Source organism: Streptomyces sp. NPDC053541, from assembly GCF_044544705.1.
In the GTDB taxonomy this organism is placed as follows: domain Bacteria; phylum Actinomycetota; class Actinomycetes; order Streptomycetales; family Streptomycetaceae; genus Streptomyces.
Genome location: NZ_JBITXM010000005.1, coordinates 57,017 through 112,762, shown reverse-complemented (window position 1 = coordinate 112,762; position 55,746 = coordinate 57,017). Strand labels below are relative to the sequence as shown.

51 protein-coding genes (2 of these 51 only partly in view) are annotated in these 55,746 nt (G+C 76.1%); 21 read left to right on the top strand and 30 right to left on the bottom strand.

Features of this window, described 5'->3' with window-relative positions:
• The 5 genes from ACIGW2_RS14275 to ACIGW2_RS14255 all read right to left on the bottom strand — a co-directional run.
• On the bottom strand, nt 1-661 hold the beginning of the coding sequence (locus tag ACIGW2_RS14275) for a molybdopterin oxidoreductase family protein (RefSeq protein ID WP_399843714.1). 1,865 nt of this gene lie to the left of the window's left edge; the window shows 661 of its 2,526 coding nt (coding positions 1-661); its start codon is at nt 659-661; its stop codon lies off the left edge, out of view.
• A 92-nt stretch (nt 662-753) separates the two neighbouring features.
• Nucleotides 754-1,425, bottom strand: coding sequence for a DUF6766 family protein (locus ACIGW2_RS14270; RefSeq protein ID WP_361582868.1), 672 nt, complete (start codon nt 1,423-1,425; stop codon nt 754-756).
• Between the two features lie 121 nt (nt 1,426-1,546).
• Nucleotides 1,547-1,954, bottom strand: coding sequence for a hypothetical protein (locus ACIGW2_RS14265; protein ID WP_391655048.1), 408 nt, complete (start codon nt 1,952-1,954; stop codon nt 1,547-1,549).
• Between the two features lie 63 nt (nt 1,955-2,017).
• Nucleotides 2,018-2,797, bottom strand: coding sequence for a hypothetical protein (locus ACIGW2_RS14260; protein WP_399843711.1), 780 nt, complete (start codon nt 2,795-2,797; stop codon nt 2,018-2,020).
• 13 nt (nt 2,798-2,810) lie between these two features.
• The gene (locus ACIGW2_RS14255) at nt 2,811-3,371 is read right to left on the bottom strand and encodes a hypothetical protein (RefSeq protein WP_361582436.1); all 561 of its coding nucleotides are present in this window, start codon (nt 3,369-3,371) and stop codon (nt 2,811-2,813) included.
• Nucleotides 3,372-3,518: 147 nt separating this feature from the next.
• Between ACIGW2_RS14255 and ACIGW2_RS14250 the strand changes: the two genes are divergently transcribed.
• On the top strand, nt 3,519-3,725 hold the full coding sequence (locus ACIGW2_RS14250; protein WP_361582434.1) for a hypothetical protein: 207 nt from the start codon (nt 3,519-3,521) through the stop codon (nt 3,723-3,725).
• A 178-nt stretch (nt 3,726-3,903) separates the two neighbouring features.
• Nucleotides 3,904-4,140, top strand: a complete 237-nt coding sequence (locus ACIGW2_RS14245; protein WP_391655051.1) for a DUF6480 family protein — start codon at nt 3,904-3,906, stop codon at nt 4,138-4,140.
• Nucleotides 4,141-4,160: 20 nt separating this feature from the next.
• On the opposite strand, the gene ACIGW2_RS14240 is transcribed toward ACIGW2_RS14245, so the two are convergent.
• A complete protein-coding gene (locus tag ACIGW2_RS14240) occupies nt 4,161-5,093 on the bottom strand; it encodes an NADP-dependent oxidoreductase (RefSeq protein WP_391655127.1) in 933 nt (310 codons plus the stop codon).
• A gap of 89 nt (nt 5,094-5,182) precedes the next feature.
• Here ACIGW2_RS14240 and ACIGW2_RS14235 point away from each other — a divergent pair, with 89 nt between their 5' ends.
• The gene (locus ACIGW2_RS14235) at nt 5,183-6,163 is read left to right on the top strand and encodes a GlxA family transcriptional regulator (protein ID WP_399843708.1); all 981 of its coding nucleotides are present in this window, start codon (nt 5,183-5,185) and stop codon (nt 6,161-6,163) included.
• Between the two features lie 30 nt (nt 6,164-6,193).
• Nucleotides 6,194-7,153, top strand: a complete 960-nt coding sequence (locus tag ACIGW2_RS14230) for a LysR family transcriptional regulator (RefSeq protein WP_391655053.1) — start codon at nt 6,194-6,196, stop codon at nt 7,151-7,153.
• Here ACIGW2_RS14230 and ACIGW2_RS14225 read toward each other — a convergent pair.
• Nucleotides 7,137-7,766: a glyoxalase gene (locus ACIGW2_RS14225; RefSeq protein ID WP_399843705.1), complete on the bottom strand. Its 630-nt coding sequence runs from the start codon at nt 7,764-7,766 to the stop codon at nt 7,137-7,139. The two genes, ACIGW2_RS14230 and ACIGW2_RS14225, sit on opposite strands and share 17 nt — an antisense overlap.
• Before the next feature lie 238 nt (nt 7,767-8,004).
• Nucleotides 8,005-9,753, bottom strand: coding sequence for a VanW family protein (locus tag ACIGW2_RS14220; protein ID WP_399843702.1), 1,749 nt, complete (start codon nt 9,751-9,753; stop codon nt 8,005-8,007).
• 211 nt (nt 9,754-9,964) lie between these two features.
• Here ACIGW2_RS14220 and ACIGW2_RS14215 point away from each other — a divergent pair, with 211 nt between their 5' ends.
• The 4 genes from ACIGW2_RS14215 (at nt 9,965) to ACIGW2_RS14200 (ending at nt 16,521) form a co-directional block, all read left to right on the top strand.
• Nucleotides 9,965-10,774 carry an IclR family transcriptional regulator gene (locus ACIGW2_RS14215; RefSeq protein WP_391655056.1) on the top strand — a complete coding sequence of 270 codons (810 nt, stop codon included), beginning with the start codon at nt 9,965-9,967 and terminating at the stop codon, nt 10,772-10,774.
• A gap of 45 nt (nt 10,775-10,819) precedes the next feature.
• Nucleotides 10,820-11,140: a putative quinol monooxygenase gene (locus tag ACIGW2_RS14210; protein WP_361582412.1), complete on the top strand. Its 321-nt coding sequence runs from the start codon at nt 10,820-10,822 to the stop codon at nt 11,138-11,140.
• Between the two features lie 87 nt (nt 11,141-11,227).
• Nucleotides 11,228-15,772, top strand: coding sequence for an aminotransferase class I/II-fold pyridoxal phosphate-dependent enzyme (locus ACIGW2_RS14205; RefSeq protein ID WP_399843700.1), 4,545 nt, complete (start codon nt 11,228-11,230; stop codon nt 15,770-15,772).
• Nucleotides 15,769-16,521 carry a class I SAM-dependent methyltransferase gene (locus tag ACIGW2_RS14200; protein WP_399843698.1) on the top strand — a complete coding sequence of 251 codons (753 nt, stop codon included), beginning with the start codon at nt 15,769-15,771 and terminating at the stop codon, nt 16,519-16,521. Before ACIGW2_RS14205 ends, ACIGW2_RS14200 begins: the two co-directional genes overlap by 4 nt.
• On the opposite strand, the gene ACIGW2_RS14195 is transcribed toward ACIGW2_RS14200, so the two are convergent.
• From ACIGW2_RS14195 to ACIGW2_RS14155, 9 genes are all read right to left on the bottom strand, one after another.
• A complete protein-coding gene (locus ACIGW2_RS14195) occupies nt 16,496-17,725 on the bottom strand; it encodes a beta-galactosidase (RefSeq protein WP_399843695.1) in 1,230 nt (409 codons plus the stop codon). The two genes, ACIGW2_RS14200 and ACIGW2_RS14195, sit on opposite strands and share 26 nt — an antisense overlap.
• Nucleotides 17,726-17,796: 71 nt before the next feature.
• A complete protein-coding gene (locus tag ACIGW2_RS14190) occupies nt 17,797-18,900 on the bottom strand; it encodes a glycosyltransferase family 4 protein (RefSeq protein WP_399843693.1) in 1,104 nt (367 codons plus the stop codon).
• On the bottom strand, nt 18,897-20,474 hold the full coding sequence (locus tag ACIGW2_RS14185; protein WP_399843690.1) for an ArnT family glycosyltransferase: 1,578 nt from the start codon (nt 20,472-20,474) through the stop codon (nt 18,897-18,899). The genes ACIGW2_RS14190 and ACIGW2_RS14185 overlap by 4 nt, the downstream gene beginning before the upstream one ends.
• Nucleotides 20,471-21,367: a PIG-L deacetylase family protein gene (locus ACIGW2_RS14180; protein ID WP_399843687.1), complete on the bottom strand. Its 897-nt coding sequence runs from the start codon at nt 21,365-21,367 to the stop codon at nt 20,471-20,473. The genes ACIGW2_RS14185 and ACIGW2_RS14180 overlap by 4 nt, the downstream gene beginning before the upstream one ends.
• Nucleotides 21,349-23,217: a glycosyltransferase gene (locus ACIGW2_RS14175; RefSeq protein WP_399843684.1), complete on the bottom strand. Its 1,869-nt coding sequence runs from the start codon at nt 23,215-23,217 to the stop codon at nt 21,349-21,351. The genes ACIGW2_RS14180 and ACIGW2_RS14175 overlap by 19 nt, the downstream gene beginning before the upstream one ends.
• Nucleotides 23,214-25,664: a lipopolysaccharide biosynthesis protein gene (locus ACIGW2_RS14170; RefSeq protein ID WP_399843681.1), complete on the bottom strand. Its 2,451-nt coding sequence runs from the start codon at nt 25,662-25,664 to the stop codon at nt 23,214-23,216. Before ACIGW2_RS14170 ends, ACIGW2_RS14175 begins: the two co-directional genes overlap by 4 nt.
• The gene (locus ACIGW2_RS14165) at nt 25,661-27,211 is read right to left on the bottom strand and encodes a glycosyltransferase family 4 protein (protein WP_399843677.1); all 1,551 of its coding nucleotides are present in this window, start codon (nt 27,209-27,211) and stop codon (nt 25,661-25,663) included. The genes ACIGW2_RS14170 and ACIGW2_RS14165 overlap by 4 nt, the downstream gene beginning before the upstream one ends.
• The gene (locus tag ACIGW2_RS14160) at nt 27,208-27,969 is read right to left on the bottom strand and encodes a glycosyltransferase (RefSeq protein ID WP_361582383.1); all 762 of its coding nucleotides are present in this window, start codon (nt 27,967-27,969) and stop codon (nt 27,208-27,210) included. The genes ACIGW2_RS14165 and ACIGW2_RS14160 overlap by 4 nt, the downstream gene beginning before the upstream one ends.
• Nucleotides 27,970-28,447: 478 nt before the next feature.
• Nucleotides 28,448-29,251 carry a glycosyltransferase gene (locus tag ACIGW2_RS14155; protein ID WP_399843674.1) on the bottom strand — a complete coding sequence of 268 codons (804 nt, stop codon included), beginning with the start codon at nt 29,249-29,251 and terminating at the stop codon, nt 28,448-28,450.
• A 102-nt stretch (nt 29,252-29,353) separates the two neighbouring features.
• Between ACIGW2_RS14155 and ACIGW2_RS14150 the strand changes: the two genes are divergently transcribed.
• From ACIGW2_RS14150 to ACIGW2_RS14130, 5 genes are all read left to right on the top strand, one after another.
• On the top strand, nt 29,354-31,180 hold the full coding sequence (locus ACIGW2_RS14150) for a glycoside hydrolase family 15 protein (RefSeq protein WP_391655067.1): 1,827 nt from the start codon (nt 29,354-29,356) through the stop codon (nt 31,178-31,180).
• 110 nt (nt 31,181-31,290) lie between these two features.
• Complete coding sequence (locus ACIGW2_RS14145) at nt 31,291-32,331, top strand: phosphatase PAP2 family protein (RefSeq protein WP_399843672.1); 1,041 nt, start codon at nt 31,291-31,293, stop codon at nt 32,329-32,331.
• A 51-nt stretch (nt 32,332-32,382) separates the two neighbouring features.
• Nucleotides 32,383-34,608: an NADP-dependent isocitrate dehydrogenase gene (locus ACIGW2_RS14140; protein ID WP_399843669.1), complete on the top strand. Its 2,226-nt coding sequence runs from the start codon at nt 32,383-32,385 to the stop codon at nt 34,606-34,608.
• 96 nt (nt 34,609-34,704) lie between these two features.
• A complete protein-coding gene (locus ACIGW2_RS14135; RefSeq protein ID WP_361582371.1) occupies nt 34,705-34,995 on the top strand; it encodes a hypothetical protein in 291 nt (96 codons plus the stop codon).
• Between the two features lie 162 nt (nt 34,996-35,157).
• A complete protein-coding gene (locus ACIGW2_RS14130; RefSeq protein WP_399843666.1) occupies nt 35,158-36,657 on the top strand; it encodes a sigma-70 family RNA polymerase sigma factor in 1,500 nt (499 codons plus the stop codon).
• A 34-nt stretch (nt 36,658-36,691) separates the two neighbouring features.
• Here ACIGW2_RS14130 and ACIGW2_RS14125 read toward each other — a convergent pair whose 3' ends face one another.
• From ACIGW2_RS14125 to ACIGW2_RS14110, 4 genes are all read right to left on the bottom strand, one after another.
• On the bottom strand, nt 36,692-37,261 hold the full coding sequence (locus ACIGW2_RS14125) for a CAP domain-containing protein (RefSeq protein WP_399843663.1): 570 nt from the start codon (nt 37,259-37,261) through the stop codon (nt 36,692-36,694).
• 74 nt (nt 37,262-37,335) lie between these two features.
• A complete protein-coding gene (locus tag ACIGW2_RS14120) occupies nt 37,336-38,223 on the bottom strand; it encodes a universal stress protein (protein WP_399843660.1) in 888 nt (295 codons plus the stop codon).
• A 158-nt stretch (nt 38,224-38,381) separates the two neighbouring features.
• Nucleotides 38,382-39,656, bottom strand: coding sequence for an acyl-CoA dehydrogenase (locus ACIGW2_RS14115; RefSeq protein WP_399843657.1), 1,275 nt, complete (start codon nt 39,654-39,656; stop codon nt 38,382-38,384).
• Nucleotides 39,657-39,791: 135 nt separating this feature from the next.
• A complete protein-coding gene (locus ACIGW2_RS14110; RefSeq protein ID WP_391655074.1) occupies nt 39,792-40,250 on the bottom strand; it encodes an RrF2 family transcriptional regulator in 459 nt (152 codons plus the stop codon).
• A gap of 168 nt (nt 40,251-40,418) precedes the next feature.
• Between ACIGW2_RS14110 and ACIGW2_RS14105 the strand changes: the two genes are divergently transcribed.
• Entirely contained in the window at nt 40,419-40,529 is a 111-nt protein-coding gene (locus ACIGW2_RS14105) for a putative leader peptide (RefSeq protein ID WP_399843653.1), read from the top strand.
• Between the two features lie 182 nt (nt 40,530-40,711).
• A complete protein-coding gene (locus ACIGW2_RS14100; RefSeq protein ID WP_391655076.1) occupies nt 40,712-41,599 on the top strand; it encodes a glutathione S-transferase C-terminal domain-containing protein in 888 nt (295 codons plus the stop codon).
• 47 nt (nt 41,600-41,646) lie between these two features.
• Here ACIGW2_RS14100 and ACIGW2_RS14095 read toward each other — a convergent pair whose 3' ends face one another.
• The gene (locus tag ACIGW2_RS14095) at nt 41,647-42,684 is read right to left on the bottom strand and encodes an NAD-dependent epimerase/dehydratase family protein (RefSeq protein WP_399843650.1); all 1,038 of its coding nucleotides are present in this window, start codon (nt 42,682-42,684) and stop codon (nt 41,647-41,649) included.
• Between the two features lie 146 nt (nt 42,685-42,830).
• Between ACIGW2_RS14095 and ACIGW2_RS14090 the strand changes: the two genes are divergently transcribed.
• Nucleotides 42,831-43,085 (top strand): DUF5133 domain-containing protein, encoded by a 255-nt coding sequence (locus ACIGW2_RS14090; protein WP_391655078.1) that lies wholly within the window; start codon nt 42,831-42,833, stop codon nt 43,083-43,085.
• 75 nt (nt 43,086-43,160) lie between these two features.
• Nucleotides 43,161-43,505, top strand: coding sequence for a DUF3040 domain-containing protein (locus tag ACIGW2_RS14085; RefSeq protein WP_391655079.1), 345 nt, complete (start codon nt 43,161-43,163; stop codon nt 43,503-43,505).
• Nucleotides 43,506-43,945: 440 nt separating this feature from the next.
• Here the strand turns inward: ACIGW2_RS14085 and ACIGW2_RS14080 are convergent, their stop codons facing one another.
• Nucleotides 43,946-45,223, bottom strand: a complete 1,278-nt coding sequence (locus ACIGW2_RS14080; protein ID WP_399843646.1) for a D-alanyl-D-alanine carboxypeptidase family protein — start codon at nt 45,221-45,223, stop codon at nt 43,946-43,948.
• Between the two features lie 251 nt (nt 45,224-45,474).
• Here ACIGW2_RS14080 and ACIGW2_RS14075 point away from each other — a divergent pair, with 251 nt between their 5' ends.
• Together ACIGW2_RS14075 and ACIGW2_RS14070 are read left to right on the top strand one after the other, a co-directional pair.
• The gene (locus tag ACIGW2_RS14075) at nt 45,475-47,403 is read left to right on the top strand and encodes an NAD-binding protein (protein ID WP_391655128.1); all 1,929 of its coding nucleotides are present in this window, start codon (nt 45,475-45,477) and stop codon (nt 47,401-47,403) included.
• Nucleotides 47,404-47,637: 234 nt separating this feature from the next.
• Nucleotides 47,638-48,885 (top strand): cytochrome P450, encoded by a 1,248-nt coding sequence (locus ACIGW2_RS14070; RefSeq protein ID WP_391655081.1) that lies wholly within the window; start codon nt 47,638-47,640, stop codon nt 48,883-48,885.
• Nucleotides 48,886-48,935: 50 nt separating this feature from the next.
• Here ACIGW2_RS14070 and ACIGW2_RS14065 read toward each other — a convergent pair whose 3' ends face one another.
• Both ACIGW2_RS14065 and ACIGW2_RS14060 read right to left on the bottom strand, forming a co-directional pair.
• A complete protein-coding gene (locus ACIGW2_RS14065; protein ID WP_361582337.1) occupies nt 48,936-49,181 on the bottom strand; it encodes a hypothetical protein in 246 nt (81 codons plus the stop codon).
• Between the two features lie 94 nt (nt 49,182-49,275).
• Entirely contained in the window at nt 49,276-49,749 is a 474-nt protein-coding gene (locus tag ACIGW2_RS14060; protein ID WP_356069745.1) for an NUDIX domain-containing protein, read from the bottom strand.
• Between the two features lie 154 nt (nt 49,750-49,903).
• On the opposite strand from ACIGW2_RS14060, the gene ACIGW2_RS14055 reads away from it, so the two are divergent.
• Both ACIGW2_RS14055 and ACIGW2_RS14050 read left to right on the top strand, forming a co-directional pair.
• On the top strand, nt 49,904-50,218 hold the full coding sequence (locus tag ACIGW2_RS14055) for a metalloregulator ArsR/SmtB family transcription factor (RefSeq protein WP_356069748.1): 315 nt from the start codon (nt 49,904-49,906) through the stop codon (nt 50,216-50,218).
• Nucleotides 50,215-50,634: an SRPBCC domain-containing protein gene (locus tag ACIGW2_RS14050; protein WP_391655082.1), complete on the top strand. Its 420-nt coding sequence runs from the start codon at nt 50,215-50,217 to the stop codon at nt 50,632-50,634. The genes ACIGW2_RS14055 and ACIGW2_RS14050 overlap by 4 nt, the downstream gene beginning before the upstream one ends.
• Before the next feature lie 27 nt (nt 50,635-50,661).
• On the opposite strand, the gene ACIGW2_RS14045 is transcribed toward ACIGW2_RS14050, so the two are convergent.
• The 5 genes in view from ACIGW2_RS14045 to ACIGW2_RS14025 are tightly spaced (at most 9 nt apart) and all read right to left on the bottom strand, a layout consistent with a single transcriptional unit that may run on beyond the window.
• Nucleotides 50,662-51,465: an alpha/beta fold hydrolase gene (locus ACIGW2_RS14045; protein ID WP_391655083.1), complete on the bottom strand. Its 804-nt coding sequence runs from the start codon at nt 51,463-51,465 to the stop codon at nt 50,662-50,664.
• A gap of 9 nt (nt 51,466-51,474) precedes the next feature.
• Nucleotides 51,475-52,137, bottom strand: a complete 663-nt coding sequence (locus ACIGW2_RS14040) for a class I SAM-dependent DNA methyltransferase (RefSeq protein WP_399843641.1) — start codon at nt 52,135-52,137, stop codon at nt 51,475-51,477.
• Nucleotides 52,138-52,146: 9 nt separating this feature from the next.
• Complete coding sequence (locus tag ACIGW2_RS14035) at nt 52,147-53,352, bottom strand: FAD-dependent oxidoreductase (protein ID WP_399843638.1); 1,206 nt, start codon at nt 53,350-53,352, stop codon at nt 52,147-52,149.
• Nucleotides 53,349-54,770 (bottom strand): FAD-dependent oxidoreductase, encoded by a 1,422-nt coding sequence (locus tag ACIGW2_RS14030; protein WP_399843636.1) that lies wholly within the window; start codon nt 54,768-54,770, stop codon nt 53,349-53,351. Before ACIGW2_RS14030 ends, ACIGW2_RS14035 begins: the two co-directional genes overlap by 4 nt.
• Nucleotides 54,767-55,746: the 3' portion of an FGGY family carbohydrate kinase gene (locus tag ACIGW2_RS14025; protein WP_399843633.1), read on the bottom strand. It continues 502 nt past the right edge of the window; only the last 980 of its 1,482 coding nucleotides appear in the window; its start codon lies beyond the right edge, outside the window; its stop codon occupies nt 54,767-54,769. Before ACIGW2_RS14025 ends, ACIGW2_RS14030 begins: the two co-directional genes overlap by 4 nt.

The window sequence follows — 55,746 nt, the reverse complement described above, 5'->3', positions numbered from 1 at the left end:
TCCACTGCACCGGCTGGGTCTCCGCCAGGTTGTGGCCGAAGAGGGCGATCACGTCGGCGTGGTCGAAGTCGTCGTAGCAGCCCGGCTGTCCGTCACAGCCGAAGGACTCCTTCAGGGCCTCGGCCGCGGTCGAGGTGCACAGCCGGGTGTTGCCGTCGAGGTGCGGGGTGCCGAGGCCGGCCCGGGCCAGCACGGCCAGCGTGTAGTACTCCTCCAGGAACAGCTGCCCGGAGGTGTAGAAGCCGATCGAACCGGGCCCGTGCGCGTCGAGCAGGGCGCGCGAGCGGTCCGCGACGAGCCCCATCGCCGTGTCCCAGCCCGTCTCGACCAGCCGCCCGCCCCGCCGCACCAGCGGCCGGCGGAGCCGGTCCGCGGCACTGTTGGCCCGCCATGCGAAGGCGTCCTTGGGCCCGAGCCGGCCGCGGTTCACCCGGTCGACGACCCTGCCCCGCACCCCGACCATGCGCCCGTCCCGTACGGCGATGTCCATGGCGTCGCCGTCGGAGTGCAGGATCGACGCCGTCTGCACCCAGCGTTCGACGTCCTCCTCCCGGACGCCCTCGTCGAGACACAGGTCCCGGCGGGCGGGCCAGGGGCGGCCCCGGCCGTACGGGGTCCGGCTGCCCCAGGGCTGTGCGATGCGGTCCACCGAGGTCCTCACGGTCACCTCCCGGTCGGCCCGGCCCCTGCCAGGGGCGTCCGGCGGCGCGTCCGCCGCGGGCCCGCCCCGGCGACTGCCCGTTCCCGGCGGCTTCAGCCCTCCACGCCGGTCGCGGAGTGCGGGGCGCCGACCGGCTTGGACTCCGGGGAGCCGCGCTGCCGCAGGTAGACGGAGAGGATGGCCATGGCGGAGACGGCCAGCAGCTCCGACTGCCAGTTCTGCAGCGAGCGGTTCCAGAAGTCGGAGGACGCGAGGTAGGCGCCCCAGTCGATGGGCGCCTGGAGCTCCCGCAGGCGTTCGCCGTTGTACGCGGCGGCGCCGGCCACGGACTGGGCGAACCAGGACAGGAAGAAGAGGGCCGCCATCGCCAGGCCCAGGGAGTGCGAGTAGAGCGCCTGCCGCCAGTCCTTGGTGCCGGCCCAGCGCGGCGACTCGGCGTCGGCGTGGTCGCCCATCCGCTGCTGCCGCTCGCTCTCCGGACCCGCGTCCTGGAGGCGTTTCGACTCCGGCGAACCGCGCTGGAGGAGATGGACGGTCCCGAACACGTACAGGAAGAACTGCAGGAACTCGGACTGCCAGTTCTCGGTGACGTCGACGGCGAAGTCCGAGGACATCAGATAGTCGCCGAGCCCGATCTGCTGCAGCCCGGCGACGGCCAGCTGCTCGTTGAACTCGGCCCGTCCGGCGACCGCCTGGGCGGCGAGCACCACCAGGAAGGCCCCGCCGAAGACCAGGGTCAGACTGTTGGAGCGCCAGAACCCCATGCGCTCGGCGCGGTCCGCGCCGTCCCGGCGGCTCACCGGTGCATCGCCCCGATCACCGTGAAGTAGGCGAGGCCACCCAGGATCGTCAGGACGCAGCCGAAGAACACGGTCCTCAACGCGGTCATCCTCCCTTCAGTGCGCAGCGGTACGGCTCGTCCTCGCCCTGCGCGACGCAGCCGGCCGCGGTCACCCGCCACCCGCTGCCGAACTGGGACAGGAACAGCACGTCCCCGGCCGTGCGCAGCAGCGCGTCCCGTCCGTAGACCTCGACGCCCCGCACCGGGCCGGCCGCCGGCAGACCGAGCTCCCGCAGGGCCGGGCCGCACGGGCCCTGGGCGTCCTGCTCGACCTCGTCACGGGTCTCGGGGGCGAGCAGCTCGCAGCCGGCGCGGTAGTCATCGGCCGCGAGCGCCGCGGCGAACCGCCGGCCCGCCTGGGACGCTCCGTCCTCGCGGGCCGCGGACGCCCCGCACCCGCACAGCAGGGCCGCGAGCAGCAGCGCACCGCCCGCACGCAGAGACAACGACATGTCCTCACTGTGCGCGGACGGTCCGCCGGGTGCCGCGACGCGGGGCCGCCGAGGGCGTCGCCTTCACCCGAATGCGCGCTGCTGCCCGCCGGGACCGGCGGTGCCGGACCCCGAGGCGGTGCCGCCCGGGCCGGTCGCCGGGTCCGTGCCGGACTCCTCCGCGTCCTGCTCGAAACCGGTGCGCAGCAGCCGGTGGAAGAAGGAGCGATAGCGGCGCAGCGCCGTGCGCAGGCTCTCCGTGTCGGCCTCCTCGCCCTGCCGCCACTGGGCTTCGAGGGACTTGCGGTGGTCGGAGAAGGTGGTGGCGAGCTTCTGCATCACGTCGGCGACGAGGGCGTCGGCCTCGTGCACGGCCCGGCGCGGGTCGTCCACGAACAGGCTCTGGAGTTCGTGCCAGCGGGTGCGGAAGGACTCCTCGTCCCCGGGGTCCATCAGGCGCGGGGGCTCGTCGTCGGAGTGCTCGCCTCCGGCCGCGTGCTCGGCGGGGGCGCCCTGCCGGGCGCCGGACGGTACCGCGGCGGTGTCCCCCGCGGTGCGGTCGGCCCGCTCGGTGCGGTCGGGCTGCTCGGTCCGCTCGGGCTGCTCGGCCTGGTCCGGCCGGGCGGGGCCGGGCTCCTGCGGAAGGTTCAGTCCGCCCTGGCCGGAGGCGCCGTCTGAGCGGCCGGAGCGGTCGGAGTGGTCGGAGCCGCCGGAGCGGTCCGGTTGGGTGGTGCCGGTGGCCTCGCCCGGGTACTGGGGAGGCCTGCCGGGCTCGGTCTCGCGGTCGCCGCCCCGGCGGGCGATGTCGTCGGTCGACAGTCCGGTGGCCGCCGGTTCGGGTGCGGGCGTGTCGTTGTCGCGCATGGCGGAATCCCTCTCAGGACCGGCCGGAGCCGGGCCGGTTGCCGTCGGAGAGCAGCTCGTCGAAGAGCGACCGGTAGTGGACCATCGCCCCGCGCAGCTGCTCGGTGGTGGCCCGGTGGTCCGCGCTCAGCCGGTCGACCTCGTGGGCCGCCCGATAGTGCTCCAGGGTCTTCCCGTGCTCCACGGACAAGTCCCTGGCCTGCTGCTCGAAGTCTTCGGTGGGGTACCCGCGCTCGCGCATGAGGGCGGTCACCAGCCGGTCCGCGTCGTGCACGGCGGACTCCGGGCGGTCGACGAACTGCTCCTGCACCCCGCGCCACTCGCGGGCGTAGCGGTCCCTGAGGCCGGGGTCGAGCGGCCGGATGTCGAGGGACTCGTGGCGCTCCTGGCGCTTGCCGAGCTCGTACTCGGCCGCCCGGCGCCCGCCCGCCTCGTCGACCGCGCGGTCGTACTCGGGACCGAAGCGCTCCCGCAGCCGGCGCCGTCTGCGCCGGTCCAGGAAGATCGCCAGCGCGATCAGGACGATCACCACCGCCACCGGGATGACGATGGCCAGAAGTGTTCCTGTGGACATGGCCGGGCCCCCTTGGCTCTGTCGGGTCCTCGCGTCCCGCGGCTGCCCGCCGAACGGCGGGCGAAACCGCGCCCGGCGCGAATGAAGCCTCCGGGACCGGTCACACGCAGGCCGAAGAGCCCCGTCGCACACGGCAGGAGGCCGACCATGAGCAACCCCCAGGGACCCGAACAGCGGCGCAGCGGCAAGGGCGGCGCCACACCGCAGGAGAGCGCGGAGCTCAAGGCCCGCCAGACCGGCGAGCCCCGACGCGGCGGCGGCCGGCCGCACGGCACCGACAAGGGCCGGCGCGGCGGCGGCGAGGGCGGCGGAACCCCTCCCGACCAGCGGGAGCGGCACGGCAAGGACACGTGAGCGGCCCCGCCGACGGGCCACCGGCGCGCGCCGGTGGCCCGGTCCGCGCCCGGTGCCCCGTCGGCGGTCACCGGCCTGTGCCGGTGGTCCGGTCCGTGCCCGGATGCCCGCAGTCCGGCGGGGTAGGCGCCCGTCGAGCGGCCGACCACCGGCTCCGGCCGTGCAGGAGGTGAGCCCGATGACCATCCCGAGCAACCCCGACCCGGACCCCCGCAGGACCCCGGGACTCGACCGGGGCGGCGGCGTGCCCCCGGGCGAGACGCCGCCCGCCGAGACCGGCACCGGCACCGGAACGGGCCCGCACCGCCCGCCGAAGCGCGGCTGGGCGGGCGGACCGCTGCTGGTCGTCGTGATCGTCGTCCTCGTCTGCGCCGCGTTCTTCGCCGCGTACGGGATCGTCCTGGCGGTCCGTTAGACGGACGTCCGCCGGCCCGGCTACGGAACGGTCAGCACGATCTTGCCGGCCGTGCGCTCCGTCTCGCCCAGGGCGTGGGCCCCGGCCGCCTCGGCCAGCGGGAAGACCGCCGCCACGTGGGCGCGCAGGGAACCGGCGGCGACCAGGTCGGCGACGGCGTTCATGCCGGCGTGGTCGGCCTCCACGAGGAGGGTCTCGACCCTGACCCCGCGGGCCGCGGCCTTCGCGGCCTCCTCGGGGTCGGTGCCGGGCAGGATCGACACCAGGACGCCGCCGGGGCGCAGGACGTCGAGCGAGCGGCTGCGGGTGTCGCCGGACAGCGGGTCGAGCACCACGTCGACGTCCCGGACGACGTCGCGGAAGTCGGTCGTGCGGTAGTCGACGACCTCGTCGGCGCCGAGCGACCGCACGAAGTCGTGCTTGGGGGCGCTCGCGGTGCCGATGACGTACGCGCCGCGCGACTTGGCGATCTGGACGGCGAGGTGGCCCACCCCGCCGGCGGCGGCATGGATCAGGACGCGCTGCCCGGCGCCGACGGCGGCGGTGTCCACCAGCGCCTGGTGGGCGGTGAGGGCGGCGAGCGGCAGGGCGCCGGCCTGGACGTGGTCGATGCCGGCGGGCTTGCGCGCGAAGGCGCGCGCCGGGCCGGTGACGTACTCGGCGTGCGAGCCGACGCCGTGCGGGTAGGGCAGCATCCCGAAGACCTCGTCGCCGGGCTTGAACAGCGTGACGCCGAAGCCGACGGCCTCGACGACGCCGGAGACGTCCCAGCCGAGGACCAGGGGCAGGCGGTCGAGGAAGAGCCCGGCGGCGCGGTGCTTCCAGTCGGTGGGGTTGACGCCGGCGGCGCGGACGGCGACGAGGACCTGGCCGGGGCCGGGCGTGGGGCGGGGCAGGGTCACCTCGGTGAGGACCTCGGGGGTGCCGTGGGTGTCCTGGCTGATGGCGCGCATGGTGGTGGCATTCGTCATGGGCACCAGCCTCGCCGCCGGGCCCCGCCCCGTACCATGGCATGAATGCCAACTTCCGACGGGATCGTGCCATGACCACCGCCACCACCGCGCCCGCCGCCGTCCACCGTGTGGTCGTCCTCGCCCTGGACGGCACCTATCCCTTCGAACTCGGCATCCCCAGCCGGGTCTTCGGCGCGCTCCAGGACCGCTACGAGGTGCTGACCTGCTCGGTCGACGGCGGGCCCGTGGTCACCAACGCCGACTTCTCGGTCACGGTGGGGCACGGCCCCGAGGTGCTCGCGACGGCGGACACCGTGCTGCTGCCGCCCTTCGACATCTCCCGGCTCTCGCGCACGCTGCCGCCGGGCGTCGGCGAGGCGCTGGCGACCGTACGGCCCGGGACGCGGATCGTGTCGATCTGCACGGGCGCCTTCGTCCTCGCGGCCGCGGGGCTGCTCGACGGGCGGCCCGCCACCACCCACTGGGCGGTGGCCGCGGTCTTCCGCTCCTGGTACCCGGAGGTCGCGCTCGACCCGGACGTGCTGTTCGTCGACGACGGCGACGTGCTGACCTCGGCCGGCGCCGCCTCGGGCGTCGACGTCTGCCTGCACCTCGTGCGGCGGGACCACGGTGCCGCCGTCGCCAACCAGGTGGCCAGGGCCTGCGTCGTACCGCCCTGGCGGGACGGCGGGCAGGCCCAGTACATCGAGCACCCCGTGCCGCCGCCGTCCGGCAACGGCACCTCGGCCACCCGCCAGTGGGCGCTGGAGCACCTGGACGAGCCGCTGACCCTGGCGCGCCTCGCCGGGCACGCCCGGATGAGCCTGCGCACCTTCGCGCGCCGCTTCGGCGAGGAGGTCGGCACGAGCCCGGGGCGCTGGCTGATCCAGCAGCGCGTCGTCCGCGCCCAGCACCTCCTGGAGACCACCGACCTCTCCGTCGACGACATCGCGGGCCGGGTCGGCTTCGCCACCGGCACCTCCCTGCGCGAGCACCTGCACGCCGCCATCGGCGTCTCGCCGATGGCCTACCGGCGCACCTTCCGCGGGGCGGCCGTTCCGGCGGGCTGAGCCGCCGCGCCCCCTGCGTAGGATCGGCGCATGCTCGATGTGCGCCGTCTCCACCTGCTGCGCGAACTGCACCGGCGCGGCACCATCGCGGCCGTCGCCGAGGCGCTCAGCTTCACCGCCTCCGCGGTCTCCCAGCAGTTGAGCGTGCTGGAGCGCGAGGCGGGGGTGGCGCTGCTGGAACGGAGCGGACGGCGGGTGGTGCTCACGCCCGCCGGCCGCGGCCTCGTCGCGCACGCCGACGCCGTCCTGGAACGCCTCGAGCGGGCGAACGCCGAACTGGCGGTGGCGCGCGACGGCCTCGGCGGGCCGCTGCGCATCGGCACCTTCCCCTCGGGCGGCCCCGAGATCGTGCCCGCCACCCTGGCCGTGCTGGCCCGGCGGCACCCCGCCCTGGAACCGATGGTGCAGGAGATCGACTCGGCGCGGGTCTCCGACGGTCTGCGCGCCGGCGAGCTCGACGTGGCGCTCGTCCACGACTACGACTTCGTCCCGGCGGCCCCCGACACCACCGTCGACCAGGTGCCCCTCCTTGAGGAGCCGATGTACCTGGCCACCGGCGGGACTCCGGAGACCGCCGCGCCCGATGCCGGCGGCACGCTCGCCGAGCTGCTCGGCCCCTGGGCCGCCTCCCCCTGGATCACCGCCCGGGACGGCACGACCGGGCACGCCATGGCCGTACGCGCCTGCCAGGCGGCCGGATTCCAGCCCCGCATCCGCCACCGGGTCAACGACTTCCGTACGGTCCTGGGCCTGGCCGCCATCGGCCAGGGCGCCGGATTCGTCCCGGAGATGGCCGCCCGGCGCGCCCCCGAGGGCGTCGTCCTCACCCGACTGCCCCTCTTCCGGCGTTCGCGGCTCGCCTTCCGCGCGGGCGGCGGCGCCCACCCGGCCGTCGCGGCGTTCGTGGCGGCGGCGCGTACGGCCGTCGATGCTTCGGGCGACGGCGACGGCGACGGCGGTCCGCCGGACCGGCTCAGCGGGCGGTCGTGACCGCGGCGGGCTCCCACACGAACCCGTCGGGATCGGTGAAGGAGGCCGCGCCGTCGCCGCCGAGCGCGATCCGGTGCGACCCGCTGCCGTCGGCCGGCACTCCGACGTCCTTGGCCAGTGCCCGGCGGCCGTACAGGGCGAGCGTCACGCCGCTCCCGGAGCCGGCGAACTCGACGTACTTGCGCCCGAAGCTCCGCGCCACGACGAGGCCCCGCCCGACGTAGAACTCCTTGGTCGCGGCCACGTCCCCCGCTCCCAGGAGGAGCACCACTCGCTCGACGCGGCCGGTGGCGGGGCCGGTGTCCTTCTTCGCGGAGGACGCGAACTTCCAGACGGTGCCGTCCGGGGCCCGCACGACGCCGCCGTAGCCCCAGAACGACTTCGTGGCCGGCTTGAGGACGGTGGCTCCGGCGTCGGCCGCCGCGCCGACGAGCGCCCGCACGTCCGCGGGCTGCGCCACGGTGAGGGAGACCGCGAAGCCGCGGAATCCCTCGGACGGCTCGTCGGTGGCGGCCCGCAGGCGGACGTGGGCAGCGAGCCCGGAGGCCGTGTAGAAGGCTTCGGCCGCCGTCGGGTCGGCCACTTCGAGGGTGAGGAGTGCGAGAGAGGTCATGCCCACGACGCTAGGCGCGCAGGGCCCCGCGGGGCTTCTCGAATCCTGACCGATCGCCCCCGGGGCCCGGGGCCGTGCCCGAGGAGCGCCTCACAAACCGAGGGCCCGGGACGCGAGTTCGGTGCCGCGCAGGCGGGCCTCGACCTTGGTGAAGGCGCGGTCGCGGGGGTGAAGGTGTCGCCCCTGCCGGGGCAGACGGGGGTTGACGCGGCCCCGGCGAGCCCGCCGGGGCCGGGGACTACTCGCAGGTGACCTTGTCGCGCGGGGTGTAGTGGGTGTCGAAGGTCTCCCGCTTGACCTCCTTGCCGCCGTTCTTGAAGACCCGGTCGACCTGGATGTCGAAGCCCTCCAGGGGTTCCTGCACCTCGCACTTGTCGGCGAGCCTGCCCTTGCGCTCGCCGGGCGGCGTGATGTTGGTGCGCGGGCCCGCGACCGCCTCGACCGAGTCGTACTTCTTCGTGCCGAGGAAGCTCACCGTCACCGACGAGTCCGTCGAGCTCGCCTTGATGTAGATCGGCTTGCCCGTGTCGTTGCGGAACTTCAGGTCCAGCGTGCCCCAGGCCACCGTGGCCTCGCGGCCGGCCGGGTAGCGCTCGATGTAGAAGGAGTGCGCGCCGTGCTCGACCGGCTGGACGCCGGCGAAGAAGAGCGCGTTGTAGACGGTGGTCGCGACAGCCGAGACCCCGCCGCCGGGCGCCTTCTGGTACTGGCCGTCCATGATCATCGTGCCGTCGACGAAGCCGTTCGCCTCGGTGCGCTCGCCGACGGTGCGGTTGAAGCTCCACACCTCGCCGGGCTGCACGAAGGAGCCGTTGATCAGCTCGACCGCGCGGCCGATGTTGGTGGTGCGGTAGGGCGCGGTCGGGAAGTTCACCGTGAAGGTCGACATCTGCTCGGTGATGCCGAGCCGGGCCAGGGAGTCCGCGGACACCTTGGGCCGCGTCTCGGTGGTGTCGACCGCGGCGGTACGGGCGGCGGCGCCCTGCCGGGTGAGCAGCGGTTCCACGGCGCGGCCGAGGGCGGCCGGGGAGACCTGGCGGCCGGGGCGGCCGTCGCGCTCCACCACGACCTTGCCGTCCCGCACGCCGAGGCGGGCCTCGACCGGGCCGCCGGTGAAGGCGTGCAGCGGACGGGCCACGTCCGGGTCGCGGATCAGCGAGCTCGCGTCCAGGGCCGGGGTGAGCCGGCCGTTCTCGGCCTTGACGTCCAGGTGGTCGCCGAGCGTGGTGGGGGCGATCGACAGGCGCTTGTCGCCCGAGGTGAGGGTGACGGGGCCGGACATCGCCGGGTCGGCGAACTCCTTGACGAAGCGGGAGACCTCGGCGGCGCCCACCTTCGGGTGGGTCACCGAGACCGGCAGCGCCACGGGAGCCGCCGCGCTGCCGCCCGCGCCGGGGTAGGCGGCGCGCAGCGTCTCGACGGCCTTGTCGGTGTCGAGGGCGCGCCCGTCCCGGGCCTGGGTGACGACCGGCCTGCCGTCCTCGAAGGAGACGGCGCCCTCGCGGACGGCGCGGTCCTGCTGCTTCGCGGTGGCGGCGAGCGCCGCCCTGGCCTTCGTACCGTCGAAGGCGACCACCGGGGCGATGTCCCGGCTGCCCGAGGAGAAGAGCCGGCCGATCACCGTGACCGGATCGCGGGACGGGTCGGCCGCCCGGTCGGCGGTGGCGGCCACGTCGATGGTGAGGCCGGCCGCGGCAGGGTCGACGGTGGTCGTGGTGTCGCCGACGGCGACCCGGACGGGGTCCTTCCACGCGGCGGGAGCGGCGGCGGTGAGACGGGCGGCGGCCTCGGCGCGGCTCAGGCCGCCGATGTCGATGCCGTCGACCCGGGTGCCCGCGGAGATGTCGTCCCCGGTCACGGCCAGGGCCGCCACGTACAGTCCGCCGGCGACGGCGGCGACCACGCCGGTCGCGATCGCCGCCTTGCGTATGTGGCCGCGGCGCCCGTTCGGTGCCGCGGCGGCGTGGTCGGTCGTGGAGCGGCGCACACACCCTCCCGGTGCGGTGAGGAAGTCAGGGGGAACCCCCGGTGGGACGCCGCCGACCACTGCCGCAACCGGAACCTGCCGGAGCCGTGGCCGGGCGTCCCCCGCACGGGGGCCTTCCTCGACGGTACGCCCAACCGGGTGAAAGATCCAGATAGTCCCTTTCGTTCCTTCGGTGACACTCCTCTCATTCCGGTGGAACTAAGGTGGACCGGTGTCCACGCCCCCCACTGGTCCCCAGTCCGTCGACCGCGCGCTCGCCCTGCTCGACGCCGTCGCCGACGCCGACCGGCCCGTCGGGGCCAAGGCGCTGGCCCGGACCCTGGGGTGCGCCCTGTCGACCGTCTACCACCTGACCGGGCCGCTGATCGCCCGCGGGCACCTGGCCCGCACCCCGGACGGCTACGTGCCCGGGCCGCGCGTGCCCGCCCTGCACCGCGCCTACCAGCGGCACCACGGGCTCGGCGGGCCGGTCGCCGAGCTCCTCGGTCATCTGCGCCGCACCGCCGGCGCCGAGGCGTACTTCACCGCGTACCGCGACGGCCGGATCACCGTCGTCGACACCACCGCCCCGGTCACCGACACCGCGCACCCCTTCGCGCCCGGCCCCGAGCCCCGCGCGCACGCCACCGCGCACGGCAAGGCGCTGCTCGCCGAGCTGCCCCGGGCCGCCCGCCGCCGCTATCTCGACGCGCACGGCATGGCCCGCTTCACCGAGCGCACGATCACCAGCCCCGAGCGCTTCGAGGCCGAGCTGGCCCGGGTGCGCGAGGGCCGCTTCGCCGTCTCGGTGGGGGAGGCGGACCCCGCGTACACCTGTCTGGCCACCGCCCTGCCGCTCCCGCCCGCCGAGGACGGCGTCGTGCACGCGCTCTCCCTGTCGCTGCCCACCGCCGACTTCCGGCGCCGCCACGGCGAGCTGCGCTCCGCCCTGGCCCGCGCCGTACCCCTCTTCACCGCCGCCCTGCCCCACCCGCCCGCGGCCGGCCCGCCGGGCCCGTTTCCGACCCTGCCGGAATCCTGAACCGCACGAGTGGCCACGCGCCCGGCCGCGCCGCACGATGAGCGCATGATCTTCATCGCCGTACGTTTCACCGTCCGCCCCGAGTTCGCCGACGGCTGGCTCGACCGCGTCGCCGACTTCACCCGCGCCACCCGCGAGGAGCCCGGCAACCTCTTCTTCGACTGGTCGCGCAGCGTCGACGACCCGAACAGGTTCGTCCTCCTCGAGGCCTTCGCCGACGCCGCGGCCGGCGCCGCGCACGTCGAGTCCGAGCACTTCAAGGCCGGTCTGGCCACCATGGCCGAGGCCATCGCCGCCACCCCCGAGATCATCAACGTCGAGGTGCCGCAGCAGGGCTGGGGCGCCATGGCCGAGCTCGCGCGCTGACCACGGGCCCCGTTCCGCGGGTGCGGCGCCCCGCCGCACCCGCGACACTGGACTGATACGACCTCCCGTCGGATGGGGGCGTGCACCATGCCGCTGCGAGGACAGCCGTCCGGGGCACTGCGCCGCTGGACCACCCTCTACCTGCTGTTCGTCGCCGTCGTGTCCGTCGCCTACCTCCAGATCCCGTCCCGGCACACCGTGCTGTGGGCGCTCATCGGACTCAGCGGGGTCGCCGCCATCCTCACCGGGGTACGGCTGCACCGGCCCGCGCGCCGCTGGCCCTGGCTGGTGCTCGCCGCCGCCAACCTCACCTTCGTCAGCGGCGACACCGCCTACAACGCCCTGGAGAGCTTCTTCCACCAGGACCGGCCCTTCCCCTCCGTGGCCGACGCCTTCTACCTCGTCACCTATCCGCTGTTCGCCCTCGGGCTCTACGGATTCATCCGGCGCCGCGCCGCCGGCCGCGACCTGGCGGTCGCCCTCGACGCGCTGATCCTGACCTCGGGCCTGGCCCTGCTGTCCTGGGTCTACCTGATCACCCCGCTCGCCAACTCGCCCGACATGACGTGGACCGAGCGCGTGATCTCCATCGCCTATCCGCTCGGCGACGTCCTGATGCTCGCCATGCTGGCCCGGCTGCTCGTCCCCGGCGGACTGCGCTCCCGCAGCGTGCAGCTGCTCACCCTCGGGACCTGCGGCATCCTCTTCTCCGACGTCGCCTACGGCATCCAGCAGATCAACGGCACCTGGCAGGTCGGCACCCCGTGGGACCTCGGCTGGGTGGTGTTCTTCACCGCCTGGGGGCTGGCCGCCCTCGACCCCTCGATGACCGGCCTCACCGAACTCGCGCCCGAACCGCCGCCCGGGGTCGCCCAGCGGCGCGTGGCCCTGCTCGCGCTCGCCTCGCTGATCGCCCCCGCGCTGCTGCTCTTCCAGTCGCTGCGCGCCGACCCCGACCGGGACATCGGGGTCATCGCGATCTTCTGCGCCCTGATGTTCGGGCTCGTCCTGATCCGGCTGGCGGGCATCATGGCCGAGCACCGCAGGGCCGAGGCCCGCGAGCGCAGCCTCCGCGTCGCCGCCGCCTCCCTGGTCGCCGCGCTCAGCCCGCGCGAGGTCGCCGCCGCCGTCGAGACGGCCACCGCCACCCTCTTCGGCCCCGACACCCCGCACCACACCATGCTGCTCGCCCGCGACCGGCGCGGCCGGCTGACCGCCGTGCCCACCGGCCGGCGCCCCTGGAACGTGCAGACCGCCGAACTGGCCGGCCCCGGCGGGCCCGCCTGGCCGGAACTCCTCGCCCCCGGCAGCCGCAGGCTGCCCGCCGAACGCCTCGCGCCCGGGCTCGCCGCCGCCATCGCCCCCGAGACCCACGTCCTGCTCTGCCCGCTCGCCCTCCAGGCCCCGGCCGCCGGCGAACCGCTGCTCGGCGCGCTGCTGCTGGCCGGCACCGAGAAGAAACTCGGCGAGATCGCCGGCCCCGCCCAGTCCCTCGCCTCCCAGGCCGCACTCGCCCTGGAGCGCTTCGGCCTGAGCGAGGAGGTCAGCCGGCGCACCAGCGAGGCCTACTTCCGCACCCTCGTGCACAACACCTCGGACGTCATCCTGATCGTCGACGACGACGACACCGTCCGCTACGCCAGCCCCTCCGCGGAGAACATGTTCGGGCACTCCCTGCTGCCCGGCACCCCGCTCACCGAACTCCTCGCCCCCGGCGACGGCGCCAGCGCCCTGCGGATCCTGGCCGACGTGCGCACCCACGGCAACCTCGACGCCCGCGACGACTGGAAACTCGTGCACGGCGGCGCCACCGACCTGGAGGTCGAGGTCCGGTGCAGCAACCTGCGCGCCGAACAGACCGTCCACGGCCTCGTGCTGACCCTCCGCGACGTCACCGAACAGCGCAAACTGGAGCGGGAGCTCACCCACCGCGCCTTCCACGACTCGCTCACCGGACTGCCCAACCGGGTCCTGCTGCTCGAACGCATCGAGCGCGCCCTGCTGCGCGGCCGCCGCGAATCCACCCTCACCTGCATGCTCTTCGTCGACCTCGACGACTTCAAGGTCGTCAACGACACCATGGGCCACTCCGTCGGCGACGAACTCCTCGTCGCCGTCGCCCGCCGGCTCACCGCCGTGCTGCGCCTGACCGACACCGCCGCCCGGCTCGGCGGCGACGAGTTCGCCGTGCTCATCGAGGGCGCCCGCGACCCCGGCGACGCCGACGCGCTCGCCGCCGAGATCGTGCACACCCTCAGCCAGCCCTTCCACCTCACCGACGGCGCCGTCTCCGTCTCCACCAGCGTCGGCGTCGCCACCGTCCTCGACAGCGCGCACGCCGAGGAGCTCCTCGGCCACGCCGACCTCGCGCTCTACGCCGCCAAGGCCGCCGGCAAGAAGCGCTGGCGGCGCTTCCGGCCCGAGCTGCACTCGCGGCTCGTCGCCCGGCACGAACTGCAGGCCGGCATGGACACCGCCATCGCCGACCACGCCTTCGCGCTGCGCTACCAGCCCATCGTGCAGGTCGACGACGCCGCCCTGGCGGGCTTCGAGGCCCTGATCCGCTGGCCGCACGCCCGCCGCGGCATGGTGCCGCCCGACCAGTTCATCTCCCTCGCCGAGGAGAGCGGCCACATCATGCCGCTCGGCGCCTGGGTGCTCGACCACGCCGCCCGCGACATCTCCCGGTGGCAGTGCGCCGACCCCCGCACCCCGCCGCTGCGCGCCAGCGTAAACGTCTCCGCCCGCCAGTTCCGCGACCCCGGGCTGCTCGACGTGGTCCGCCGCACCCTGCGCTCCTCCGGACTCGCCCCCGGCTCGCTGGTCCTGGAGCTCACCGAGTCGGTGCTGATGCACGGCGACGAGCAGATCGGCACCACCATGCGGGCCCTGAAGGACCTCGGCGTGTCCATCGCCATCGACGACTTCGGCACCGGCTTCTCCTCGCTCAGCTATCTGCGCGAGTTCCCCATCGACCTGCTCAAGGTCGACAAGACCTTCATCGACGACATCACCACCGACGGACAGCAGGTGGCCCTGGTCGAGGGCATCGTCCGGATCGCCGAGGTGCTCGGCCTCCAGGTCGTCGCCGAGGGCATCGAGAACGAGGACCAGCGCGCCCTGCTCGCCGACATGGGCTGCCGCTACGGCCAGGGCTTCCTCTTCGCCCGGCCCCTGACCGCCCGCCAGGCCGAGACCTTCCTGCACCGCGCTCCCGACCGGCCGGCCCGCACCGCCCGCACGGTGCGCGCCGCGCGGGCCGCCCGGCAGGCCCGTACCGAAGCGCCCGCGAGCCCCGCACGGCCCGCACCCGCCCCCGCCGCCGGCCGCGCCGCCCCGGCCGGGCACGCCGCCGCCCGGGCCGCCCGGTCCGACCTGCGCTGGCGCGACCTGGAACGGCTCAAGCGCACCAGCCCGATGTGCGACGCCGTCATCGACGCCGTCGAGGGACGCCGGCTGCGGGTCGGCGACCACTGGCTGGTCGACTTCGCCTCCTGCAACTACCTGGGCTTCGACCTCGACCCCGAGATCATGGCCGCGATCGAGCCGCAGGTACGCGCCTGGGGCACCCACCCCAGCTGGTCCCGGCTCATCGGCAGCCCCCGCCTCTACCCGCGCATCGAGGAACGCCTCACCGCCCTCCTCGGCGCCCCCGACACCCTGCTGCTGCCCACCATCACCCTCATCCACCAGTCCGTCATCCCGCTGCTCGCCGCCGGCGGCGAGCTCTTCGTCGAGGCCACCGCCCACCGCACCATCTACGACGGCTGCGTCGTCGCCCGCGGCCAGGGCGCCCGGCTGCACCGCTTCCCCGGCGACCGGCCCTGGGAGCTCGACACCCTGCTCCGCGAGACCCCCGCCGGCGCCTCCCGGCTGGTCTGCATGGACGGGGTCAACAGCATGACCGGCAACTTCCCCGACCTGCCCGGCATCGCCCGGATCTGCCGCGCCCACGGCGCCCTGCTCTACGTGGACGACGCGCACGGCTTCGGCGTCATCGGCGAACGCGGCCCCGACGAGACCAGCCCCTACGGCTCGCGCGGCAACAGCCTGGTCCGGCACCTCGGCGAGAGCTACGACGGCATCGTCCTGGTCGGCGGCTTCTCCAAGGCGTACTCCTCGCTGCTCGCCTTCCTCGCCGTGCCGCGCCGCCTCAAGGACCACCTCAAGGTGGCCGCCGCCCCCTACCTGTACTCCGGGCCGTCCCCGACCGCCTCGCTCGCCACCACCCTGGCCGGCCTGGACGTCAACGAGCGGCGCGGCGACGCGATCCGCGCCGACCTGCACCGCAAGACCGCCCGCGTCCTCGACCACGTCCGCGGCCTCGGCATCGCCACCCCCAACACCGACGGCCTGCCCATCGTGGAGATCCCGCTCGGCGACGCCGCCGACCTGGAGGCCGTCGCCGACCACCTCTGGCGGCAGGGCATCTACGTCACCCTCGCCAGCTATCCGCTGGTGCCGCGCGACCGGGTCGGCTTCCGGATCCAGATCACCGCCGCCAACACCGACGAGGAGATCGACCAGCTCAACCACGCCCTCACCGCGCTCTCCCGCCGCTTCGCCCTCCAGCGGCAGCTCCCCGCCCGCCCCGGCGCCGTCCGGGCCGGCCCGCCCCCGGAGGCCCGGTGACCGAGCGGCACACCGCCGTGCGCCGCAACCGCGACGCGGACTGGGACGCCTGGCCCGTCGCCGCCTACCTGGCCGAGAACTACCGCCGGATCCACCCCTGCGACCGGGGCGTCATCCACCACCACTCCGTCTTCTACCGGCAGTTCCGGCCCGGCTCCCTGGCCCGCACCCTGGAACTCGGCGCCGGACCCAACCTCTACCCGCTGATGCTCGCCGCCGGCGCCAGCCGGCACATCGACGCCCTCGAACCCGGCGCCGCCGGCCTCGCCTACCTCCGCGACCAGCTCGCCCACGGCCCCGACGACAGCTGGCAGTCCTTCTACGCCCTCTGCCGGGCCCTCGACCCTTCGCTGCCCGCCACCCTCGCCGAGGCCCTGACCCGCGTCCACGTACTGCCCGGGCACGCCGACTGCCTGCCCGAAGGGCGCTACGACGCCGCCTCGATGAACTTCGTCGCCGAGAGCGTCACCGAGGACCGCGCCGAGTTCACCGCCCTGTGCGACACCTTCGTCCGCGCCGTCCGCCCCGGCGGCGCCCTGGTCGCCTCCTTCATGGAACACATGCCGAGCTACCGCATCGGCACCGGCCCCGTCTGGCCCGCCTGCCCGGTCGACGAGGCCGCGCTGCGCGCCGTGTTCACCCCCCGCACCACCGGTCTGCGGATCTCCCGGCTCGCCAAGGACCGCACCCTGCCCGAGTACGGGGACACCGGCATCCTGCTCCTCACGGCCCGGCGGCCCGCGGCCTGACCATCGCCGCGTACTCCGCGAGCGACGAACCCGGCGTCCCGTCGTACAGGTTGTGGTCGAAGGCCCACATCAGATCGCCGAGCCCGCACGCGTCGAACTGGCGGAAGGCCCTCGTCATCACCCCCGGCCCGTACGCCGCCACCTGCTGGCCCGCGCTCTCCCCGTCGATCCGGTCGAAGCCCTCCGCCCGGGCCACCGCCACCACGTAACGGGCCGACGACCAGGACCGCAGCGTGGCGTCCGGGGCCGCCCCCACCCGCCGCGCGTCCTCCGCCCGGCACCCGTTGTCCCGCGGCTCGCCCGTGCCGTCCACCAGGGCCGTGGTCACCACGTGCACCCGCTCCCCGTGGTCGAGCAGCCCGAGCGTGCGGAAGAAGCCCACGCCCCGGCCCACCAGCCCGATCGACCGGGTGCCGACCAGCCGGCCGGCGACCGCCGCCGCCCGGTCGGACGGATAGAAACCGGCCCCCGGCACCAGCACCTTCACCGGCCCCGTGTGCCCCAGCTCCGCCAGCAGCGCGATCTCCCAGTTCACCGCGTCGGCCAGCGCGCCCAGATACCAGTCGTACCAGCGGGCCACCCGGTCCTCGGTGAACGGTGCCCCGCGGTACGTGCGCTCCCCGGGCCGCCAGCCCGGGTACGGGCTCGCCGCCTGGGCGTGCCGGTCGTACGCCCAGAACTCGCCGGTGTCCCGCCCGTCCGACACCGCCCGCGGATACGCGAACTCGCCGTTCTCGTCGATCCCCAGCCGGATCGCCCACACCCGGTCGAGCCCGATCCGCTCGCCCACCCGCCGGACGTACGCGGCGACCTCGCCCCGCACCGGATCGCTGAACACCACGTTGGGCACCGCCGTGCTGCGCTCGCCGAACTGGTTCACCCACACCGAGTCCGGATGGGCCTCGGCCAGCCACTCGGGCGGATGGTTCAGCCCGAGGCCCGCCTCCACCCGCAGCCCCGCGTCCAGGAAGGCCCGCAGCCGGTCCCGCACCTCACGCGCGTACCCCTCGTCGTACACCCCCCGCTCCGGCTCGAACCGCCCCCAGTCCACCTGGAGATGCGCGATCCTCAGCCCCCGCGCGTACTCCCCGGCGGCCCGCTCCGGCGCGGTCTGCAGCGCGCCGAACGCGTGCGGGCCCGGATCCCGCCCGTCCCGCCCCAGCGTCCCGAACGCCGCCGCCACCAGCGTCAGCAGCGCGAGCACGAAGGCCGACCCGAACAGCGCCGCCCGGTGCGGCGGCCACGGCCGGCGTGCCCGGGACCCGCCCGCCCGCCTCACGACAGCAGCTCCCGGTACAGCGCCGCGTACCGCGCGGCGAACCGCTCCGGACCGAACCGGTCCTCCACCGCCGCCCGGCCCCGCTCCGCCAGCACGTCCCAGGACCGCGGCTGGTCCAGCAGCCACACCAGCTGCTGCCCGGTGCGCCGGGCGTCGCCCGCCGGGGCCCGCAGCACCGCGTTGCCGAAGTCCGCGAACTGAGGCAGGTCGCTGAGGATCGCCGGCCGCCCGGTGGCCAGCGCCTGCAGCACCGTCAGCGGGATGTCCGCCTTCCCGCCGATCGACTGCGGCGGGAACAGCAGCACGTGCGCCGCGGCCAGCAGACCGGGCATGTCGTCCACGTAGCCCCGCACCTCGACGTCCCGCAGCCCCGCCGCCCCGGCCCGCTCGCGCAGCGCCTCCTCAAGGGCGTGCCGGTCCTGCCCCGGCCGCCCGCGCATCGCCAGCACCAGCTGGAACACCGCCCCCGACCGGGCCGCCTCGGCCGCCGCGTCGATCGCGACCTCCGCGCCGCCCTGCGGGTCGTGGTGCCCCGCGTACAGCACCAGCGGAAGGCCGGCCGGCCGCGGCCTCGACGGCCAGTGCTCCAGCGGGATCATCGGCGGGATCACCCGCACGTCCCCGAAGTCCGCGGCCCGCAGCCGCCGCGCCATCGACTCCGACAGTGCCACCGTCGTGCCCAGCGGCCGGGTGCGGACCAGCAGCCCCGGATCCATCACGCCCGGCACCGTGTGCACCACCGGCCGCGCCCCGAGCAGCAGCGGCCGCAACCACGAGAAGGCCGGGAAGGTCCGGCCGATCGTCAGGAAGGCGTGCACCAGGTCGCAGCGCCGGGCCTGCACCGCCCCCGCCAACGCCGACTGCACCCGCTCCGGCACGTGCGGCACGCCGTCCCGGGACAGGATCCGCACCGGACGCCCGCCGTGCCCGGCCGGCGGCGGCCGGCCGCGCCGGTGCGGCCACTGCGCGAACCAGGTGAACTCCACGTCGGGCAGCGCCCCGAGCACGTCCGAGGCCAGCCGCACGTCGGCGCCGTCCGCCCCGTCCAGCGGACTGCTGGTCAGGAGCAGGACGCGCGGCCGGCGCGGGGTGGTGCTCATCGCGGACCGCCCGCCGGCACCGGCCCCGGCGGCGGCAGCTCGTACAGTGCCAGCGTGCCGTAGGTGTGCCCGTCCACGGCGAACAGCAGCCGGGCGTCCCGGGTCAGCCGCCGCACCTCGGCCGGCGTGGTCCGGCCGTAGCCCTGGTCGATCACCTTCCACGGCACGATCGCGTACCGCGCCCCGTGCGCCGCCCGCTCGCCCGGCGAGACCCAGTTCCCCAGCCGGTAGCTGTCCGCGAAGGTCCAGTAGGTGACGCCCCGGGTGCGGGCCCCGTCGACCGTGACGATGCCGCTGCCCGCCGGGACGTGCGCCCGCAGATAGGCGTCGAGCCGCACGAAGCCGTCGTCCGGGGTGCCGCGCTCCCGGGCGTACACCACCGTCGGCATCGCGAGCACCGCGACCAGCCCGGCGATCACCGTGCCGCGCAGCGCCGGCCGCCCGCGCGGCACCGGCACCGTCACCGCGAGCGCCACCAGGTTCGGCACGAACAGCAGGTACAGCGCCTGCTCCTCCAGCGTGCCGATGCCCAGCGCATAGCCCAGGGTGACGATCGCCGAGGCGTGGAACAGCGCGAGCAGCCGGTACACCGGCTCGCGCCGGCGCAGCAGCAGGAACAGCGCCACCGGGGTCAGCGACAGCAGCAGGTACGTGGTGGCGTAGCCCGGCAGTTCGGCCGCGAGCCGCCCGGTCAGCGAGGGCGTGCCCGGCGCGTTGAAACCGGTCTCCTGCACGATCCCGAGCAGCCGGCGCAGCCCGTACGTCTTCTCGTCCCAGAACTCCGCGCCGTGCCCGAAGCCCGCCACCAGCGCCACGTACACCCCGTACGGCACGACCGCCGCGCCCAGCGCCGCCGCCGTCAGCCGGCGCGGCATGCCCCAGCCCAGGGCCAGTGCCGCGAGCAGCGGAAGCACCGTGATCAGCGCCGAGTGGTCCTTCGTCAGCACCGCGAGCCCGAGCAGCAGCCCGCCGCACAGCGCACGGGCCCGGGCGTGCGGCGGCGGCCCGGTCCGGCACAGCGGCACCAGGACGAGGAAGCCCGCGAGCACCCACACCAGGGTCCCGGTCTCCAGGAGCACCCGGTTGTTCTGCCGGATGCAGAACTGGTCCAGGGCGAACAGGAGTCCGGCGACCAGCCCCGCCGGACGCGAGCGGATCCGCGCCACCAGCGCCACGAGGAACGCCGCCGTCACACCCGCGAGCAGCGCGTTCAGGACGCGCAGCGAGTGCACCTCGGCGATGACGTCCTGATGGCTGCCGAACAGCTTCATCCAGCCCGCCTCCAGATAGAAGAAGCCGGGCGGATGCAGGAAGAACAGGCCCTCGGAGGTGCCGGGGAAGCCGCCGCGGGCGGCGCTGCGGCCCAGCTCCTGGTAGATCACCTCGTCCACGAACACGTCCCCGGCCCGGCCGATGTTCACCAGCCGCAGCGCCACCGTGAGGACCGCCGCGCCCAGCGCGCACACCACCGTCGGCACCGGACGGCGCCGCCGGCGCGGCGGGACGGCCGGGGGCCCGGGCGGCTCCTGCGCCCGGTCGGCGGCGGGGACGGCGGAGGCACCGGAGACGCTCATGACCCACCTCCCGGCGACGGGTCCGGGACGCCCGCGCCACCGGACGGCGCCGCCCCGGACGGCAGCAGATAGACCTCGGGGACGCGCGGCACCACCCCGTCCGGGAACAGCGCCCCCACCTGCGTCCGGTACCCCCGCACCAGCTCGGCCTTGGCGTCGAGGCCGCCCCCGAACGACGCCTCCCGCGCGCCGAGCGGGCCGGTGAACCGCGGATCGGCGGCGGACCGCAGGTTGTAGGGGAAGTCGCTGTAGTAGACGGCCGGCAGGCCGCTCAGCGCGGCGGCCGTGCGCACCAGGACGTGGTCCGCGTGCCCGCCCACGCCCAGCGGCGCGAGGAGCACGCCCTGCCCGGGCGGCAGCAGCTCCCGCACCGTGTCCGTCACCCGGCGCACCGTCTCCGCGTCCCGCGCCGCCACCCGGCCGCGCGCCAGGTGCAGCCGGTACGTGGGATACACGTGCCCCAGCTCGGGCAGCAGCCGGGCCGCCCGCCGCCGCCAGCGCGCCGGCTCCGGGTCGCGGCGGAACAGGCCGTCCACGAAGCCCGCGTGGAAGCGGGCCACACCGAGCCGCCCGAGCACCGCCCGGTCCTCGGCGCGCCGCTCCGCATACAGCTCCTCCGCGTCCACCGCGCCGGTCTGCCGCAGGAACTGACGGGCCGACAGGGTGTGGGGCGGGGGCGAGGCCTCCGTGAACACCGTCATCACGGTCACCGGCGCCCGCCCCGCGAGGCGGTCGAGCAGCGCGCCGCAGGACAGCACGGCGTCGTCCGGGTGCGGCGAGAGCACCAGCACCTCACCGGACCCGGCGAGCGCGAGCACCGCGGCCGGCACCGACGGCGCGGGAGCCGCGGGCGTGGCCGGCCGGACCGGCGGGGTCAGGGGGCGGTCTGCCATGGCACTCTCCTGTCCTTCCGCGGCCGCCGCGCCCCGGTGGGGCCCTCCACCAGCCGGCGGGTCAGCGCCAGATAGCGGCCCGTCATCTCGTCCCAGGTGTAGTGCTGCGCGGCCAGACCGGCCTGCCGGCCGAGCCGGCCGCGCAGCGCCGGATCGGCCGCCAGCTCCCGCATCCGCTCCCCGAACGCCACCGTGTCGAACGGCGCCACGGCCACGTCCCCGCCGCCGCGCATCCAGCGCAGCGCCGGAAGGTCGAAGTGCAGCACCGGCTTCCCGTACGCCATCCCCTCCAGCGCCACCAGACCGAAGGTCTCGTGCCGTGAGGGCAGCACCACGAACGCGCTCTCCCGCAGCAGCCGCCGCTTCAGCTCCTCGTCCGCCCAGCCCACCAGCCGCACCCCGGGACCGTGCCCGGCGAGCAGCTGCCCCAGCCGGCGCTCCTCGGCCGGGGTACCGCCGCCGGCCAGCACCAGCTCCATCGGCGGCCGGGCCGAGGCGTAGGCGTCGAGCAGCAGGTCGATTCCCTTGCTCCAGACGTCGATCCGCCCGAGGAAGAGGATCGTGTTCCCGTCCCCCAGCTTGGCGTCGTCGAGCTGCCGCTGCTCCACCCCGTTGGCGATCACCTGCACGTCGGCCCGCGGACTGAGCCGCCGCACCGCCGAGGCGTCCGCCTCGTTCAGCACCACGATGTGCCGGTAGCAGCGCAGCCCGACCCGCTCCACCAGGAAGAACGGCAGGTGATAGCGGCGCCACAGGGCCTCCGCGCTGCGCCCCTGGTCGATGCCGACCACCGGCGCGCGCGACACCAGCGGCAGGAAGCTCGTGGAGAACGGCGGGGTGAAGGACTCCAGCCACACGTCGTGCGGGATCCGCCGCGCCACGAACGGCAGCAGGCCGAGGAACAGCAGCTGCCCGGCGCGCGGCCCGGCCCGGCACACCGGCAGGCGCACATAGCGGATCCCGTGCCGCCGCACGCTCCCGCCGGACCGCCCCGCCGTCACCACCGTGACCTCGTAGTGCTCGGCCAGCCGCCGGGCCAGCTTCTCCACCACCAGCGCCCCGCCGCCCCGGTAGTCGGTGTTCTCCGCGTCGTCGTAGATCGACACCACGACCCGCCGGCGGCGCTGCGGACCGGCCGGCCGGGGCCCCGGCCCCACCACGCCGAGGACCTGTTCCAGGGCCGCGCCCGCGAGCCGTGCCGGCGGCTCCTCGCCGTCGATCCGCACCACCCGGGGCAGCCGGGCCGCCCAGCCGAGGTGCCGGGCCCACCACGCGGCGGGGGAGCCGGCCCCGGACTCCCAGCCCCGCCCGGCCAGGGTGCCGGGCAGGGTCTCCGGCAGCAGCGTCAGGTCGTAGCGCCCGGCGATCCGGACGTAGCGCCGGGCCGCGCCCCGGTCCGCCGGCAGCCCGAACTTCACCAGTCCGTCCAGCGGCCCCCGGTCGGTCAGCACGACCACCGGCCGTCCTCGGGCCACCAGCGAGACGGCCCGCCGTGCCAGCGCGATCCGCAGGCCGAGCTCGCCCGCGTCGAGGTGCGCGTGGGCCCGGCGGAACCACGGTCCCCGGCGCTCGGGACGCGCGGTCCGCCGGCCCCGCCCGCCCGCCCCCGTCCCGCCCGGCTCCCCCTCTTCCCTCACCCGCGGGGGAACCGGGAACATCCGGCACAGCACGCAGCCGTAGCAGTGGACGGTCGCCACGGCGAAGCCCCGCTGCCGCAGCAGCCCGGCGAGCGCCCGCACCAGCGAGGACTTCCCCGTGTGGTCGGGCCCGGACACCGCGACGAGCAGCGGGGGCCGCGGCCCGGCCTCCCGGCCGGTGTCGGGGGGAGCGCCGTTCACGAACCTGGTCATGGCTCCCGCCTCCGTACGCGCTTGGCCACCACGAGCGGCACCCGCAGCGAGGCCTCCCGGGCCGCGGTCCGCACCCGGCCCCGGCCGAGCAGATGGCCCGAGTGCTCCGCGCCGACCCGCAGCGAGGTGCCCACCGGCAGCGGCACCGGCAGCGGCACCGGCTCGCCGCGGTCCAGCCGCCCCATCGCGTCCACCGCGACGGCGAGGGCCCGCCCGCCGCCGCCCGCCCAGCCCTCCCGGGCCGCCTCCCGGCGGGCCTCGGCGAGCACGGCGGGGCCCAGCAGCTCGCGAAGGGCGAGGAGTTCGGACAGGTCGAGCGTGAGGTTCTGGAAGAGGGCGTGGGCCAGCCAGATCCGCAGCCGGTCGGCGGGACAGGGCACGAGCCACGCGGCGGAGCCCTCCCCGTCGGCCCCGTGGCCGTTCGGGGGCACGGCCGGGCGGGCCCGGGCGAACAGGCGGTCGGTGGGCACCACCGGGATCCCGAACCAGGAGACGGCGGTGTGCAGATGGGCCGCCGGTCCGCTCGCCGGATCGAGCAGCACCTTGGTGGAGCGCTCCAGCCAGTACGACTCGCGGCGCACGTACCAGCCCGCGAGCGCGCGCTGGGCCTGCCGCCAGGATCCGGTGGGCACCACCAGGTCGAAGTTGCCGTACACGTAGTCGCCCGACAGGTTCGCCTTGATCAGCACGGCCGGGATGCCCGCGGCCCGCAGCCGGGTGGTCGACTCGGTCAGGTTGCGCCGGAACAGCCCGGTCGCCGCCGCCACCTCGGCGCGGGTGGCGGCCAGCCGCTCCGGGTACGCGCGGGCGAGGACGCCCTCGACCTGGTTGCGCCGGGCCACCGCGAGCGCGCCGAGCAGCTCGGCGTCGGTGGCGGGCCCCGGCCGGCCGCGCCACACCGCGTCCACCAGGAGCCGCAGCGCGCGCGCCTCGTCGGCCGGCGGTCCGGACCGGGCGGGCGGTACGGGGACGGGCGGGCGGCCCGGGGCCGGATCAGCGGCCCGGCCCTCGCCGGCCGGCACGCCCCGGCCCGGTTCGCTGCGGTGCCCGAAGAACCACCACAGCGCGCCGCAGGCGACGCCCACGGCGGCGCACAGCCACGCCACGGGCAGCGGCCGCAGCAGAGCGAGGACGCCGGCGAGGAGGCCCGCGAGGACCAGGAATGCCATTGGCCGCCCGCCGGGGTGCTCGCCCGGCGCGCCGAAGCCGTGCCGGTGGGCGTGGCGCACCGCGAGGAGCAGCAGGGCCGTCACGGTGCCGCACATGCCGCCGACCGCCATGCCGAGGACACCGGCCGCCGACCAGCCGGCCGCGAGCCCGGTCACGTACAGCGCGAGCCCGGTGAGCAGCGTGGACAGGCAGGCGTAGTCGTTGACCGCCTGGCAGAAGGTCACGAGCAGGGCGAACGCGCCGAGGGCCAGGCCGGTGACGGCGGTCAGCGCGAGCAGCGTGCCGACCTGGGCGTAACCGGCCGGGAACACCCGGTCGAGGACGGCCTGCGGCACGGTCGCGGCCACGGCCGTCAGGGGCACGGCCACCGTCAGGTACATGCGCAGCGCGTCGCCGGCCAGCGGGGTGCCGGCCCGGCGGCGGGACAGCGCGGGCAGGAAGGCCACGGAGACGGCGCCCGCGAGGAACAGCGGCACCCGGCCCAGCATCACGGCGGCCTGGTAACTCGCCGCCGAGGCACGGTCGGTGGGCAGCACCGCCACCAGGATCACGTCGACCGCCGCCATCACGGCCACCACGCCCTGGAGCGAGGCGACGCCGACCGCCCGCCGCCACAGGGTCCGGTCGGCCGTCGTGGAGAGCCAGGCCCGGGGCCGGCCGCCGTGGAAGCGGCGCGGCCGGAAGAAGGCGTACGGCAGGACGGCGACCGCGAAGGCCGCCAGCGCGCCGGTCGGCCCGAGGCCGAGCACGGCGACGAAGAACAGGCCCACGGCCAGCTTGAGCACCGCCTCCGTGGTGGTGAGCAGACCGAGGGTGCGCAGGCGTTCGGTGCCCTGCAGCCAGCCGGAGCTGACCCGGGTCACGTAGATCAGGAAGGTCGCGACGGCGACGGCCGCGGTGGTGCCCGCCCCGGCGAACCGGGCGGCGACCGCGCCCACCACCAGGCCGGCGACCAGCCCGCCCGCGAGCCCGGTGACGATCGCGAAGCGCACCGCCTCGGCCCGCTCGGCCTCCGACCGCGCCCGCGCCAGCGCCTGCGCCAGCATCCACGGCACGGTCACCACGGCCACCGCCGCCGCGCACACCACCAGCCCCTGCCCGGCCGCGAACACCGCGTACGCCCCGACGTCGAGCAGTCGCGTGAGCGCCAGCGCGTACCCGTAGTTCAGCACCCCGACGAGCACCGCCCCGGTCGCGACCCAGCGCGCCCCGCGCACCGCCGTGACCTCGTCGGGCAGCACCTCGGCCCGCGGCGCGAGCGCCGCCCCGGCCCTCATGACCCCGCCTCCGGCGACGGCACGGGGGCCTGGTGGGCGGCGGGCCCCGCCAGCTGGGCAGGCGGGGGGCCCGCCTCCGTGACGCGCCGGGAGGGTCCGCCCACCAGGACGTCCCGGGCGCCGGCCAGGGAGAGGGTGGCGTCGTGGACGCCGAGGCGGGCCAGGGCCGTGAGGGCCTGGAGTTCGTCGCAGCCGTGGAGGAGGACCTGGAAGGCGTCGCCCTCGCGGTGCCAGGCGTCGGTCTGGCGCAGGGCCGCGGCGGCGGCCCGTTCGGTGGCGTCGGCGTCCGCGGGGGTGAACCGGCCGAGGACGGCGAGGTCGTTGGCGCTGCGGCGGGAGCGGCGGTGCCGGTGCACCCGGCGGAGCTCCTCCAGGATCACCTCGGCGAGCCGTTCCGCGCTGGCGTCCCAGGAGAACGCCGCGGCCCAGGCGCGGCAGCGCGCCGCCGTCAGCTCGCGGGCCGCCGGGTCGGCGAGTTCGGCGAGGGCGGCGGCCACGCCGTCCGCGAGGTCGGCCGACGGGTCGAGCAGCCGCCCGTTCACGCCGGGCTGGATCGCGTCGCGCAGGCCGGGCACGTCGTAGGCGAGGGCGGGCGTGCCGACCGCGTTCGCCTCGATCACGGTCAGTCCCCACCCCTCGGCCGCCGAGGGCACCACGGTCAGCCACGCCCGGTGGAACAGCTCCGCGCGCCGCGCGTCGCTCACGTGCCCGTGGAAGGTGACGGCGGAGGTGACCCCGAGCGTGCCGGCCAGTTCGCGCAGCGCGGGCAGTTCGGGCCCGTCGCCGCACAGGTCGAGCCGCAGCTCCGGGAACCGGCGCAGCAGCGCGGGCAGCGCCCGCAGCAGCAGGTCCACCCGCTTCTGCGGGACCAGCCGGCTGACGACGGTGAGCGCGGGCGTGTCGCTGCGCGCCCCGGCGGGCTCCGCCGGCACCCCGGCGGGGCTGCCGTTGGGCACGATGTGCAGCGGGTTGCCGAGGCCGAGTTCGCGGCGGGCGCCCTCCCGCGTGGACGGGGACACCACGACGATCGGACGGCCCCGGTACACCCGCCGGCTGACCTGCTTCTCCAGGAGCCGGCCCACGGTGCTCAGCGGCCGCCGGAACCGCACGTCGAACTGGCGCTGGTGCACGTGGTGGATGACGCACAGGTCGGCGGTCCAGCGCGGGGTGAAGAGCGGCGAGAAGAACGGGATGCCGTTCTGGAAGTCGACGACGGCGTCGTACGCGTGCCGGTTGCGCAGCAGGTGCGCGGCGGCCGCCGGGTACACGCCGAAGGCGCCGCCGGCGCGCACGATCCGCAGGCCGTCGCGGTACTCGCGGGCCGGCGCGCCGGGGTAGCGGGCGGACACGAAGGTGACGTGCGCGCCGGCCGCCGAGAACCGGCGGGCGATCTCGTGCGCGTACGCCTCGGCGCCGCCGGCCTGCGGATGCCACGGGTCGCGCCAGTTCAGGAACGCGATGTCGAGCGGCGCGATCCGGGCCAGCGCGCCGCCCGCCGGGGGAGGGGCGGCGGGGAAGCGGGCCGAGGCGGCGGTCACGGTGCTCACCGGTCCAGCGAGATGCGCAGCAGGTCGGCCATGGACCGCAGCCCGTCGCGGCGCGCCGAGAAGGTGGACCCGGCCCGGTCGGTCCAGTCGACCGGCACCTCCACCACGTCCCGGCCGGCCCTGACGACATGGGCGAGGAGCTCGACGTCGAAGGCGAAGCCGTCGACGTGGCAGTCGCGGACGATCTCCCGCGCGAGCGGGCCGGGGAAGAACTTGAACCCGCACTGGGTGTCGGCGACGTCCGGCAGCGTCAGGTGCGCGAGCGTACGGAACAGCGCGCCGCCGCCGCGCCGCAGGACGCCCTGCGCGACGGCCAGATGGGCGCCGGGGGCGTGCCGGGAGGCGATCACGGCCCCGTGGCCCGCGCGCAGCAGCTCCATCACCCGGTCCAGGGTCTCGACGGGCGTGGCGTTGTCGGCGTCGGCGAAGCCGATGTACGCCGCGGACGAGGTCGCGATGCCGCGCCGCACGGCCGCGCCCTTGCCGCGGTCGCCGCAGCCGATGACGTGCAGGCCGACGGCCCGCCCGAGCGCCGAGTCCGCGAACCGGTCGAGGCAGTCGGGGGTGCCGTCGACGCTGTTGTTGTCGACCACGACCACGGCCGAGGACCAGGGGCGGCGGGCGAGGAAGCGCAGTGTCGCGGCGACGGTCGCGGGCAGCCGCTCGCGCTCGTTGAAGGCCGGGATGAGCAGTTCGAGTTCGACCGGCGGCCGGGTGAGCGAGCGGGGCAGCGGGGCAGCGGCGGGGGCGGTCGTCATCGCGCCTCGCCTCCTCGGGGGAAGGCGCGGCGCGCGGGCCGTGCGGGGGTTCGGGGGCCGCCGGGGCCGGGGCGGTGGGCCGCTGGGCCGGCCGGTCCGGCCGAGCGCCGGCGTCCGCCGCCGGTACGGGTGCGGACGGCGCGGCCGCGTCGGCGGCGAGGTGCTGTGCGGGGCCGGCGGACGGGGTGCCGGCGGCGGCAGGTCCGGGCCGCGTCACGCACCCGGTCCGAGGCACGCCGGGCGGGGTGGGCCGGGTGCGGGGCCGCGGTGCGGGCGCGGGCGGGGCGGCGGCAGGCCGCGGCGGAGGGCCAGTCGGTCACCCGGCGCAGCGGATGCGGAGCGGGTGCCACCGGTGCTCGGCTGATGGGGAGGGAGGTCATGACACGCCTCTTCCGACAACCGACCCTGCCGGGGGTCTGCGGTGCGTTGCCGAGTGCAATGCACTGACTTCTTGGCTTAGCACCTGATATGTCCTGAGTCAACCGAAAGGCCCGGGAAACGCGTTTCCGGCACCGCCGCGCAGGCGCAGCGCCGGCCGGAACCGCGGCAGCGCGTTGTGCGGGCGCTCGTCGAGCAGCGCGCCGAGGACGCGGCGCGCGTCACGGACCGTCCGGGGGTGCGACGGGCCGTGCCGGGAGGGGAGTTCGAGGCTCGGCACCTCGGCCACCCGCAGCCCGTAGTGGAGCGCGTGCACGACCAGTTCGGCCCCGAGCTCCACCCGGCCGGCGCGCAGGTCGAGCAGGCCGAGGAACTCCCGCCGGAAGGCGCAGCAGCCGCACCGCAGATCGGTCAGCCGCTGCCCGTACAGCTGCCGGGCGAGCCGGAGCAGCGCCCGGTGGCCGAGCCGGCGGGTCAGCGGATAGTCGCCGCCGTCGCCGCCCGCGATGAAGCGCGAACCCTTCACGAAGTCGAAACCGCTCTCCAGGTAGTGCAGGTAGTGCGGGATCTCCCCGGGCGACATGGCGCCGTCGGCGCCCATCAGGACCAGGTGGTCGCCCGTGGCGGCCAGCAGTCCGGTGTGCGGGACCTCGCCCGCCGTGCGGTCCCACGGGCCGAGCCGGCGCACCGCGACCCCCGCCGGCGGGAGCCGTCCGGCGGTCCCGGGACCCCCGCCCACCAGCACGACCTCCCGCACGGCGGGCGGCAGCCGGTCGAACATCCAGGCCGGATCGCGGTCACCGGGCCGCACCGCGACCACCAGGCTCGCCGTCCGTCCCGGGGCGGCCGGGGCGCGGTCCGTGGCCCGGCGCATCGGATGCGGTTCGCCGCTCGTGGCACCCATGGGACGCCCTCCGGATGGCCGTGGACCCTCCCAGGATCGAGCGCGCCCGGCGCCCGGGTCAAGGACCGCCCCGGCCCGCGCGTGCGGGGTTACAATCCGGACATGGCAGGGCGAATCGAGGACTACGCCCTCATCGGCGATCTGGAGACCGCGGCCCTCGTCGGGCGGGACGGCTCGATCGACTGGTGGTGCGCCCCGCGCTTCGACTCGCCCGCCTGCCTCGCCGCCCTCCTCGGCGATCCCGGGCACGGCCGCTTCGCCCTCGCCCCCGCCGGCAACCGCGTCTGCAACCGCCGGAGTTACCGCGGCGACACCCTCGTCCTCGACTCCGTCTGGGAGACCGTGGACGGCGCCGTCCGCATCACCGACTTCATGCCGCCCCGTCAGAACGGCCCGCGCATCGTCCGGATCGTCGAGGGCCTCGCCGGACGGGTCGACATCCGGGGCGAGTTGCGGGTCCGCTTCGACCACGGCGGCGTCCGCCCCTGGACCCACGCCCTCGACCGGCGCACCGTCGCCTGCGTCGCCGGCCCCGACGCGACCCGGCTGACCTGCGGACCCGGCGCCGGCGAGCCCGTCGTCGGCCCCGACCGCACCGCCTTCGCCTTCCCGGTCACCGCCGGACAGCGCGTCACCTTCGTCCTCGGCTGGCACCCCTCGCACGCCCCCGCCCCACCCGCGCCCGACGTGCCCGACGCCCTCGACCGCACCCTCGCCTTCTGGAACGACTGGGCCTCCGGCCTGCGTTACGAGGGGCCCGCGCGCGAGGCCGTGATGCGTTCCCTGGTCACCCTCAAGGCCCTCACCTACGAACCCACCGGCGGCGTGATCGCCGCCGCCACCGCCTCCCTGCCCGAGTGCCTCGGCGGCCACCGCAACTGGGACTACCGCTTCTGCTGGCTGCGCGACTCCACCTTCACCCTCTCCTGCCTGCTGCGCAGCGGCTACCGCCGCGAGGCCCTGGCCTGGACCGACTGGCTGGTCCGCGCCGCCGCGGGCGACCCCGCCGACCTCCAGCCGCTGTACGGGGTCGGCGGCCAGCGCCGGCTCCCCGAGACGGTCGCCGACTGGCTGCCCGGCTACGAGAACTCACGCCCCGTCAGATTCGGCAACGCGGCCGTCGACCAGTTCCAGCTCGACATCTACGGCGAGGTCCTGAACACCGTCTACTCCGCCGTCCGGGCCGGGGTGCCCTTCGACGCGCACCTGTGGAGCCTGCTCGCCGCCCTGCTCGAATACGTCGCCAAGCGCTGGCGCGAACCCGACGAGGGCATCTGGGAAGTCCGCGGTCCCCGGCGGCAGTTCGTCCACTCCAAGGTCATGTCCTGGGTCGCCGCCGACCGCGCGCTGCGGCTCGCCCGGGTCGCCGGACTGCGCGGCTCGGTCCGCCGCTGGCAGGCCCTGCGCGCCGAACTCCGCGAGGAGGTCTGCCGGTCGGGCTGGAACGAGGAGCGCGGCGCCTTCACCCAGTACTACGGCAGCCGGCGGGTCGACGCGACCGCCCTGCTCATCCCGCGCCTCGGCTTCCTGCCCGCCCACGACCCCCGGGTGCTCGGCACCGTCCGCGCCATGGCCGGCCTCGACGACCGCGGCTTCGTGCGCCGCTACGACGAGGTCACGAACGGCGAGGCGCACGAGGTCGACGGCCTCCCCGGCACCGAGGGCGCCTTCCTCGCCTGCACCTTCTGGTACGCCGACGCGCTCGCCCTCACCGGCCGCCCCGCCGAGGCGAGAACCGCCTTCGAACGCGTCCTGGACGTGCGCAACGACGTCGGCCTGCTCGCCGAGGAATGGGATCCGGCCACGGGCCGCCAGCTCGGCAACATGCCCCAGGCCCTCAGCCATGTCGCCCTCGTCAACACCGCCTTCACCCTCGACGGCACCCGCCGCCGCGACCGCACCGCCGCCCGCCGCGCCACCGCGGCCTGACCGCCCCAGGCAGCCGCCCCCGCGCCGCCCCCCCGGCCGCCCCGCGCCGAGCCGCGTCGTTCGGGTGACTCCAGCGGGCGGACCCGGCGCCGAAGGGGTCGAATCGAGGCATGGCACCCTTCGACAGGCCCCGTACCGGCGGCTCACCACCCAGCATCGCCGCCGGCGACACCTGGTGGTACGCCGCCGTCGCCGGCGAGGCCGCCGGATCGTTCAGCGCCCGCATCCGCATACGCATGCGGCGCGCCTGCCTCGCCGCCGTCCTGCTGCTCACCGTCGCCTACGCCGGACTCGTGCTCACCACGACCGGCCGGCGCTGGGGCGACGCGGTCCTCGCCGGCCGGCTCACCGACCCGGCCGTCGCCCGCTTCCTGCGCGAGCACCCCTCGCTCCAGGGCGGCCTCGGCACCCTCTCGCTCCTCCTCGTCGCCCTGCTGCTCGTCGCTCTCGGGGTGCTCCGCAAGCGGTACGCGCAGCTGGGCGCCGCCCTCGGCACCGTCGCCGCCGCCCTGCTCGCCGCCGAACTCCTCCAGCGCTACGCCCCGGGCCCCCGCTACCTCGAAGCCGCCGGCCTCGCCGTGTCCAGCGGCTTCCCCAGCGGCCCGGCCGTCCTCGCCGCCGGCCTCGCCCTCGGCCTCACGCTCGTCGTGCCGCACCGGCTGCGCGGTGCCGCCGTCGGACTCGGCGCCCTGTGGGCCGTCGCCCTTGGCGCGTACTCCATCGCCTCCGGCCGGCACCGCCCCGGCGACGTCATCGCCGCCGACCTGCTCGTGCTCGCCGCCTTCGCCGCGCTGATCGCCCTGCTCGCCCGCAAGGGCAAGATCCGCCCCGCGTCCCGGCGCGGCCTGCCGCCGCAGCGGCTCCTCGTCACCGTGCCGCTCGCCCTGCTCGCCCTCGGCGGGCTCGCCGCCGGCGCCTACCTGCTCGGCGACTGCCTGCCCGCCGCCACCGGCCCGCTGCCCGCCGAGCTGTCCCGGACCGCCCACCGCTGCGGCCAGGCGCTCGCCGCCGGCACCGGCGCCGCCGTCGCGCTCGTCCTGCTCGCCCTGCTCCGTCGCGTCGACCTCGACCCCGGCAGCGCCCCGTACCGGATCACGCACCCCGTAGCCGAGGACCCCTTTCCCGAGGAGCACGATCACGAGATATCTTGATGTCGAGCAATCTTGCAGACGCAGACGCAGACGTGGAGCGGAGCACACCCGGTGACTGACTCGACCATCATCTACACGCACACTGACGAGGCGCCCGCCCTGGCGACCTACTCGTTCCTGCCCGTGATCCAGGCCTACGCCTCGACCGCCGGCGTGAACGTCGAGACGCGTGACATCTCCCTGGCCGGGCGCATCATCGCCTCCTTCCCGGAGCGTCTCGAGGAGGGCCAGCGCATCGCCGACGCCCTCGCCGAGCTCGGCCAGCTGGCCAAGACGCCCGAGGCCAACATCATCAAGCTGCCGAACATCTCGGCCTCCATCCCGCAGCTCAAGGCCGCCATCGCCGAGCTCCAGGCCCAGGGCTACGCGCTCCCGGACTACCCGGACGACCCGAAGACCGACGAGGAGCGCGACATCCGCGCCCGCTACGACAAGGTCAAGGGCTCGGCCGTCAACCCGGTCCTGCGCGAGGGCAACTCCGACCGCCGCGCCCCCGGCGCCGTGAAGAACTACGCCAAGACCCACCCGCACCGCATGGGCGCCTGGACCCCCGAGTCCAAGACCAACGTGGCCACCATGGCCGCCGACGACTTCGCCTCCACCGAGAAGTCCGTCGTCATCGCCGAGGACACCACCCTCCGCTTCGAGCACGTCGCCGCCGACGGCACCGTCACCGAGCTGCGCGAGCCGCTGAAGGTCATCGCCGGCGAGGTCGTGGACGCCTCCGTGATGCGCGCCGCCGCCCTCAACACCTTCCTCTCGGAGCAGGTCGCCCGCGCCAAGGCCGAGGGCGTGCTCTTCTCCGTGCACCTCAAGGCCACCATGATGAAGGTCTCCGACCCGATCATCTTCGGCCACGTCCTGCGCGCCTTCTTCCCGCGCACCTTCGCCACCTACGGCGAGGTCCTGGCCGGCGCCGGCCTCTCCCCGAACGACGGCCTCGGCACCATCTTCAAGGGCCTGGAGACCATCCCGCACGGCCTCGGCGAGGAGATCAAGGCCTCCTTCGACGCCGAGATCGCCGAGGGCCCGGCCCTCGCCATGGTCGACTCCGACAAGGGCATCACCAACCTGCACGTGCCGTCCGACGTCATCGTCGACGCCTCGATGCCGGCCATGATCCGCACCTCCGGCCACATGTGGGGCCCGGACGGCCAGGAGGCCGACACCCTCGCCGTCCTCCCGGACCACTCCTACTCCGGCGTCTACCAGGCCGTCATCGAGGACTGCCGCGCCCACGGCGCCTTCGACCCGGCGACCATGGGCTCCGTCCCGAACGTCGGCCTCATGGCGCAGAAGGCCGAGGAGTACGGCTCCCACGACAAGACCTTCGAGATCGCCGCGGCCGGCACCGTCCGCCTCGTCGACGCCGCCGGCACCACGGTCCTGGAGCAGGAGGTCGCCGAGGGCGACATCTTCCGCTCCTGCCAGACCAAGGACCTCCCGATCCAGGACTGGGTCAAGCTCGCCGTCACCCGCGCCCGCGCCACCGGCGCCCCGGCCGTCTTCTGGCTGGACGAGAACCGCGCCCACGACGCCCAGCTGATCGCCAAGGTCAAGGAGTACCTGCCGCAGCACGACACCGAGGGCCTGGAGATCAAGATCCTCTCCCCGGTCGAGGCGACCAAGTTCTCCCTGGAGCGCATCCGCCGCGGCGAGGACACCATCTCCGTCACCGGCAACGTGCTGCGCGACTACCTGACCGACCTCTTCCCGATCCTGGAGCTGGGCACCAGCGCCAAGATGCTGTCGATCGTCCCGCTCATGGCGGGCGGCGGCCTCTTCGAGACGGGCGCCGGCGGCTCCGCCCCGAAGCACGTCCAGCAGCTGGTCAAGGAGAACTACCTGCGCTGGGACTCGCTCGGCGAGTTCTTCGCCCTCGCGGCCTCCTTCGAGCACCTGGCCACCACCACGGGCAACGCCCGCGCCCAGGTCCTCGCCGACACCCTCGACCGCGCCACCGGCACCTTCCTCAACGAGGACAAGTCGCCGACCCGTCGCCTCGGCGGCATCGACAACCGCGGCAGCCACTTCTACCTGGCCCTCTACTGGGCCCAGGAGCTGGCCAAGCAGACCGAGGACGCGGAGCTCGCCAAGGCCTTCGCCCCGCTCGCCGAGACGCTCACCGCGAACGAGCAGAAGATCGTCGAGGAGCTGAACGCCGTCCAGGGCTCCCCGGCCGAGATCGGCGGCTACTACCAGCCCGACCCGGCCAAGGCCGCGGCCGTGATGCGCCCCTCCGCCACGTTCAACGAGGCCATCGCGTCCCTCGCCTGAACCACGCGGTAACACGGGGCGGCCCCGGCCGGAAGCTTTCCGGCCGGGGCCGTCCCGTCAGTGGCGCATCTGCGGCGCCGGTGTGAATCTGGACAGATGAGCTGGGCATCATGGACGACCGCCGGTGTCTACACCGGGCGTGGCGGGGTGCTGACCGACGAGGGCGGTGTCGTCACGGGCGATCTGACCGTGCACACCACCTATGCCGACGGCGAGGCACGTGTGGCCGTGCAGTACAGCGGCGCTTCCGACTGGTTCACCATGTCGGGAAGTCCGGTTCCCTGCGGATCGGAGGAGGAGAGCCGCGACCTGCACGACGCGGTCGTGGCGGCGGTACGGGCCGGGGGCGGTGCCACCGTTCCGTCCGTGCCGTACCTGTCGCCCTAGACCGGCGACCGGCGACCGGCGCGGGGAGGCGAGCGGCGCCCCTCGCGGAAACGGGCGGTCGGAAAACCGTTATCCGCACCGCTCCCGGTGGTCTCCTGATCGCGGACCGCATCCGGCGGCCGGCGCTGCGGGGCCGCAGCGGGCGACGAGGGAGCACCACACATGCACAGCGACGAGCACCGCACCGCCGCACTCGTCGAGGCGGCGCGGGCGGGAGACGCACGGGCCGGCGACGAGCTGGCCCGGGCCTGTCTGCCGCTCGTCTACAACATCGTGGGCCGGGCCCTCGACGGGCACGCCGACGTGGACGACGTGGTCCAGGAGACGATGGTGCGGGCCCTGGACGGGCTGCCCGCCCTCCGCGACCCGGCCCGCTTCCGGTCCTGGCTGGTCGCCATCGCGATGAACCGGATACGGCACCGCTGGCACGAGCGGCAGCAGGCGCCGCTGCCCGGCCTGGAGCGCGCCGCGGCGCTCGCCGACCCGGCCGGCGACTTCACCGGCCTCACCATCCTGCGGCTCGGGCTCACCGGCCAGCGCCGCGAGGTCGCCGAGGCCACCCGCTGGCTCGACGAGACCGACCGCGAGGTGCTGTCCCTGTGGTGGCTGGAGGCCGCCGGGGAACTGTCCCGCGCCGAGCTCGCCGAGGCCCTCGCCGTGCCGCCCGGGCACGCGGCCGTCCGCGTCCAGCGCATGAAGGAGCGCCTGGAGACCGGCCGCGCCGTGGTGCGCGCGCTGGCCGCCGTGCCGCGCTGCCCCGGCCTCGCCGAGACCACCGCCCGCTGGGACGGCGCCCCCTCCCCGCTGTGGCGCAAGCGCCTGGCCCGGCACGTCGACGGCTGCCCGCACTGCGCCCCCACCCGCTCCGGCCTCGCCCCGGCGGAGGGCCTGCTCGTGGGTCTGGCCCTGGTGCCGCCGCTGCTCGTGTGGGCGGGCCGGGGGAGTACGGGCCCGGCCCTGGAGACCGTGGCGGCGACGACCGGGCCGACCGGTGACGGCGCCGTGTCAGGGCCGGTGGGTGACGGCGCGGTGACGCCCGGTGCCACGGCCGGGATGCGGTCCGGGCCGCTGGTGGGCGCCGGGGCGGCCGTGGCCCTCGGCGCGCTGCTGTTCCTGCTGGTGCCGGGCGGCGGCTCCGCCGAGCGCGCGTCGGCCCGTCCGCAGGCCACCGCGCCGCCCGGGCCCGCCGCCACCCGCACCGTGGCACCGCCGCCCCCGGTGACGTCGAGCCCGGCGCCGAGGCCCGCCCCGACCCGTACCCCCGTACCGCGGCCCAGCACGGAACAGCGGGTCACCGCGCTGGTCAACCGGCACCGGGCCGAGGCCGGCTGCGGGCCGCTGCGGATCGAGCCGCGGCTGTCGGCCGTGGCCCGCTCCTTCGGCGCCGACCTGGTCGAGCGCCGGGCCCTGTCCCACATCGCCCCCGACGGCACCGACTCCGGCAGCCGGCTGACCACCGGGGGGTACGCGTGGAGCGCCTGGGCCGAGAACCTGGCCCGGGGGCAGCGGGCCCCGGAGGCCGTCGTCGCCGACTGGATGGCCGACCCGCCGCACCGGGCCAACCTCCTGGACTGCCGCTACCGGCACACCGGGGTGGCCGCCGTGCCCGGCCCCGACGGCACGGTCTGGGTGCAGGAGCTGGCGACCCCGCTGCGGCCCTGACCGGCCGCGCGGGTCGCCTGCCCGCGAGGCCGGCTCAGCGGCCCGAGGCGAAGTCCTGCACCCACCACGGCCCGTTGCCCGTGAGGTTGACCCCCACCCCGATGTCCTCGAAGGAGCAGTCGAGGATGTTCCGCCGGTGCGCCGCGCTGTTCATCCACGCGTCCACCGCCTGCGCGGCCGAGTGCGGCCCCCGGTGGATGTTCTCGCCCCAGGCCGACCACGCGTACCCGGCCGCCCTGATCCGGTCGCCCGCGTCCCGCCCGTCCCGGCCGGCGTGCGCGTAGTAGTTGCGCGCGGCCATGTCGTCGGCGTGCTTCTGGGCCGCCGTGCGCAGTCGGGAGTCCGACCGCACCGGCGGGCACCCCGCCTTCCGCCGTTCGGCGTTGACCAGATCCACCACCTCGGTGCCGTACGACCCGGCGCCCCGCGCCGCGGGGACGGCCCGGACGGCCGCGGCCGGGCCCGGGCCGCCCCCGCGGCCCTGGTCCGCCGCGTACACCCCGGTCAGCACCGTGACCGCGGCGGCCAGCGCGCCGGCCGCCGTCACCGCCGTACGGAAGAAGCGGGAGGGCCGGTCCGGTGTGTCGTACGCGTCGTGCCGCATGGAGCTCCGCTCTCTCGTTCCTCGATCCTGCCGGCGGTCACCCTGTCCGCCCGGAGGGAGGTCGACACCCCGCGTCAATCCTGGGGGTCAACCTCCTGCGGCACCACCGCGACCGGACAGGGCGCCAGGTGCAGGGCCGCGTGCGCGACGGAGCCGATCCGCGGGCCGATCGCCCCGCGCCGCGCGCGCCGGCCGACCACGAGCAGCTGCGCCGAGCCCGCCCCGGACAGCAGCACCTGACCGGCGCTGCCCAGCTCCACGTGCTCCGTCACCGGCACCCCGGGGAAGCGCTCCCGCCAGGGCGCCAGGGCCTCGCGCAGCGCCTTCTCCTCGTACGGCACGAGCCCGCCGGCCTCGTCGGCGAGCGCCAGCGAGCCGGGGCTGAACGCGAACAGCGGCGGCAGGCTCCAGGCCCGAACCGCCCGCACCGCGGCCCCGCGCGCGGCCGCCGTCTCGAAGGCGAAGCGCAGGGCCGCCGCGCTGTCCTGCGGCGTGCCGTGCTGGCCGACCAGGACCTCGCCGGCCGGCGGCTCGGCGGGCACGCCGTCCCGGCTGCGGACCGCGACCACCGGGACGGTGGACTCGGCGATGACCTGCTGGCCGTACGAGCCGAGGAGGAAGCCCGCGAGGGCGCCCTGGCCGCGCGAGCCGAGGGCCAGCAGCTCGGCCCGTCCGAGGGTGCCGAGCAGGGCGGCGACGGGCGTGTCGCCGATCAGCTCGGTGGTCAGCGCGAGGTCCGGGAAGCGCTCGGCGAGCGTCGCGGCCGCGGTGGCCGGCACCTCGCGCGCGGCCTTCAGCTGATCGGTCGGGTCCTGGACCAGCGGGAGGTCGAGCGGCTCCCAGCGCCAGGCGTGCACGAGTCGCAGCGGGAGGCCCCTGCGCAGGGCCTCCCGCGCGGCCCAGTCCGCCGCGGCCAGGCTCTCCGGCGAACCGTCCACTCCCGCGACGATCTCACGACTCATCAGGCTGCCTCCGTCATCCGTCGGGCGTGCGGCCCGCCCCGTCGGACGGACCCGCCACCCCCAGCTTGACCCGGTCCCGCGCCCGCCGACAGTGCCGTACGTCCCGACCGGCACGGGCGTAGGGCCCGTCCGACGGGCCCGGAGCCGGAGGAAACGGACTACGCCGGCAGGGTGAGGCGCGCGTGGGTGCCGTTCAGGTAGTGGTCGCCGATGTCGCGCAGGCGGTGGTCGGAGGGGACCGGGGAGGTGAGGGCGCGGGTGTTGCGCCAGAAGCGGTCGAAGCCGGGGGCGGGGCCGTGCGGGTCGGCGGCCGTGACCGGGTCGACGAGCTGGAGGACCCGGGCGGTGATGTCGAGGGCCGCGCGGTGCGCGACCGTCTCGGCCGCGGAGACGAGGACGGCGATGTCGGAGCGCTCCTCGAAGCCGAGCAGCCGCTCGGCGAGCAGCCCGCGCCCGAGCGCGTCGGTCGCCCGCTCGACCACGGCCGCCGCGGTGTGCGCGGAGGTCGCCAACTCTCCGTAGGCGCGCAGCAGATACGGGTCGTCGTGGGCCGCCGGGTCGGTGCCGTGCGGCGCGGCCGCCTTGCCGGCCCGGCTCACGTCCCGGGCCTCGGCGAGCGCGCCCTCGGCGATGCCGAGGGCCACGTGCACCAGGAGCAGCCGCAGGGCGAGCGGGGCGAGGGTGGCGGAGGGGGCGATCGCGTGCTCGTCGCGCGGGAGGGTGCCGAGCACCTGGCCGGCCTTGACCGGGAGCCGGTCGAAGGCGACCGTACCCGCGCCGGAGAGGCGCTGGCCCACCCGGTCGGCGGAGGGTTCGACGGTGACGGCCGGGTGCGCGGGGTCCACCAGGACGAGGAGCAGGTCGCCGGTCTCCGTACAGCGCGCGCCGACGACCAGCCGGTCGGCGACGGTGACGCCGGACGCGAAGGCGCCCCGTCCGTCGAGGAGGTAGCCGCGGCCGCCCGTCGGCACGAGGGCGAGCCCGGGCCGGCCGGGCTCGGGGCGCGGCGGTTCGACGGCGCCGGCGAGCAGCCACCGCTCCTCGGCGGTGCGGGAGTCGAGGGACAGCGGCCCGGCCGGCGCGCCGAGCAGCCGGGGGGCCCAGGACAGCACACAGTGGTGGGCGAGGAGTTCGCCCACCGAGCCGTCGGCGGCGGAGATCTCCCGGACCACCGCGCACGCCGTGCGCCAGGCGCCACGGCCGAGCGGCCCGGGCGCGGCGAGCAGGGCCGGCAGTCCGGCCTCCTGGAGCCGGGCGGCCTCGTCGTACGGCGCGCCACCGGCCCGGTCCCGGGCCACGGCGTCCACGGCCAGGTCGTCGGCGACCTCACGGGTGACGCGGGGCCAGATCGCGTCGTCCGCGCGGCGGTCGGCGGGCAGCACCCCGGCCGGCGCGGAGGCGGTGCGCGGGGCGGACTTCTTCGGCGTTCTCACGTCACCTCACATGATCCCTAGTATTCCCACTGGATTAGTAGGGATAGTGGCAGAGGGTCCGCCCCGGCCCCAACAGCTGTCCGTATCACGGACATTGCGATCCCGGATCGCGGACGCGAGCCCGGTGTGCCCCGGTCAGGGGTTGGTCCAGGCCTCCGGGTCGTCCGCGAGCGCCACCACCTCGGGCGGCAGGTCGGCGGCGGCCAGTTCGGCCAGCGAGACGCCGTCGAGCACCTGGCGCACGTTCGCCCGCAGCGCGACCCACAGGGTGAGCAGGGACTCCGCGGGACCGGTGTACGACAGCTCCGGCGGCCGCACCCCGCGCACCGACACCAGCGGCCCGTCGACGCAGCGGATCACGTCCGCCACGGAGATGTCCGCGGCCGGCTTCGCCAGCCAGTAGCCACCGTTGCCACCGCGCTGGCTCTGCACCAGGCCGCCCTTGCGCATGTCGCCGAGGATGCCCTCCAGGAACTTGTGCGAGATGCCCTGGACCTCGGCGATCGCCTCGGCCTTCACCGGCCCGGAGTCCCGGGCCGCGGCGAGCTGGAGGGCGGCCCGCACCGCGTAGTCGGCCCTGGCTGAAATGCGCATAGGCGCATTATGCCCACGCGCCCCCGGCACCCCTCCCCACGAGGCGCCCCGCGCCCGGCGGCCCCCGTGCGCCACCCCGCAGCGGGTGTCCCCTTCCCACCCCTTGACGCACGGGCGCGCCGCTCCCACACTCGGGAACGGGAAACCCGAGCGAACAGGTAGGGAATCATGGCAGCCGCGATCGCGCCGCACCGGACGGATCCCGCCCGGCCGCCCCGCGTCCCGGCCCTCACCTCGCGCCGCCACATCGACCTGCTGCGCGTCTGCAGCGCCGCGTAACGCCGGCCCGCGCGGCGCACGCCGGCCCTCCTTCCGCCGGCCCGTCACCGGCCCCACCGTCCGGCCCGTCCGGCACCCCCCTTCCCGTACCTCTGCTGCCTCCGCGCGCCGACCCCGCCCCGCCACCCGCCCGGCGGCCGTCGTGCGCGCCGCGACCCAGCACCGAGCACCCAGGGAGAACCATGTCCGTCGTCCCCTCCGCCGCCGCACCCTCCGCCGTCCCCTCGATCGTCCCCGCCACCACCGACCGGGGCTTCCGCGGCCGGATCGGCCGCGACGTGCGCAGCGGCCACTACCCCGTGCCGCACCGCTACCGCCTGCACCTGGCACCCGCCGACCCCGACTGTCTGGGCGTCGCCGTCACCCACGCCCTGCTCGGCCTCGACACCACCCTCCCGCTGCGCCTCCTGCCCGCCCTGCCCGACACCCCCGACGGCGGCTACACCGCGCTCCGCCCGCTGTACGAGGCCAGCGCCCACCTCTACCGAGGACCGGCCGCCGCGCCCGTGCTCAGCGACGACTGGACCGGCCGGATCGTCTCCACCCACGTCCCCGACATCCGGCGCGACCTCGCCCTGCGCTTCCGCGGCGAGGGACCCGAACTCCTCCCCGAGGACCGGGCGGACGAGATCCGCGCCGTCGCCGACCTGTGCGCCCGCAGCGTCGGCGCCGCCGCCCAGCGGGCCGGCGAGCTCGGCCTCGACGGCACCGCCGCCCACCACGACCCGCTCACCGTGCTCTTCGCCGCCCTCGGCGCGCTCGAACGGCGCCTCACCCGCGGTCCGTACGTCCTCGGCCACGCCCTCACCGCCGCCGACGTCACCGTCTGGGTCACCCTCGTCCAGCTCGACACCGTGCACCGCTGGCACCTCGACGCCGCGGCCACCGAGCGGATCGCCGACCACCCCGCCCTCTGGGCGTACGCCGCCCGGCTCACCGGACACCCCGCCTTCGGCCGGCACCTCGACATCGACGCCCTGCTCGCCCGCCACCACGCCCACTGCCGGGGCCGGGAGGCGGCCGGCGCCGCCATGCGCATCGTCGACTGGACGGCCGCGCGCGGCCACTGACCACCCGCGTGACCACCCGCGCCGGCGGCGACAGGCGCGGGCCCTGATCAGCCGAAGCGGCGGCCGGCCAGCGGCTCGGTCGCGTCGCCGCCCCCGGCCCGCACCCCGCGCAGGAAGGCCTCCAGGGCCTCCACCGAGCTGCGGACCGGTGCCCAGCCCAGCTCCCGGCGCGCCCGGTCGGTCGACATCACCGGCAGCCGCAGCACCGCGTCGAGGAGACCCGGTTCGGCCGGCGCCACCCGCAGCCGCCAGGCCGCCGACAGCGCCCCGCGCACCGCCGGCACCGGCACCCGCACCGGCCGCGCCCCGAACAGCGCCCCCAGCACCTTCCCGTCCACCACCGGCTCGGCCGCCAGGTTGAAGGCGCCCCGCACGTCGCGCACCAGCGCCCGCACGTACGCGTCCGCCGCGTCGTCCGTGTGCAGCGTCTGGAACCGCAGACCGGGCAGCTCCGGCAGCAGCGGCAGCAGATCCGGCCGCAGCAGCTGCCCCGGCACCCAGCGGCCCGCGAAGATCCGCCGCTGCTCGCTCGCCGACTCCTCCTTGAACAGGAACGCGGGCCGCATCCGCACCACCCGGGTCTGCGCGTGATCCCGCTCGAAGACGTCCAGGAGCCGCTCCACATAGGCCTTCTCACGGGTGTACGCGGCGCCCGGCCAGCCGTGCGTCGGCCAGGACTCCGACACCGGCACCCCGTCGCCCGGACCGGGGGAGTAGGCCCCGACCGACGACGCGCACACCAGGACCGGCACCCGGGCCGTGGCCACCGCGTCGAGCACCCGCACCGTGCCCAGCACGTTGGTGGCCCAGGTCGTCACCGGATCGTGCGTCGGCCCGAACCGCCAGGCCAGGTGCACCACCGCGTCGGCGTCCGACAGATACTGCGCGAGCCGCGGCTCGTCGCCCTCCAGCGACAGATCGACCTCCGCCCACTCGGTGCGCTCCAGATCCAGGCCGGGGCGGCGCCGGGACAGGCCGAGCACCGAACCGATCCGGCGCTCCCGGACCAGCGCGCGCACCACGCTCGTCCCCACGTTCCCGGTGGCGCCGGTGACCACCACGCGCAGTCGCTCGCTCGGGTTCATACCTCGACCTTCGGCCATTTTCCGGGCCCGCGCACCCGGGCGGCCCACGCGCGCGTCACGCATGGTGACGGTTTCGCTCGCGCGGGTGACCGGGTGCCCCCACCATGGGGTCATCACGGGGGGCCAGGCCCGCAGAGGAGGACCGGATGCTGCTCCCCGACCGCAACACGATCGCCCGACTGCTGCGCAGTTACCGCGCGCAGGAACGGCAGGTCCTGGCCCGGCCGCACGACCTGGCTGCGCGCCGGCGGTTCGAGGACACGGCGTACACGCTGTGCGTCCTGATGGGGGAGCGCACCGCGGGCGCGGCCGTCCGCGCCGCCGAGCGCTACACCGCGACGCCCGTTCCGCTCCTGAAGGTGGGCGGTTCGGACCGGACCGGTGGGGTATCCGCCGATTAGCGCCACGGGCGCCGGTCGGAACAGGCGGACCGGACGGACCACGCACCAGGGGCGGCGCGGCGGGAGGTGTCGACGATGGATGGCGCGAAGCTCTCGCCCCGAGAGCTGCGGATTCTCGCGGAGATCGAGGAGGACCTCGCCGCGGACACCGGGTTCGCGCGGGCCCTCGGCGCCGGCCGCACCCGCCTGCGGGCCCGGCTCGGATCGGGACGGTTCGCCGGGCCCGCCGCGGCCTTCTTCGGGCCCCTGGCGATCGTGCTCCTCGCGGTCGCCGTGGCCACCGGCACCACCGCCGTGATCTGGGTCTTCGCCGCCGTGTGGGTGCTCACCCTGCTCTGTCTCCTCCGGCTCCTGATGCGCTGGTCGCGCCGCCACCTGAACGGCGACGCGCAGCCGCGGCCGGACGAGCGCGAGGTCTGAGCCGGAAGGCGCCGGGCCCGGCGGCCGGGAAGGGGCCGCGGGGGAGTTCCCCGGCGGCCCGCCCGCCGTGTCGGGGGCACGGCCTGGCCCGGCGGCCCAGGACGGGGCCGTGGGAGTCCCCGGCGGCCCCTCCGCCGTGTCGTCCGCACGGCCGCCCCCCCCGCCGACGGCAGGGCCGGAGTGTGCGGTGTGGCGGCGCAGGGGCTTGGCCCGGCGGCCGGGAAGGGGGCCGCGCGGGGAGTTCCCCGGCAGCCCTTCCGTCGCGCCGGCGGCAAGGGCCGCGCCGTGCGGCGTGGCGACGAAAGGGCCGGGCCGGGCGGCCGGGAAGGGGGCGGTGCGGGGAATCTCCGGCGGCCCACGTCGTGTGGGCGGCACGGCCTGGCCCGGCGGCCGGGGACGGGGGCCGTGGGGGTCCACGGCGGGCCCTCCGCCGTCGTGCCTCAGTTGCCGCGGGCGCCGAAGCGGCGCCACAGCCACAGGGAGAGCGCCGCGCCGAGGGCCGCGCCGACCAGGGCGAGCGGCAGGCCGGCCGTGCGGCCGGAGGCCGAGGCGTCCTTGGCGGCGGCCCGGGCGGGCTCGCCCCGCGTCCCGGCGCTCGCGGCGAGCGCGTGCAGCGGGTCCCGGGCCGCCGGCGGACCGGCCTGCGCCCGGACGGCGGGCCGCTCGGCGGCGGCGGACGGCCGCGCCGACGCGCGGGCCGCGGGGAGCAGCGAGCCCACCGGCCGCACCTTCCCGTCCGCCGCGAAGCCCCAGTCGAGCAGCTCCCTGGCCTCCTCGTACACCGCGAGCCCGCCCCCGCCCTGCGGGTTCATCACCGACACCACCAGCGTCCGCGAACCGCGCTTCGCCGCCGCGATCAGGGTGTTGCCGGCGTTGCTCGTGTAGCCGTTCTTCACCCCGATCAGACCCGGATAGCGCGCCACCCCGCTCTCGCCCGTCAGCAGCCGGTTGGTGTTGGCGATGCCGTACGACCAGGAGCCGGCCGGGAAGTCGGCGTAACGGGTCGAGCAGTAGCGGGTGAACTGCGGGTCCTGGAGGCCCGCCCGCCCGAAGACCGCCAGGTCGAAGGCGGAGGACACCTGGCCCGGGGCGTCGTAGCCGTCCGGGGAGACCACGTGCGTGTCGCGCGCGCCGAGCGCGCGGGCCTTCTCCTGCATCTTCCGGGACATCGCCGTCCAGCCGCCGTTCATGGCGGCGAGGACGTGCACGGCGTCGTTCCCGGAGCTGAGGAACACGCCGTTCCACAGGTCCGACACCTTGTAGGTGTACCCCTCCTTCAGCCCGACCAGGCTGCTGCCCTCGCCGATCCCGGTCAGCTCGGCGTCGCTGACGGTGTGCCGCTCGTCGGGGTCGTGCCCGGGCAGCGCCGTCAGCGCGAACAGCGCCTTCAGGGTGCTCGCGGGCGGCAGCGGCTTGTGCGCGTCGCGTGCCGCGAGCACATCACCCGTGGAGGCGTCCGCGACCACCCAGGAGAGTGCGGAGAGGGCCGGGACCGGCGGCGCGCCCCGGAGCGGCTGCACCTGTGTGCCGGGGCGCCCGAGCCGTGCCGGGTCGACGACGTGCCGGGCCGGCGGGGTGGGCTCGGCCACCCCGGCCGGGGCGCCGGGCGGCGCGGCGGCGGGGGCGGCGAGCGCCGCCGGGGCGTACGGGACCGGCAGGGCGAGCAGCAGCGCCGCGGCACCGGCGGCGACATGACGGACAGCTGGCGTGACGATCATTCAGCCACCGTAGGAACGCCGCCCGGTGTGCGCAGGACGGAGTGCGCCGACCGGCCTAGCGCGGCGTGTCGGACGGCGGCGTGTCGTGACGCGGCGCGTCACGCCCGGGGCGGTCCGACGGGGGAGCGGTGCACGGGCGGTGCCCGCCCGGCCGGGATGTCGGTGCGGCAGGGCATCCTGGTGACGTGTCCTCACTCCCGTACCAGAGCAGGCCCGTTGCCGCGGGCGGCGCCCCGGCGCCCGGCGAGCACATGCTCGTCTGCGGCGACGACGTCCTCGCCCACCGCCTCTCCGCCGAACTCCACGAGATGTACGAGGCGCGGGTCACCCTCCTCGTGCCCGGCCCCGGCACCGCCCCCGACCGGCCCGCCGCCCGCACCGGCCGGGCCATGGCCCTCTTCGGACGGGTCACCGCGGCCGTCACGCGCACGGCGGGCCCCGCCCCGGCCGGTACCGGCGCCGACGGGACCGGCGGACGGACGATCCGGGTCGTGGAGAGCGCCGAGGTCGACGACTCCGTGCTGCTCGACGCGGGCGTGGAGCGGGCCGCCGCGCTCGCCCTGGTCTACGAGGACGACGAGCGCAACATCCGGGCCGCGCTCACCGCCCGCCGGCTCAATCCGCGGCTGCGCCTGGTCATCCGGCTCTACAACCGGCGCCTCGGCCAGCACCTGGCCACCCTGCTCGACCAGGCGGCGGCCGTCGCCGAGCCCGGCCTCGACCCCGAGAAGCCGGACGCCACCACCACGGTGCTCTCCGACGCCGACACGGCCGCGCCCGCGCTCGCGGCGACCGCCGTGGCCGGCAGCAAGAAGATCATCCAGGCCGGCGGACTGCTGCTGCACGCCGTGGACCGCACCCCGCCCGCGCCCGGCGAGGTCGCCGATCCGGGCCTGTGCACCCTCGCGCTGCTGTCCTCGACGACCAGCGACCCGGCCGGCTGCGAGGGCTCCGAGCGCAGCGGACCGCTCGGCCCCCGGCTGCTGCCCGGGGACGCCGAGGTCGCCGCCGCCACCGGGCGCGGCATCGTCGCGCTCGAAACGGTCCGCTACGAGGGACCCGCGCAGTCCACCGGCTGGCTCGGCGGTTCCGGGCTGCCGGTCGGCTCCCTCTTCTCGCGCCGGCTGCGCTGGTCGCTCGCCGGAGTGGCCGCCGCGGTCCTCGCCCTGGCCCTGGCCTCCACCCTCACCACGGGCGATCACCCCCTGCACGCGGCGTATCTGATCCTGCTCGACGTCTTCGCCATCGGCGACCCGGCCGTCGGCGAGCCGACCAGCCGTCAACTCCTCCAGATCCTCGCCGGATTCGTCGGACTGCTCCTGCTGCCCGTGGTGATCGCCGCGCTCCTGGAGGCCTTCGGCACCTTCCGCAGCGCCACCACCCTGCGCCGCCCGCCCCGCGGCCTGTCCGGGCACGTCGTGCTGCTCGGCCTCGGCAAGGTCGGCACCCGGGTGCTCGCCCGGCTGCGCCGCATGAACATCCCGGTGGTCTGCGTCGAGGCCGACCCCGAGGCCCGCGGCCTCGCGCTCGCCCGCCGGCTGCGGGTGCCGACGGTGATCGGCGACGTCACCGAGGAAGGCGTCCTGGAGGCGGCCCGGATCCACCGCGCCCGTGCCCTGCTCGCTCTCACCAGCGTCGACATCACCAATCTGGAGGCCGCGCTGCACGCCCGCTCCGTCAGCCCCGGACTGCGGGTGGCGCTCCGGCTGTACGACGACGATTTCGCCACCGCCGTCTACCGCACCCTGCGCACCGTCCACCCCGGCGCCCTCACCCGCAGCCGCAGCGTCTCGCACCTCTCGGCACCCGCCTTCGCCGGGGCGATGATGGGCCGCCAGGTGCTCGGCGCCATCCCCGTCGAGCGGCGGGTGCTGCTCTTCGCCGCGCTGGACGTCGCCGACCACCCGTTGCTGCGGGGCCGGCGGCCGGCCGAGGCGTTCGAGCCGGGCGCCTGGCGGGTGATCGCGCGCGGCGAGGCCGGGGTGCCGCAGGCCCGCTCGCGCTACCGGGCCCTGCCGGAACTGCCCGACGACCGGCCCCTCGGTCCGGGCGACCGCGTCGTGGTGGCCGCCACCCGGCGCGGCCTCGCCGCCCTCCACGGCCGCCGCACCCGCACCGGCGACGGCACCGCGACCTCCGGCGGACCGGCGGGCGGCGCTGTGGGGGAGCCGGTGGCCTGAGCGCCGGCGCCGGTGCCGGAGCCCGGACGGATGGGGTCACGGCGGCCGGGAGCGACGGTGAGCGGAAGCGGACGGCTGGGCAACTCCCTGGGGAAACGGCCCTGTTCAGCCTAGGATCTGACCGTCCGTGCCCGGATCCGTCCGTGCCCGGACCCGTTCGTGCCCGGATCCGTCCCGCGCCCGGCTCCGACCGCGACCGGCCGGTCGCGCTTCCGCAGTCAGGAGTGCCCTTCCGTGAACGCCCCGCACACCGCCCCCGCCGACCGGCCTTTGTATCGCCTGGATCCGGCCGGCGGCTGCCCGCACGCGGACAACGCCCGCTTGCTCGCCCAGGGCGCCGTGACCCCCGTGCTGCTCCCCGGCGACATCGAGGGCATGGCCGTGCTCGGCCACGACGCCCTGCGCGACTTCGTCTCCCATCCCGATGTCGCCAAGGGCCCCGGCCACTTCACCGCGCTCGCCGAGGGCCGCATACCCGAGGGCTGGCCGCTGCTCACCTTCGCCACCGTCCCGGGCATGACCACCGCCGACGGCGCCGACCACCGGCGGCTGCGCTCCCTGGTCAGCAAGGCCTTCACGCCGCGCCGCATCGAGGAACTGCGCCCGCGGATCGAGGCCGTGACCGCCGCGCTGCTCGACCGGCTGGAGGCGGCGGCCCGGGCCGGCGACGGCGTCGCCGACCTGCGCCGCCACTACGCCCTGCCGCTGCCGCTCGGCGTGATCTGCGAACTCCTCGGCGTGGCCGAGGAGCACCAGGACCGGCTGCACCGGCTGTCCAGCCAGGTCGTCGCCACCGACACCGGTCCCGAACAGGCCGTCGCCGCCAACCGCGAGCTGGTCGGACTGCTCGCCGCCCTCGCCGCCGAGAAGGCCGCCGCCCCCGGCGACGACCTCATCAGCGCCCTCATCGCCGTCCGCGACCAGGGCGGCGACCGGCTGGACCAGGGCGAACTGATCGGCACCCTGGTGCTGCTGATCATCGCCGGCCACGAGACCACCCTGAACCTGGTCACCAACGCGGTGCGCGCCCTGTGCGGGCACCCCGAGCAGCTCGCGCACGTCCGCGAGGGCCGCGCCGACTGGGCGGACGTGGTCGAGGAGACCCTGCGCTGGGACAGCCCGGTCAGCTACTTCCCGTTCCGCTACCCCGTCCGCGACCTCGTTGTCGACGGCACCACCATCCCGCGCGGCACCCCGGTGCTCGCCGGCTACTCGGCGGCGGGCCGCGACCCCCAGGCGTACGGACCGGACGCCGACCGCTTCGACGTCACCCGCGGACAGGCCGTCAAACACCTCTCGCTCGGGCACGGCGCGCACTACTGCCTGGGCGCGCCGCTCGCCCGGCTGGAGGCCACGCTCGCCCTGGAGGCGCTCTTCACCCGCTTCCCGGACCTTTCCCTCGCCGTCCCCGAGTCCGAACTGGCCCGGCACGCGGGCTTCGTCGGCAACAGCGTGCGCGCCCTGCCCGTACGCCTCGGCTGACCCGCCCCGTACGGCCGGAACCAGGTCCGGCCGCCCCGGCCGGCCGGGTCTCAGGCGGACCTTCCCCGCTCGGCGGCGGGGGAGGCCCGCAAGGCCGCGACCAGGCGCAGCAGATGCGCCTCGTTCCCCGCGAGGCCCGCCGCGCGCAGCGCCTCGTCCGCCTCCGCCATCGGATGCGTCAGCATCGCCGCCGCGTACGGCTCGAGCCGCGGGTCGGAGAGCACGGCCTGGGTGGACTCGAGCAGCCGGAGATAGGCCTGCGCTGCGGCGCGCTCGCGGCCGGTGACGGGCGTCATGTCGGGCTCCCTCTCGACGGTCTGAGGCTGTCTCACCCCACCCTCTCGCACGGGTCTGACAATCGGGGTGAACCGCCCCGCGGGGCCCGCCCGATCAGGCCCCGTCGAGCCGCGCGGCGAGCCGTTCGAGGAACACCCGTTGCCCCTCGACCAGCAGCGGCGCGGCCTCCGCGAGGCCGAACCAGCCGACCCGGTCGATCTCCGGGAACTCCCGCATCACGCCCGAGCCGCGCGGCCACTCCATGGTGAAGGTGCCCGGCACCACCCGCTCCGGGTCGAGATCCGCCTCCACCGCCCAGACGGTGACGAGCTTTCCGTTGCGCTGGCGCTGCTCCCCGAGCGCGAGCCAGGCGCCGTCCGGCGCGGGCAGGCCCAGCTCCTCGGTGAACTCCCGGCGGGCCGCGGCCTCGGGCGTCTCGTCGGGCTCGTACTCGCCCTTGGGGATGGACCAGGCGGACTCGTGCCGCGCGGCCCAGTAGGGGCCGCCCATGTGGCCGATGAGCACCTGCGGGAGGCCGTCCGGAGTGCGGCGGAAGAGCAGGAGTCCGGCGCTGCGCTTGTCGGGCATACCGCCCAGTGTGGCGGAGCGGGGCCGCCCGCACACCCCCGCGTCGCCGGCCGCGCCACCCCGCGCGCGCCATGTCCGGTGCCATCGGACCCTCCGTCCATCGACGCGTCGGGAATCTTTGACGCGTCGGAGATTCCCGACGTATCGTGGTGGCATGCCCACCGACGTGTTCGGCGTGCTGGCCAGTCCGGTGCGCCGCAGACTGCTGGAGACCCTCCGTGCGGGGCCGCGCTCCACCGGCGAGCTGGCCGGGATGTTTGCGCTCGGCCGCCCCGCCGTCTCCGAACACCTGGCGGTTCTCAAGTCCGCCGGGCTGGTCCGCGAGGAGCCGCGCGGCCGGCACCGCTACTACCACCTCAGGGCCGCGGGCCTGGAAGAGGTCAGCGACTGGCTGCACCCCTTCGAGCACTACTGGAAACAGCGCCTGGACGCCCTGGCCGACCTCCTGGACGAGGAGAACGACGCATGACCGACACCCCCGCCACCGAGACCATCGAACTCGCGCGCTTCCTGCCCCACCCGCCGGCCGCCGTCTGGGCCGCGCTCACCGACCCGGTGCTGCACGCCCGCTGGTGGGCGGCCGGCGACGTCAAGCCGGTCGTCGGGCACCGCTTCACCCTCGACATGGGCAACTGGGGCCTCCAGCCCTGCGAGGTCACCGAGGCCGACCCCGAGCGCCTCCTCGCCTACCGCTTCGCCGAGGGCACCCTCGACACCACCGTCACCTGGCGCCTGGTGCCCGAGGGGCGGGGCACCCGCCTCTTCCTCACCCACGCGGGCTTCGACCTCGACTCGCCCCTGGGCCGCCAGGCCCTCGAAGGCATGGGCGAGGGCTGGCCGCACGTCCTGGACGGCCTCGCCGCGCTCCTCGACGAGACGGCCTGACCGGTCCGCTCCGGCCGGCCGACTCCGTCAGCCCGACGCGTCCCCGGCGTGCGCGCGGCAGAAGGCGCGCACCGCCGCGGTGAAGGCCTCCGGCGCCTCCAGGTTGCTCATGTGGCCCACCGCCGGGAGCACCACCAGCTCGGCGTGCGGGATCGCCTCCCGGAAGGCGTGGGCGACGTCCAGCGGCGAACGGGCGTCTCGCTCGCCCCACAGCAGCAGCGTGGGCACCGCGATCCGGGGCAGCAGGTCCGTCTCGTCGGCCTCGGCCATCAGGGAGAGCTGGACGCCCATGCTCTCCGGCCGCACGTCCCGGTTCATGGCGTCCAGGACCGCCGCGAACCGCTCCGGCGGACCCTCGGCGTACAGCCCCGGCAGCGTCGGGTCGAACTCCTCGCGGGGCGCCGCGAGCATCCGCCGCGCCCCCTCGACCCGCGCCGCCACCTCCTCCGGTGGCAGCGAGCCCTTCCAGCCGGCGTACGTGTCCACCATCAGCAGCGAGCGCACCAGGTCCGGCCGCAGCCGGTACAGCTCCAGGACCACCGTCCCGCCCCAGGACAGCCCCGCCACGTGGGCCGGCCCGAGCCCCACGTCCTCGATCACGGCGGCCAGGGCCCGCGCGTAGTCCGGCAGCCCGAAGCCCGCCGGCAGGTCACCCGACCTCCCGGCGCCCGGCTCGTCCCAGGCCACCACGGTGAACTCGTCCGCCAGCGCCTCGACCTGCGGCCCCCACATCCGCCCGTCGCTCCCGGCGCCGTGCGCCAGCACCAGCAGCGGCCCCCGCCCCGCCCGCGCGTAGACGACGTCGACCCCGCCCGTCCGTACCACAGCCATGCCCTCAGGCTAGGCGGCGGCCCGCCGGGCGACCACCAGGGCGCCGTGGGTGCTCTCCGCCGAGGTCAGCGTCATGCGCGCCTCCACGGCGAAACCGGCCGCGGTCAGCCGCTCGGCGAGCGCGTCCGGGTCGCGCAGGTGGACGTGCAGGCGCATCGGGTGGCCGCCGTAGCCCTCCGTCTTCAGCCGGCTCTCCGCGCCCGCGTGGAAGGCCAGCAGCAGCGGGGCGGACGGGCGCAGCACCCGGTGGAAGTGGGCCAGGGTGCGGTCCAGCTCCGTGTCGGGGACGTGGATCAGCGCGTACCAGGCGACCAGGCCCGCCATCGAGGCGTCGGGCAGGTCGAGCGCGGTCATCGAACCCACCCGGAAGTCGAGCCCCGGGTGCTCGCGGCGGGCCAGCGCGACCATCGCGGGGGACAGGTCGATGCCCAGGACCTCCAGGCCCAGCCCGTGCAGGTGCGCGGCGATCCGGCCCGACCCGCACCCCAGGTCCGCGACCGGCCTGCCGCCCGAGGTGCGCACGGCCTCGGCGAAGACCGCGAGCATCGCCCGCTCGTAGGGCGTGCGGTCGAGCAGGTCGCGCACGAACTCGGTGTAGGAGGCGGCCACCGTGTCGTACGAGGTGCGGGTGTCGGCGAGCCAGTCCTGCTGGGGGTCCCGGGTGCTGTCCATCCCGAGAGGTTACGGCGTCAGCGCCACCGTCACCGGGCCGCCCGCCGGGTCCGCGTCCGGCGCCCAGACCGCCGGGTGGCGCACCGACCGGTGCGCGTCCAGCAGGGCCGGCAGGCGCCGCTCGTACAGCAGCCGTCCGTCCTGACGGACCATCAGCAGCGGGCGGGCGAGCCGGTCCGCGGGCCGCAGCAGCAGGGTGGGGGCGGAGCCGGGCAGGGACAGCCGGCCGGGGGTGAGCCAGCGCAGCGCGCCCTCCGGCCGCAGGGCGGGCCCGGGGCCCGGCCACGGGGCGCCGGCGAGATGCGCGAGGACCGCGTCCGCGACCGCACGGCCCTCGGCCGCCGCGACCGTGCCCGGCTCGGCGCCGTGCAGCAGGTTGCCCGCCGCGAACACCCCCGGCACGGCGGTCCGCAGGGCGCCGTCGACGGCGGGGCCACGGGTCGCCGGATCGAGCGGCACCCCGCCCGCGCGGGCCAGTTCGTGGTCCGGCAGCCAGTCCCCGGTGAAGACCACCGTGTCGCAGCGCAGCAGCCCGGTGCGCCCGTCGGCCCCGCGCACCAGGATCCCCGACAGGCGCCCCCGGCCGAGGAGTTCGAGGACGGTGGCGCCGCGCAGCACCGGGCCCGGCAGCCACGGCCCGGACGGGCGGTCGGCGACCACGGCGGCCACCGGCACCCCGGCCCGGCGCAGGGTGCGCACCGCGTGCCGGGCGATCGGGTCGGAGCCGACGACGACCGCGCGCCGTCCGATCCGCTCGCCGCGCAACCCGAACAGCTCGACGGACTGCTGGAGTTCGCCGGTGCTCAGCACCCCGGCGGGGCGCGCGCCGGGCACCAGCCGGGCGCTGCGCGGCCGTTCGCGCACCCCGGTGGCGAGCACCACCGCCCGTGCGGTGATCTCCTCGGGGCCGGTGGGCGCGGTGACCTCCAGGCTGAGCGGTCCGGCCCAGCCGGTCGCGCCGACGCCGGTACGGAGCACGGCCCCGGCGCCGACCGCCGCGCGTACCGCCCGGCGGGCGAACGCGGGCCCGGTCAGCCCGCCGAAGCCGCCGCGCGCGCAGTGCCGGGGCACTCCGCCCGCCGCCCGCTCCCGCTCCAGGACCTCCACCCGGCCCGCCCCGGCCGCCGCGAGCCGGGCCGCCGCGGCGAGGCCGGCCGGGCCCGCGCCCACCACCAGTACGTCGACCGCACGGGCCGCCGTCCGCGCCTTTGTCACCGCACGCCCTCCTCGAAGAGTGCCCGGACCGTCGCCCCGCACGAGAAGCCCTGGCAGCGCCCGGCCCGGGCCCGGGTCCTGCGCCGCAGTCCGTCCAGGGAGGCGGGCGGCACGGGGGAGGCGAGCGCGTCGCGGATCTCGCCCAGGGTGACCCGCTCGCAGTGGCAGACCACCGTCCCGTACGCGGGGTCGCGGGCGATGAGCGCCGCGTCGCGGTACGGGCGGGGGAAGGCCTCGCCGAGGTTCGGCATCCGCACCGGGGCGAGCGGCCGCTCCGGGCCGAGCTCCAGGCCGGCGTCGGCGAGCAGGTTGACCGCGTGCCGGCCCAGCGCGAGCGAGGCGGTGAGCCCGGTGGACCGGATGCCGCCCACGGTCACGTAGCGCAGCTCGGGGTGGGCGGAGCACCGGTAGTCCTCGGCGCCGGTCGCGGCCCGCAGTCCGGCGTAGACGGCGGTGACCTCCTCGTCGAGGAGCGCGGGCAGGATCCGCCGGCCCTGCTCCCGCAGTCCGGCGAGGCCCTCGGCCGTCGAGCCGGTGGCGGTCTTGTCGTCGAGGTCCTCGGCGGTCGGACCCAGCAGCACGTTCCCGTACACCGTCGGCGCCACCAGCACCCCCTTGCCGAGCGGGCCCGGGACGGGCAGCAGGATGTGCCGGACCAGTGGGCGGGCGAACTTGTCGAAGACCAGCAGCTGGCCGCGCCGCGGGGTGACGGTGAAGTCCTCCCGCCCGAGCAGCGCGTCGAAGGCGTCCGCGTACAGTCCGCAGGCGTTGACCAGGAAGCGGGTGCGCAGCACGCCGCGCCGGGTGACGAGCCGGTGCGGTGCCCCGTCCCCGCCCGGCCGCACCTTCTCCACCCGGCAGTTCAGGTGCAGGTCGACCCCGGAGCGCACGGCCTGGGTGGCGTAGGCGAGCGGGGTGCTCCACGGGCAGACGATCGACTCGCCGGGTACGTGGAGCGCGCCGAGCGCGCCCGGGCCCAGGTGTGGTTCGCGGGCGCCCAGTTCGGCGGCCGACAGGATGCGGGTGCCGTCGTGTCCGTTGCGCACGGCCTTGGCGGCGAGCCGGGGGAGCTCCGCCAGCTGCCGCTCGTCCCAGGCCACGAGCAGCGCGCCGACCGGCTCGACCGGGATGCCGGTCTCCTCGGCGTAGGCGGCGAGCAGCCGCCCGCCCTCCCGGACCAGCCGGGCCTCCAGGGAGCCGGGCACGGCGTCGAAGCCGGTGTGCAGGATCGCGGTGTTGGCCTTGGAGCTGCCCTCGCCGATGTCGCCGCCCGCCTCCACGAGCGCCACCCTGAGGTCGTGGCGGGCGAGTTCGCGGGCGATGGCGCAGCCGACCACGCCCGCGCCGACCACGGTCACGTCGTACGCGGAGCCGGGCGCCGAGGTGTCCGGGAGCACCCCGCGCCGGGTGACGCTCACGAGGCGCCGCCGCCGGTTCCGGTCCCGGCATCGTGGCCGGTCCCGTCGCCGTCCGCGAGGAGCGCGGCCACGGCGGTGCGGAAGCGGCCCAGGCGCTCGGCGGCCTCGTCGGCCGAGACCCGCGGCTCGTACACGGCGGACGGCTTCCGGTCGGGCACGGCCTCGTGGACGGCGAGGCCGGGCTCGTGGCCGAGCCGGGCGACCGCCGCGACGCCCAGGGCGGTGGCGTCGGGGAGTGCGGAGACCTCGACGGGGCGCTGGAGCAGGTCGGCCTGGGTCTGCATGAGCAGCGCCGAGCGGGTCAGTCCGCCGTCGACCCGGAGCGCGGTGAGCGGGGCGCCCAGATCGGCCGCGGCCGCCCCGGCGAGCTCGGCGACCTGGGCGGCGAGGCCCTCGCACAGGGCGCGCACCAGGTGGCCGGGTCCGGTGTCGAGGCCGAGCCCGGTGACCGCGCCGCGCACGTCGCCGCGCCACCAGGGGGCGGCGAGTCCGGCGAGGGCGGGCACGAAGGTGACGCCGCCCGCGTCGGGCACGGCGCCGCCGACCGCGTCGAGCTCCTCGGCGCCTGAGACGACCCCCAGCTCGGTGAGCCAGCGCACCGCGGACGCGGCGGTGTAGACCTGCCCGTCCAGGCAGTACGCGGTGCGGCCGGCGAGCCGCCAGGCCACGCAGGCGACCAGGCCGGTGCCGCTGCGGCGCGGGGCCGGACCGGTCTGCGCGAGGAGGAAGGCCCCGGTGCCGTAGGTGCACTTGGCGCTGCCGGGGACGGTCACGTCCTGGGCGAGCAGCGCGGCCTGCTGGTCGACCAGCAGGCCGGTGAGCGGGAGCGGCGGGCCGAAGGCGGTGGTGGTGCCGACCGGGGTGTCGGCGTCCACGACCCGGGGCAGCCGCTCGCCGCCGAGGCCGTACGCGTCGAGGGCCGTGTCCGACCAGGCGACGGTGTCCAGATCGAGCAGGCCGGTGCGGCCCGCGGTGG

Coding starts and splice junctions, on each gene's coding strand:
- ACIGW2_RS14250 (WP_361582434.1), top strand. CDS start 3,519: ATGAGCAACCCCCAGGGACCCGAACAGCGGCGCAGCGGCAAGGGCGGC.
- ACIGW2_RS14150 (WP_391655067.1), top strand. CDS start 29,354: ATGGCAGGGCGAATCGAGGACTACGCCCTCATCGGCGATCTGGAGACC.
- ACIGW2_RS14055 (WP_356069748.1), top strand. CDS start 49,904: ATGCCCACCGACGTGTTCGGCGTGCTGGCCAGTCCGGTGCGCCGCAGA.
- ACIGW2_RS14185 (WP_399843690.1), bottom strand. CDS start 20,474: ATGAGCGTCTCCGGTGCCTCCGCCGTCCCCGCCGCCGACCGGGCGCAG.
- ACIGW2_RS14160 (WP_361582383.1), bottom strand. CDS start 27,969: ATGACGACCGCCCCCGCCGCTGCCCCGCTGCCCCGCTCGCTCACCCGG.
- ACIGW2_RS14085 (WP_391655079.1), top strand. CDS start 43,161: ATGGATGGCGCGAAGCTCTCGCCCCGAGAGCTGCGGATTCTCGCGGAG.
- ACIGW2_RS14255 (WP_361582436.1), bottom strand. CDS start 3,371: ATGTCCACAGGAACACTTCTGGCCATCGTCATCCCGGTGGCGGTGGTG.
- ACIGW2_RS14225 (WP_399843705.1), bottom strand. CDS start 7,766: ATGACCTCTCTCGCACTCCTCACCCTCGAAGTGGCCGACCCGACGGCG.
- ACIGW2_RS14175 (WP_399843684.1), bottom strand. CDS start 23,217: ATGACCAGGTTCGTGAACGGCGCTCCCCCCGACACCGGCCGGGAGGCC.
- ACIGW2_RS14230 (WP_391655053.1), top strand. CDS start 6,194: ATGCTCGATGTGCGCCGTCTCCACCTGCTGCGCGAACTGCACCGGCGC.
- ACIGW2_RS14095 (WP_399843650.1), bottom strand. CDS start 42,684: ATGAACCCGAGCGAGCGACTGCGCGTGGTGGTCACCGGCGCCACCGGG.
- ACIGW2_RS14065 (WP_361582337.1), bottom strand. CDS start 49,181: ATGACGCCCGTCACCGGCCGCGAGCGCGCCGCAGCGCAGGCCTATCTC.
- ACIGW2_RS14060 (WP_356069745.1), bottom strand. CDS start 49,749: ATGCCCGACAAGCGCAGCGCCGGACTCCTGCTCTTCCGCCGCACTCCG.
- ACIGW2_RS14130 (WP_399843666.1), top strand. CDS start 35,158: ATGCACAGCGACGAGCACCGCACCGCCGCACTCGTCGAGGCGGCGCGG.
- ACIGW2_RS14040 (WP_399843641.1), bottom strand. CDS start 52,137: ATGGACAGCACCCGGGACCCCCAGCAGGACTGGCTCGCCGACACCCGC.
- ACIGW2_RS14045 (WP_391655083.1), bottom strand. CDS start 51,465: ATGGCTGTGGTACGGACGGGCGGGGTCGACGTCGTCTACGCGCGGGCG.
- ACIGW2_RS14235 (WP_399843708.1), top strand. CDS start 5,183: ATGACCACCGCCACCACCGCGCCCGCCGCCGTCCACCGTGTGGTCGTC.
- ACIGW2_RS14110 (WP_391655074.1), bottom strand. CDS start 40,250: ATGCGCATTTCAGCCAGGGCCGACTACGCGGTGCGGGCCGCCCTCCAG.
- ACIGW2_RS14135 (WP_361582371.1), top strand. CDS start 34,705: ATGAGCTGGGCATCATGGACGACCGCCGGTGTCTACACCGGGCGTGGC.
- ACIGW2_RS14100 (WP_391655076.1), top strand. CDS start 40,712: ATGTCCGTCGTCCCCTCCGCCGCCGCACCCTCCGCCGTCCCCTCGATC.
- ACIGW2_RS14125 (WP_399843663.1), bottom strand. CDS start 37,261: ATGCGGCACGACGCGTACGACACACCGGACCGGCCCTCCCGCTTCTTC.
- ACIGW2_RS14265 (WP_391655048.1), bottom strand. CDS start 1,954: ATGTCGTTGTCTCTGCGTGCGGGCGGTGCGCTGCTGCTCGCGGCCCTG.
- ACIGW2_RS14155 (WP_399843674.1), bottom strand. CDS start 29,251: ATGGGTGCCACGAGCGGCGAACCGCATCCGATGCGCCGGGCCACGGAC.
- ACIGW2_RS14090 (WP_391655078.1), top strand. CDS start 42,831: ATGCTGCTCCCCGACCGCAACACGATCGCCCGACTGCTGCGCAGTTAC.
- ACIGW2_RS14190 (WP_399843693.1), bottom strand. CDS start 18,900: ATGAGCACCACCCCGCGCCGGCCGCGCGTCCTGCTCCTGACCAGCAGT.
- ACIGW2_RS14205 (WP_399843700.1), top strand. CDS start 11,228: ATGCCGCTGCGAGGACAGCCGTCCGGGGCACTGCGCCGCTGGACCACC.
- ACIGW2_RS14270 (WP_361582868.1), bottom strand. CDS start 1,425: ATGGGGTTCTGGCGCTCCAACAGTCTGACCCTGGTCTTCGGCGGGGCC.
- ACIGW2_RS14105 (WP_399843653.1), top strand. CDS start 40,419: ATGGCAGCCGCGATCGCGCCGCACCGGACGGATCCCGCCCGGCCGCCC.
- ACIGW2_RS14210 (WP_361582412.1), top strand. CDS start 10,820: ATGATCTTCATCGCCGTACGTTTCACCGTCCGCCCCGAGTTCGCCGAC.
- ACIGW2_RS14075 (WP_391655128.1), top strand. CDS start 45,475: ATGCTCGTCTGCGGCGACGACGTCCTCGCCCACCGCCTCTCCGCCGAA.
- ACIGW2_RS14050 (WP_391655082.1), top strand. CDS start 50,215: ATGACCGACACCCCCGCCACCGAGACCATCGAACTCGCGCGCTTCCTG.
- ACIGW2_RS14260 (WP_399843711.1), bottom strand. CDS start 2,797: ATGCGCGACAACGACACGCCCGCACCCGAACCGGCGGCCACCGGACTG.
- ACIGW2_RS14120 (WP_399843660.1), bottom strand. CDS start 38,223: ATGAGTCGTGAGATCGTCGCGGGAGTGGACGGTTCGCCGGAGAGCCTG.
- ACIGW2_RS14180 (WP_399843687.1), bottom strand. CDS start 21,367: ATGGCAGACCGCCCCCTGACCCCGCCGGTCCGGCCGGCCACGCCCGCG.
- ACIGW2_RS14240 (WP_391655127.1), bottom strand. CDS start 5,093: ATGCGCGCCATCAGCCAGGACACCCACGGCACCCCCGAGGTCCTCACC.
- ACIGW2_RS14145 (WP_399843672.1), top strand. CDS start 31,291: ATGGCACCCTTCGACAGGCCCCGTACCGGCGGCTCACCACCCAGCATC.
- ACIGW2_RS14245 (WP_391655051.1), top strand. CDS start 3,904: ATGACCATCCCGAGCAACCCCGACCCGGACCCCCGCAGGACCCCGGGA.
- ACIGW2_RS14080 (WP_399843646.1), bottom strand. CDS start 45,223: ATGATCGTCACGCCAGCTGTCCGTCATGTCGCCGCCGGTGCCGCGGCG.
- ACIGW2_RS14170 (WP_399843681.1), bottom strand. CDS start 25,664: ATGAGGGCCGGGGCGGCGCTCGCGCCGCGGGCCGAGGTGCTGCCCGAC.